The organism is Streptomyces sp. ME02-8801-2C, from assembly GCF_033793965.1.
In the GTDB taxonomy this organism is placed as follows: Bacteria; Actinomycetota; Actinomycetes; order Streptomycetales; family Streptomycetaceae; genus Streptomyces.
Genome location: NZ_JARAXP010000001.1, coordinates 961,119 through 1,018,789 on the forward strand (window position 1 = coordinate 961,119; position 57,671 = coordinate 1,018,789).

At 69.9% G+C, this 57,671-nt stretch carries 48 protein-coding genes and 3 pseudogenes (2 of these 51 cut by a window edge); 20 read left to right on the plus strand and 31 right to left on the minus strand.

Translation table 11 applies throughout. The annotated features are described in order from the left end of the window. The 7 genes from PV396_RS04050 to PV396_RS04080 all read left to right on the plus strand — a co-directional run. Positions 1-1,279, plus strand: the 3' portion of a protein-coding gene (locus PV396_RS04050) for a carboxylesterase/lipase family protein (protein ID WP_319200303.1). The gene continues 320 nt to the left of window position 1, outside the view; 1,279 of the gene's 1,599 nt are visible here — the last part of the coding sequence; the start codon falls outside the window, past its left edge; it ends in the stop codon at positions 1,277-1,279. 178 nt (positions 1,280-1,457) lie between these two features. After that, on the plus strand, positions 1,458-2,228 hold the full coding sequence (locus tag PV396_RS04055; protein WP_307630612.1) for a GntR family transcriptional regulator: 771 nt from the start codon (positions 1,458-1,460) through the stop codon (positions 2,226-2,228). A 53-nt stretch (positions 2,229-2,281) separates the two neighbouring features. Continuing rightward, on the plus strand, positions 2,282-2,509 hold the full coding sequence (locus PV396_RS04060; protein ID WP_006376935.1) for a ferredoxin family protein: 228 nt from the start codon (positions 2,282-2,284) through the stop codon (positions 2,507-2,509). A 14-nt stretch (positions 2,510-2,523) separates the two neighbouring features. After that, a complete protein-coding gene (locus PV396_RS04065) occupies positions 2,524-3,945 on the plus strand; it encodes an ABC transporter substrate-binding protein (protein ID WP_319200307.1) in 1,422 nt (473 codons plus the stop codon). Further along, positions 3,942-4,814 (plus strand): ABC transporter permease, encoded by an 873-nt coding sequence (locus tag PV396_RS04070; RefSeq protein WP_319200309.1) that lies wholly within the window; start codon positions 3,942-3,944, stop codon positions 4,812-4,814. Before PV396_RS04065 ends, PV396_RS04070 begins: the two co-directional genes overlap by 4 nt. Further along, positions 4,811-5,623 carry an ABC transporter ATP-binding protein gene (locus PV396_RS04075; protein WP_319200311.1) on the plus strand — a complete coding sequence of 271 codons (813 nt, stop codon included), beginning with the start codon at positions 4,811-4,813 and terminating at the stop codon, positions 5,621-5,623. The genes PV396_RS04070 and PV396_RS04075 overlap by 4 nt, the downstream gene beginning before the upstream one ends. A 13-nt stretch (positions 5,624-5,636) precedes the next feature. Further along, entirely contained in the window at positions 5,637-8,369 is a 2,733-nt protein-coding gene (locus PV396_RS04080) for a fumarate reductase/succinate dehydrogenase flavoprotein subunit (RefSeq protein ID WP_319200313.1), read from the plus strand. A 34-nt stretch (positions 8,370-8,403) separates the two neighbouring features. Here PV396_RS04080 and PV396_RS04085 read toward each other — a convergent pair whose 3' ends face one another. Together PV396_RS04085 and mmuM are read right to left on the minus strand one after the other, a co-directional pair. Next, positions 8,404-9,465 carry a LacI family DNA-binding transcriptional regulator gene (locus tag PV396_RS04085; RefSeq protein ID WP_319200315.1) on the minus strand — a complete coding sequence of 354 codons (1,062 nt, stop codon included), beginning with the start codon at positions 9,463-9,465 and terminating at the stop codon, positions 8,404-8,406. A gap of 290 nt (positions 9,466-9,755) precedes the next feature. Then, positions 9,756-10,685 (minus strand): homocysteine S-methyltransferase, encoded by a 930-nt coding sequence (gene mmuM, locus PV396_RS04090; protein WP_319200317.1) that lies wholly within the window; start codon positions 10,683-10,685, stop codon positions 9,756-9,758. A gap of 177 nt (positions 10,686-10,862) precedes the next feature. On the opposite strand from mmuM, the gene PV396_RS04095 reads away from it, so the two are divergent. Then, positions 10,863-12,269, plus strand: a complete 1,407-nt coding sequence (locus PV396_RS04095; protein WP_319200319.1) for an amino acid permease — start codon at positions 10,863-10,865, stop codon at positions 12,267-12,269. Between the two features lie 80 nt (positions 12,270-12,349). Here PV396_RS04095 and PV396_RS04100 read toward each other — a convergent pair whose 3' ends face one another. From PV396_RS04100 to PV396_RS04125, 6 genes are all read right to left on the minus strand, one after another. Then, a complete protein-coding gene (locus PV396_RS04100) occupies positions 12,350-12,961 on the minus strand; it encodes a hypothetical protein (protein WP_319200321.1) in 612 nt (203 codons plus the stop codon). A 208-nt stretch (positions 12,962-13,169) separates the two neighbouring features. After that, on the minus strand, positions 13,170-13,931 hold the full coding sequence (locus PV396_RS04105; protein ID WP_319200323.1) for a GNAT family N-acetyltransferase: 762 nt from the start codon (positions 13,929-13,931) through the stop codon (positions 13,170-13,172). 109 nt (positions 13,932-14,040) lie between these two features. Beyond that, positions 14,041-14,487, minus strand: a complete 447-nt coding sequence (locus tag PV396_RS04110; protein ID WP_319200325.1) for a hypothetical protein — start codon at positions 14,485-14,487, stop codon at positions 14,041-14,043. A gap of 167 nt (positions 14,488-14,654) precedes the next feature. Then, positions 14,655-15,782: a hypothetical protein gene (locus PV396_RS04115; RefSeq protein WP_319200327.1), complete on the minus strand. Its 1,128-nt coding sequence runs from the start codon at positions 15,780-15,782 to the stop codon at positions 14,655-14,657. A 186-nt stretch (positions 15,783-15,968) separates the two neighbouring features. Further along, positions 15,969-16,331, minus strand: a complete 363-nt coding sequence (locus PV396_RS04120) for a DUF6191 domain-containing protein (protein ID WP_319200329.1) — start codon at positions 16,329-16,331, stop codon at positions 15,969-15,971. Positions 16,332-16,401: 70 nt separating this feature from the next. Next, positions 16,402-18,549 (minus strand): autotransporter-associated beta strand repeat-containing protein, encoded by a 2,148-nt coding sequence (locus PV396_RS04125; protein ID WP_416071335.1) that lies wholly within the window; start codon positions 18,547-18,549, stop codon positions 16,402-16,404. A 239-nt stretch (positions 18,550-18,788) separates the two neighbouring features. Between PV396_RS04125 and PV396_RS04130 the strand changes: the two genes are divergently transcribed. Together PV396_RS04130 and PV396_RS04135 are read left to right on the plus strand one after the other, a co-directional pair. Beyond that, positions 18,789-19,937, plus strand: a complete 1,149-nt coding sequence (locus tag PV396_RS04130) for a glycoside hydrolase family 43 protein (RefSeq protein ID WP_319200331.1) — start codon at positions 18,789-18,791, stop codon at positions 19,935-19,937. Beyond that, positions 19,934-21,346, plus strand: coding sequence for an RICIN domain-containing protein (locus PV396_RS04135; protein WP_319200333.1), 1,413 nt, complete (start codon positions 19,934-19,936; stop codon positions 21,344-21,346). Before PV396_RS04130 ends, PV396_RS04135 begins: the two co-directional genes overlap by 4 nt. Before the next feature lie 137 nt (positions 21,347-21,483). Here the strand turns inward: PV396_RS04135 and PV396_RS04140 are convergent, their stop codons facing one another. Beyond that, entirely contained in the window at positions 21,484-23,172 is a 1,689-nt protein-coding gene (locus PV396_RS04140) for a rhamnogalacturonan lyase B N-terminal domain-containing protein (protein WP_319200335.1), read from the minus strand. Between the two features lie 235 nt (positions 23,173-23,407). Between PV396_RS04140 and PV396_RS04145 the strand changes: the two genes are divergently transcribed. Next, positions 23,408-24,466, plus strand: a complete 1,059-nt coding sequence (locus PV396_RS04145; RefSeq protein ID WP_319200337.1) for a rhamnogalacturonan acetylesterase — start codon at positions 23,408-23,410, stop codon at positions 24,464-24,466. Positions 24,467-24,741: 275 nt separating this feature from the next. On the opposite strand, the gene PV396_RS04150 is transcribed toward PV396_RS04145, so the two are convergent. The 3 genes from PV396_RS04150 to PV396_RS04160 all read right to left on the minus strand — a co-directional run bounded on the left by PV396_RS04150 (position 24,742) and on the right by PV396_RS04160 (position 28,525). Then, entirely contained in the window at positions 24,742-26,139 is a 1,398-nt protein-coding gene (locus tag PV396_RS04150; RefSeq protein ID WP_319200339.1) for a hypothetical protein, read from the minus strand. Between the two features lie 121 nt (positions 26,140-26,260). Further along, positions 26,261-27,070 (minus strand): alpha/beta hydrolase, encoded by an 810-nt coding sequence (locus PV396_RS04155; RefSeq protein WP_319200341.1) that lies wholly within the window; start codon positions 27,068-27,070, stop codon positions 26,261-26,263. Positions 27,071-27,205: 135 nt separating this feature from the next. Next, positions 27,206-28,525, minus strand: coding sequence for a jacalin-like lectin (locus PV396_RS04160; protein WP_319200343.1), 1,320 nt, complete (start codon positions 28,523-28,525; stop codon positions 27,206-27,208). A gap of 472 nt (positions 28,526-28,997) precedes the next feature. Here PV396_RS04160 and PV396_RS04165 point away from each other — a divergent pair, with 472 nt between their 5' ends. The 4 genes from PV396_RS04165 to PV396_RS04180 all read left to right on the plus strand — a co-directional run bounded on the left by PV396_RS04165 (position 28,998) and on the right by PV396_RS04180 (position 33,358). After that, positions 28,998-29,567 carry an SMI1/KNR4 family protein gene (locus PV396_RS04165; RefSeq protein ID WP_319200345.1) on the plus strand — a complete coding sequence of 190 codons (570 nt, stop codon included), beginning with the start codon at positions 28,998-29,000 and terminating at the stop codon, positions 29,565-29,567. A 638-nt stretch (positions 29,568-30,205) separates the two neighbouring features. After that, complete coding sequence (locus PV396_RS04170; protein WP_319200347.1) at positions 30,206-31,318, plus strand: ArsR/SmtB family transcription factor; 1,113 nt, start codon at positions 30,206-30,208, stop codon at positions 31,316-31,318. A 52-nt stretch (positions 31,319-31,370) separates the two neighbouring features. Then, positions 31,371-32,630 (plus strand): MFS transporter, encoded by a 1,260-nt coding sequence (locus PV396_RS04175; protein WP_319200349.1) that lies wholly within the window; start codon positions 31,371-31,373, stop codon positions 32,628-32,630. Between the two features lie 407 nt (positions 32,631-33,037). Then, positions 33,038-33,358 (plus strand): hypothetical protein, encoded by a 321-nt coding sequence (locus tag PV396_RS04180; RefSeq protein ID WP_319200351.1) that lies wholly within the window; start codon positions 33,038-33,040, stop codon positions 33,356-33,358. Between the two features lie 110 nt (positions 33,359-33,468). Here PV396_RS04180 and PV396_RS04185 read toward each other — a convergent pair whose 3' ends face one another. Further along, positions 33,469-33,819 carry a nuclear transport factor 2 family protein gene (locus PV396_RS04185; protein ID WP_319200353.1) on the minus strand — a complete coding sequence of 117 codons (351 nt, stop codon included), beginning with the start codon at positions 33,817-33,819 and terminating at the stop codon, positions 33,469-33,471. Between the two features lie 236 nt (positions 33,820-34,055). Continuing rightward, a complete protein-coding gene (locus tag PV396_RS04190) occupies positions 34,056-34,868 on the minus strand; it encodes an MBL fold metallo-hydrolase (protein ID WP_319200386.1) in 813 nt (270 codons plus the stop codon). Between the two features lie 90 nt (positions 34,869-34,958). Here PV396_RS04190 and PV396_RS04195 point away from each other — a divergent pair, with 90 nt between their 5' ends. Both PV396_RS04195 and PV396_RS04200 read left to right on the plus strand, forming a co-directional pair. Next, the gene (locus PV396_RS04195) at positions 34,959-35,333 is read left to right on the plus strand and encodes a helix-turn-helix domain-containing protein (RefSeq protein ID WP_319200388.1); all 375 of its coding nucleotides are present in this window, start codon (positions 34,959-34,961) and stop codon (positions 35,331-35,333) included. A gap of 291 nt (positions 35,334-35,624) precedes the next feature. Continuing rightward, on the plus strand, positions 35,625-35,948 hold the full coding sequence (locus PV396_RS04200) for a hypothetical protein (protein WP_319200390.1): 324 nt from the start codon (positions 35,625-35,627) through the stop codon (positions 35,946-35,948). Positions 35,949-36,183: 235 nt separating this feature from the next. Here the strand turns inward: PV396_RS04200 and PV396_RS04205 are convergent, their stop codons facing one another. From PV396_RS04205 to PV396_RS04215, 4 genes and pseudogenes are all read right to left on the minus strand, one after another. Next, complete coding sequence (locus PV396_RS04205; RefSeq protein ID WP_319200392.1) at positions 36,184-36,540, minus strand: hypothetical protein; 357 nt, start codon at positions 36,538-36,540, stop codon at positions 36,184-36,186. A gap of 111 nt (positions 36,541-36,651) precedes the next feature. Beyond that, a pseudogene (locus PV396_RS44955) lies at positions 36,652-36,735 on the minus strand (site-specific integrase); the annotation flags it as partial. Then, positions 36,735-36,872: pseudogene (locus PV396_RS44990) on the minus strand (PHP domain-containing protein); the annotation flags it as partial. The pseudogenes PV396_RS44955 and PV396_RS44990, both read right to left, overlap by 1 nt. A 123-nt stretch (positions 36,873-36,995) precedes the next feature. Then, on the minus strand, positions 36,996-37,937 hold the full coding sequence (locus PV396_RS04215; protein ID WP_319200396.1) for a haloalkane dehalogenase: 942 nt from the start codon (positions 37,935-37,937) through the stop codon (positions 36,996-36,998). Between the two features lie 260 nt (positions 37,938-38,197). On the opposite strand from PV396_RS04215, the gene PV396_RS04220 reads away from it, so the two are divergent. Next, on the plus strand, positions 38,198-39,184 hold the full coding sequence (locus PV396_RS04220) for a helix-turn-helix transcriptional regulator (RefSeq protein ID WP_319200398.1): 987 nt from the start codon (positions 38,198-38,200) through the stop codon (positions 39,182-39,184). Between the two features lie 67 nt (positions 39,185-39,251). On the opposite strand, the gene PV396_RS04225 is transcribed toward PV396_RS04220, so the two are convergent. From PV396_RS04225 to PV396_RS04280, 12 genes and pseudogenes are all read right to left on the minus strand, one after another. Next, positions 39,252-40,142 carry an MBL fold metallo-hydrolase gene (locus PV396_RS04225; RefSeq protein ID WP_319200400.1) on the minus strand — a complete coding sequence of 297 codons (891 nt, stop codon included), beginning with the start codon at positions 40,140-40,142 and terminating at the stop codon, positions 39,252-39,254. 67 nt (positions 40,143-40,209) lie between these two features. Continuing rightward, positions 40,210-40,997: pseudogene (locus PV396_RS04230) on the minus strand (SDR family oxidoreductase). 87 nt (positions 40,998-41,084) lie between these two features. Continuing rightward, positions 41,085-41,660: a TetR/AcrR family transcriptional regulator gene (locus PV396_RS04235; RefSeq protein ID WP_319200402.1), complete on the minus strand. Its 576-nt coding sequence runs from the start codon at positions 41,658-41,660 to the stop codon at positions 41,085-41,087. 147 nt (positions 41,661-41,807) lie between these two features. Further along, on the minus strand, positions 41,808-42,602 hold the full coding sequence (locus tag PV396_RS04240) for an ABC transporter permease (protein ID WP_319200404.1): 795 nt from the start codon (positions 42,600-42,602) through the stop codon (positions 41,808-41,810). A gap of 4 nt (positions 42,603-42,606) precedes the next feature. Then, complete coding sequence (locus PV396_RS04245) at positions 42,607-43,410, minus strand: ABC transporter permease (RefSeq protein ID WP_319200406.1); 804 nt, start codon at positions 43,408-43,410, stop codon at positions 42,607-42,609. A gap of 1 nt (position 43,411) precedes the next feature. After that, entirely contained in the window at positions 43,412-44,425 is a 1,014-nt protein-coding gene (locus tag PV396_RS04250; RefSeq protein WP_319200408.1) for an ATP-binding cassette domain-containing protein, read from the minus strand. 32 nt (positions 44,426-44,457) lie between these two features. Next, complete coding sequence (locus tag PV396_RS04255) at positions 44,458-47,397, minus strand: glycoside hydrolase family 2 TIM barrel-domain containing protein (protein WP_319200410.1); 2,940 nt, start codon at positions 47,395-47,397, stop codon at positions 44,458-44,460. Between the two features lie 41 nt (positions 47,398-47,438). Then, a complete protein-coding gene (locus PV396_RS04260; RefSeq protein ID WP_319200659.1) occupies positions 47,439-48,332 on the minus strand; it encodes a carbohydrate ABC transporter permease in 894 nt (297 codons plus the stop codon). Between the two features lie 8 nt (positions 48,333-48,340). Beyond that, a complete protein-coding gene (locus PV396_RS04265; RefSeq protein ID WP_319200412.1) occupies positions 48,341-49,306 on the minus strand; it encodes a sugar ABC transporter permease in 966 nt (321 codons plus the stop codon). A gap of 20 nt (positions 49,307-49,326) precedes the next feature. Then, positions 49,327-50,589, minus strand: coding sequence for a sugar ABC transporter substrate-binding protein (locus tag PV396_RS04270; protein WP_319200414.1), 1,263 nt, complete (start codon positions 50,587-50,589; stop codon positions 49,327-49,329). A 221-nt stretch (positions 50,590-50,810) separates the two neighbouring features. Continuing rightward, positions 50,811-52,046 carry an ROK family transcriptional regulator gene (locus PV396_RS04275; protein WP_319200661.1) on the minus strand — a complete coding sequence of 412 codons (1,236 nt, stop codon included), beginning with the start codon at positions 52,044-52,046 and terminating at the stop codon, positions 50,811-50,813. A gap of 173 nt (positions 52,047-52,219) precedes the next feature. Continuing rightward, the gene (locus PV396_RS04280) at positions 52,220-53,464 is read right to left on the minus strand and encodes an FAD-binding protein (RefSeq protein WP_319200416.1); all 1,245 of its coding nucleotides are present in this window, start codon (positions 53,462-53,464) and stop codon (positions 52,220-52,222) included. Between the two features lie 149 nt (positions 53,465-53,613). Between PV396_RS04280 and PV396_RS04285 the strand changes: the two genes are divergently transcribed. Further along, complete coding sequence (locus tag PV396_RS04285) at positions 53,614-54,936, plus strand: radical SAM protein (protein ID WP_319200418.1); 1,323 nt, start codon at positions 53,614-53,616, stop codon at positions 54,934-54,936. A gap of 260 nt (positions 54,937-55,196) precedes the next feature. Continuing rightward, positions 55,197-56,723 carry a cellulose-binding domain-containing protein gene (locus PV396_RS04290; RefSeq protein ID WP_319200420.1) on the plus strand — a complete coding sequence of 509 codons (1,527 nt, stop codon included), beginning with the start codon at positions 55,197-55,199 and terminating at the stop codon, positions 56,721-56,723. A 93-nt stretch (positions 56,724-56,816) separates the two neighbouring features. On the opposite strand, the gene PV396_RS04295 is transcribed toward PV396_RS04290, so the two are convergent. After that, on the minus strand, positions 56,817-57,671 hold the 3' portion of the coding sequence (locus PV396_RS04295) for an MFS transporter (RefSeq protein ID WP_319200422.1). Its footprint extends 390 nt past the window's final position; the window shows 855 of its 1,245 coding nt (coding positions 391-1,245); the start codon falls outside the window, past its right edge; its stop codon occupies positions 56,817-56,819.

Sequence of the window (57,671 nt, forward strand, 5' to 3'; positions counted from 1 at the left end):
CATGGTGTTCATCCACGGCGGCGCCCTGACCCGTGGCTCCTCGGCCGTCCCCGTCTACGACGGGCACGCCTTCGCCCGCGACGGCGTCGTCTTCGTCTCCATCAACTACCGCCTGGGCGTGGAGGGTTACGGCCTCTTCCCGGACGCGCCGGCCAACCCCGGCCTGCGTGACCAGCTCGCCGCGCTGGAGTGGGTGCGGGCGTCGATCGCGGCCTTCGGCGGCGACCCCGACCGCGTCACCGTCTTCGGACAGTCGGCCGGCGCGATCAGCATCGGCGCGCTGCTCGCCTCCCCAAAGGCGCGCGGGCTGTTCCGGCGGGCGGTGCTGCAGAGCGGGCCGCCCGAGGTGAGCGACCGTGACAAGGTACGGCGGATGGTGCGCCGTATGGCGACCCGGCTGAAGATCCCGGCGACCGCCGAGGCCTTCGCCGCCGTCGACCGGGAGTTGCTGCTGCGCACCCAGGGCGAGGTGGGGCGGCTGAGCAGCCCGGTGCTCGGCGGGCCCGCCTTCGGCATCGTCGTCGACGACGACCTCGTACCCCGCGACCCGCTGGCAGCCCTGGTCGACGGGGTCGCCGCCGACGTCGACCTGCTGTTGGGCTGGACCCGGGACGAGTACCGGCTGTGGCTGGTGCCGGGTGGGCTCGTCGAGCGCGTCGACCGGCTCGGTCCGGTCGCCCTGGCCGGCGCGATGGCCCGCTGTCGCTGCGGCCCCGAGGTACCGCGCGGCTACCGCGTCCTGCACCCCGACGCCGGGACGGCCGACCTCGTCGGCCAGCTGGTCACCGACCACCTGCTCCGCGTACCGCTGCACCGGCTCGCGGACGCCCACGGCGAGGGCGGGGCATACGTCTACGAGTTCGCCTGGCCGTCCACCCGACCCGGTCTGGGTGCCTGTCACGCCATCGAGCTGGGATTTGTGTTCGACACCCGCGAGGCGCCCGAGTCCGCCAAACTCGCGGGTGAGGGCGCCCCGCAGGACCTCGCCGAGGCCATGCACACGGCGTGGGTACGCTTCGCCGTCGACGGCGACCCCGGCTGGCGGCCCTGGGACGCCTCCCACCCCGTGCGAATCTTCGGCGACGGCGACCCGCACACCGTGGACGGCCCTCGGGACCGCGAACTGGCCCTGTGGGCGGCCGACCGGGCCTCGGCGGTCCCGACGACTCCGGAAGCCGCGTCGGGCTCGGCCACCCGGCCCCGGCTGCCCGCACGGGGTGCGGAGACGCTGTCCGCCGTACGGCGGCTACGCCGCCCGGGCGGGCTTCCCCGACGTTGATCACCGCCACCTGGCGAGATCCGGCCAGGTGGCAGATCTCTCACCCACGACGGCAAACCGCCAGTTCACGGCGGTGAACGGCCGCTGCGGTGGTGGCGCAACACTGCCGCAACACCATGGAGGGCGGCCCCCGGTTATGGTCCGGGGGAAACGAACCCCCGCCTCCCTGGGAGCCCCGATGCCCGCCGACCGCACTCGCGAACACACCGCGCCCGTCGCGGCAGCGCGACGCCGCCGGCTGCGCGCGGACCGGGCGCGGCAACTCGCCGACCTGCTGCGCCACCAGCTCCTGACGGAGGGCTTCCCCGACGGCGTACTCCCGCACGAGGACGCCATCGGCGCCGACTACGGGGCGTCCCGCAACACCGTGCGCCAGGCCCTCGACCTGCTGCGAACCGAACAACTGGTCGAGCGACTGCCGGGGGTCGGGACGGTCGTCACCTGTCAGAAGTACCCGCACGGCCTGGACCGGCTGATGGGCCTCGCCGAGACCCTCCACGAGCACGGTCACGTCACCAACGAGGTCCGCACCATGAGCCCGGTCCCCGCGCCCGGGCCGGTCGCCGCCCGGCTCGGACTGCGCCCGCGCGCCGAGGTGCTGTACGTGGAGCGACTGCGCCGCCTCGGCGGGGTGCCGCTGTCCCTGGACCTCACCTACATCCCGATGGACATCGGGGTCGAACTCCTGGGCGCCGACCTGGAGAACACCGACGTCTTCCGGCTGCTCGAGCAGATCACCGGCCGGCGTCTGGGCACCGCCGAGATCACCCTGGAGGCCGTCACCGCCGACGCGCACTCCGCGGCCGTCCTGGAGGCCCCGCGCGGAGCCGCCGTACTGATGCTGGAGCGGCTCACCTGTCTGTCCGACGGGCGGCCCGTGGACCTGGAGTTCATCCGCTTCCGGGGCGACCGGATCACCATGCGCGGACTGCTCCACCGGTCCGCCTGAACCACCCCTCCCACCTCACCCACACCCTCGACAGCCGATTCCCGGAGACAGCCATGCCTCTCGTCCCCCAGCGTGCCGACGTGCCCGTCACGATCGACGAGTCCAAGTGCATCGACGGCTGCACTCTCTGCGTCGACATGTGCCCGCTGGACTCCCTCGCCATCGACCCGGACACCAGCAAGGCGTACATGCACGTCGACGAGTGCTGGTACTGCGGCCCGTGCGCCGCCCGCTGCCCCACGGGCGCGGTCACCGTCAACATGCCCTACCTCCTCCGGTGAAAGGTTCTTCCAGCATGTCTTCCGTGGCGCGCACCCAGGCACCCGGCACCGCCCGGTCACGTGGCATCGGCCCGTCCCGCCCGTCCCGCAGTATCGCTCCGGCTGTTGTCGCCGCCGCCCTGCTCCTCCCCCTCACCGCCTGCGGCGGCTCGGCGAGCGCCGGGGACAGCAAGTCGGTCACCGTGACCGTCGGCTACCAGTCCAAGACCATCAACACCGTCACCGCCGGGACCCTGCTGCGGTCCCTCGGCTACTTCGAGAGCGCGCTGAGGGCCCAGGGCGCCCGCGACGGCATCACCTACAAGGTGGAGTGGCAGGACTACGCCACCGGCGCCCCCATCACCGCCGCGATGGTCGCCGGGAAGGTCGACATCGGATCCATGGGCGACTTCCCGCTGCTCATCAACGCCTCCCGGGGCAAACAGCTCAGCGCCCCGACCCGGCTCGTCTCCGTCACCGGCTACAACTCGCGCGGCGCCCTCAACACTGTGGTCACCGCCCCCGACTCCAAGCTGAATTCGCTGTCCGACCTGCGCGGCAAGAAGGTGTCGACGAGCGTCGGCTCGGCCGCCGACGGCACCCTGGTCCGCGCCCTGGAACAGGCCGGACTCGACCCCGACCAGGACATCGGCAAGCTCAACCAGCAGCCCGCCGTGGGCGCTTCGGCGCTGGAGGCGGGCAGCGTCGACGCGCTCTCGCAGTTCGTGGCCTGGCCCGGCCTGCTGGCCTTCCAGGGCAAGGCGAAGGCCCTGTACGACGGCGGCTCCCTCGGCCTGCCCACCCTGCACGGAGTCACCGTGCGCGACGCGTTCGCCGACCAGCGGCCGGCCGTCGTCGAGGCCTTCCTCGGCGCCCAGATCAAGGCCACCGAGTATCTCGACACCCACCCGGTCACCGCCGCCGAGAAGGTCGCCGAGGTCACCGGCCTGCCCGCCGAGGTCGTCTACCTCTACAACGGCAAGGGTGGCATCTCCACCTTCGACCCCACCCTCAAGCCGGAGCTGGTCGCGGCCCTGAAGAAGGACGTCCCCCTGCTGCTCTCCGCCAAGCTCGCGGGCCCGGTCAACGTCTCCGACTTCGTCGACGACACGTACATCAAGAAGGCCTACGGCACCGGATACGCCAAGGCCGCCGCCACCACGGCCCCCGCCTCCAGGCCCGAGGTCTGGCTCAAGGGCGCGACCACCACCAGCACCTACGCCGACCCCGCCGCCCTGCTGCGCTATGTCGCCGCCCACCGCGCCGACGTACGGGCCGCGTACGTCCCCGACGCCACCACCGGCACCCGCTGGTTCGCCGACAAGTCGGTGTGGGTCCAGGACCGCACCGGCCTGAAGCCCTTCGTCACCGAGGCCGCCGCCGACGCCTGGACCGCCGCCCACCCCGGAGCGCGGATCATCAGCTACGCCGACGCACTCCGGCAGGCAGCCAAATGACCGCCCCCGCCGCCCGCTCCGCCTTCTCCTCCCCGTACGCCCGCTACGCGCTGCGCGCCGCCTCGCTGCTCGCCGCGCTCGGCATCTGGCAGCTCCTCACCAGCCACCACGTCAACCTCTGGCTGCGCTTCGCCCAGTTCCCCACCGCCACCCAGGTCGCCCGCGAGTTCGCGCACCGCCTCGGCACGGCCGTCTACTGGCAGGACCTCACGGACAGCCTGACCCGCATCCTCACCGGCTTCGCGCTCGCCGCCGTGGCCGGGATCGCGGTCGGCACCGCCATAGCCCGCTCCCGGATCGCCGCCGACCTCCTCGGCCCGCTCCTCGAGGTCCTGCGGCCCATCCCGGCGATCGCCCTCGTACCGGTGGCGATCCTGCTCTTCCCCACCAACGAGCAGGGCATCGTCTTCATCACCTTCACCGCCGCGTTCTTCCCCGTCCTGGTCTCCACCCGGCACGCCGTCCGCGCCCTGACCCCGGTCTGGGAGGAGGCCGTCCTCACCATGGGCGGTGGCCGGCTGCGCGTCCTCGCCTCCGTCGTTCTGCCCGGCGCGCTGCCCGGCATCCTCGGCGGGCTCTCGGTGGGCATCGGCGTGTCCTGGATCTGTGTCATCTCCGCCGAGATGATCTCCGGCCAGTACGGCGTCGGCTACCGCACCTGGCAGGACTACACCATCGTCAACTACCCGGGCGTCCTCGTCGGCATGGCCACCATCGGCCTCCTCGGCTGGCTCACCTCCACCGCCGTCGAGGTCGCCGGCCGCCGCGTCACCCGCTGGCTGCCGCGCCCGGCCATCGAACGGGCGGTGCGCCCGCGGGTCCGCCGCCCGGCCGCAACCGCGCAAGCGTCCGGGAGGGCGACCTCATGACGACCCAGGTCAGTGCGTCCGCAGTGGAGACCGAGGCCCCCAAGGGCGTACGGCTACGGCTGTCGGGCGCGACCATCGGGCGCCCGGAACTGCCGGTGCTCAGCGGCCTCGACCTCGACATCGCCCCCGGTGAACTCCTCACCGTCGTGGGCCCGTCCGGCTGCGGGAAGTCGACGCTGCTGCGCACCCTGGCCGGGCTGCTGCCCGCGATCGAGGGCCGGGTGAGCCAGGACGACCGGCCGATCACCCGACCCGAGGCCGACCGCGCCCTCGTCTTCCAGGAGGACGGCCTTCTGCCCTGGCGCAACGCCCGCCGCAACGTCGAACTCCCGCTTGCCATACGGGGGTTGCCGCGCGCCGAACGACGGGCGCAGGCCACGGAGTGGCTGGCCCAGGTCGGCCTGGCCGGCCGCGAGGAGCAGTTGCCGCACCGGATGTCAGGCGGCCAGCGTCAGCGCGTACAGCTGGCCCGCGCCCTGGCCGGGCGTCCGCGCGCCGTGCTCATGGACGAACCGTTCGGGGCGCTGGACGCGCAGACCCGGGCCGGGATGCAGAACCTGCTGGTCGAGGTCCTCAACGGGACACGCGCCACCGTCGTCTTCGTCACCCACGACGTCGACGAGGCCGTGTTCCTCGGCGACCGCGTCGCCCTCCTCGGCACCGGCCAGGTACTGGACGTCCCCCGGCCCCGCGAGCGAGCCGCACACGGCGAGAGCGCGACGGTCGCCCTGCGCCGCGAGATCCTCGCCTCCCTCGGCACCGCTCCGAACGACACCGCTTCCCACGACACCGCCCTTCTCGGCACCTGAGAGGCACCACCCCATGGCCCGCACCGAGTCCCCCGTGGACCTCACCGAGATCCCCTCCCTCCACGACGCCGACGAACTGACCTGCGACGTCCTGGTCATCGGCGGCGGCACCGCCGGCACCATGGCCGCGCTGACCGCCGCCGAGCACGGCGCGAACGTCCTGCTCCTGGAGAAGGCCCACGTCCGCCACTCCGGCGCCCTCGCCATGGGCATGGACGGCGTCAACAACGCCGTCGTCCCCGGCCGCGCCGAACCCGACGACTACGTCGCCGAGATCACCCGCGCCAACGACGGCATCGTCAACCAGGCCACCGTCCGCCAGACCGCCACCCGCGGCTTCGCCATGGTGCAGCGCCTGGAGTCGTACGGCGTCAAGTTCGAGAAGGACGAGCACGGCGAGTACGCGGTCCGCCAGGTCCACCGCTCCGGCTCCTACGTGCTGCCCATGCCCGAGGGCAAGGACGTCAAGAAAGTCCTCTACCGGCAGCTGCGCCGCCGCGAGATGCGCGAGCGCATCCGCATCGAGAACCGCGTCATGCCGGTCCGGGTCCTCACCGCAGGGGGCCGGGCGGTCGGCGCCGCCGGATTCGACACCCGCACCGGACGGTTCGTCACCGTGCGCGCCGGCGCCGTGATCCTGGCCACCGGCGCCTGCGGACGCCTCGGCCTGCCCGCCTCCGGCTACCTCTACGGCACCTACGAGAACCCCACCAACGCGGGCGACGGCTACGCCATGGCGTACCACGCGGGCGCCGAACTCAGCGGCATCGAATGCTTCCAGATCAACCCCCTGATCAAGGACTACAACGGCCCCGCCTGCGCCTACGTCGCCAACCCCTTCGGCGGCTACCAGGTCAACCGGCACGGGGAACGCTTCGTCGACTCCGACTACTGGTCGGGCCAGATGATGGCCGAGTTCGCGGCAGAGGTGGCCAGCGAACGAGGCCCCGTCTACCTCAAGCTCAGCCACCTCCCCGAGGAGTCCGTGGCCGCCCTCGAGGACATCCTGCACTCCACGGAACGCCCCACCCGCGGCACCTTCCACGCCAACCGGGGCCACGACTACCGCACCCACGACATCGAGATGCACATCTCCGAGATCGGCCTGTGCGGCGGCCACTCGGCGTCCGGGGTCTGGGTCGACGAACACGCCCGCACCACCGTCCCCGGCCTGTACGCGGCCGGCGACCTGGCCTGCGTACCGCACAACTACATGATCGGCGCCTTCGTCTTCGGCGACCTCGCCGGCGCCGACGCCGCCACCGAACACCGCGCCTACGAAGGCGAGTTGCCGCCCGACCAGCTCCGCGAGGCACACGAACTCATCTACCGCCCCCTCCGCAACCCCGACGGCCCCCCACAGCCCCAGGTCGAGTACAAACTCCGCCGCTTCGTCAACGACTACGTCGCCCCGCCCAAGTCCGGCGCCCGACTCTCCCTCGCCGTCGAGGCGTTCGAGCGGATGCGCGAGGACATCGCAGGCATGGGCGGCCACACCCCGCACGAACTCATGCGCTGCGCCGAGGTCGACTTCATCCGCGACTGCGCCGAACTGGCCGCCCGTTCCTCCCTGGCCCGTACGGAGAGCCGCTGGGGCCTCTACCACGACCGCACCGACATCCCGCAGCGCGACGACGCGGACTGGTTCAAGCACCTCAACGTCCGCAAGGCGGCGGACGGTTCGATGGAGTTCCTCACCCGGCCGGTGGCGCCCTACCTCGTCCCCGTCGAGGGCTTCGAACCGACCGGTGGCGAGGTCAGCGTCCTCGGCGAGGTCCACCCCGAACAGGTCGCGACCGCGGGCCCCCGCGAGGTCGCCCCCGTCGGCTCCGGCACGGTCAAGGCCCGTACGGTCCTCCCCACGGCGACCGCGCCCTCCCCGCGCATCCTCGAACTCCTCGCCCTGGCCGACGAACAGCCGAGCCTCGCCGACCTGCGCCCCTACCTCACCGACCCCGACCCGGCCGTACGCCGCACCGCCGTCGCCACCCTCACCGAGACCACCCCCGAAGGCGCCGGCCCGGCCCTGGCCACCGCACTCGGCGACCCCGACGCGGGCGTACGCGAGTCGGCAGCCGGCTCCCTGCGCGAACTCGTCGAGGTACTGCCGCCCGACGACGCCCTGCGCGACGCACTGATCGCCGCGCTCGCCCTCGACGACCCCGGCCGCGAAGGCGTACGGGCCGCCGCGCTCGACGTCCTGCGCGCCCTGCGCCTCGGCTCCGCCGACCTGTACGCCCGCACCCTCGCCGACCCCGACCTCGGCGTGCGCATCCAGACGGTCCGGGCCCTGGTGTCGGTGGACGCGACAACGGAACTGGCCCGCGCCGCCGCCGACACCTCACGTGAGGTACGGGTCGCCGCCGCCCAGGGCCTGGGCACCGTCGGCACCCCGGACGACCTGGGGCCCCTGCTCGCCGACACCGACGCACTGGTCCGCGCCGCCGCGCTCACCGCGCTCGCGACCACCGGCTGCCCACCCCCACTGGACACGGCCGCCACCGAGGCGCTGGGCGACCCCGCCTGGCAGGTCCGTTCGGGCGCGGCCACCGCACTGGGCGCCGCCGCCCCGGACCTGGCGGTGCCCGCCCTCACCGGGGCACTGTCCGACGCGTTCGCCGACGTCCGCAAGGCCGCGGTACGCGCCCTGCGCCGCCACGACGGCCGGCCGGGCGTCGCCGAAGCGCTGGCCTCGGTGTCGGGGGACGCGGACGCGGACGTGCGGGCGTACGCCAGGCTGGCGTAGCGACGATGGCGCGGTCGGGTGGCGGTACGCCGGTCTACCGCCGCACCGCCACCGAGTTCCGTACGACGACATGGGTGCCCAGCAGCAGATGCTCGTCCGGGTCGTCCGATGTCCGCCCCAGGGCGGTACGGACGGCGAGGCGGCCCAGCTCCTCGTACGGGACGTGGACCGTGGTGAGCGCCGGATGCAGATCGCGGGCGAACGGGATGTCGTCGTACCCGGCGAGCGACACTTCGCCCGGTACGGAGAGACCGGCCTCGTGGAGGGCGGTCAGCGCACCGGCCGCGACCATGTCGGTGGCGGCCATCACCGCCGTGAACTCCAGCCCCTGCGACAGGACTTGACGCATCAGACGGTGACCCGAGTCCCGGGTGAAGTCACCGTGCAGCCGTAGCGCCGGGTCGGGCTCCAGACCACGTGCGCGGTGGGCGGCCGTATAACCCCGTTCGCGGCCCTGGGCAGTGGTGTGGTCGGGGCGACCACCGAGGAAGAGGACGCGCTGATGGCCCTGGGCGAGGATGTGGGCGCACAGGGCGTAGGCGCCGCCCTCGTTGTCGTACTCGATGACCGTGACCGGCGTACCGGGATCCAGCGGAGGCCGGCCGCACAGCACCAGACGCGAGCCGACGGAGGCCAGCGAGTCGGCGATACGGGCCGTGCGGGAGCGGTACTCGGGGGTGTCGGCCGTGCCGCCGACCAGGATCACGGCGGCGGCACGCTGGGCGCGCATCATCTCGACGAACCGCAGCTCGTGCGCGGCGTCGCCGTCCGTGCTGCACACCAGGCACAGATGACCCAGCCGGGTCGCCTCCCGCTCCACGCCGTGCGCCATCAGCGCGAACGACGGGCCGGTGATGTCGTCGAGCACGAAGGCGAGCGTGGGCGTCCCGACACCGGCGACCGCCTTGGCACGCGCGTCGGCGACGTAGTCCAGCTCCCGGACGGCCCGCATGACGCTGCCCCGGGTCGCCGTGCTCACCGGATAGTCGCCGCCGAGCACCCGCGACACGGTGGACGCGGACACCCCGGCCCGCGCCGCGACATCCCGGATGGTGCTGCGCGCCGGGCTGTCCCCGGTCCCGTTCTTCCTCGTCATGGTGCGCCCCACCCCTCTCCCCGGGAAGCACGGCAACACACCGACAACCGGTTCCCGTCGGGAGGCTAGCAGCGCGGACGAACGGCGGGGAGCAGCGGCGTGCGCCACCGGCACCCCGAAACTTTCACCCGGCCGAGCCCGGCGACGCCTGCGGTCACGTGCGCGAGGCGCGCGGTCACCGCATGGCGCAGGCGGTCACCATGCCGGGTGCGCGGTCGCTGCACCGCGTACCGGTTGCTGGACCGAGTGCGCGGTCACCCCCGTACGCATTCAACGCACCGCGCAACCACTCACCGAAGCGTGTCCGCGATCGATGTGATCGCCTTCGGTCCCACCCGGCAGCACCCGCCGATCAGCCGGGCCCCCGCGTCCCGCCAGCCCGTCACCTGGCCGGCCGTGAAGGTCGAACTGCCGGTCCAGGCACGGGCGTCGGAGTCCCACACCTCACCGCTGTTCGGATAGACCACTACCGGCTTGCCGGTCACGCGGGCCGCCAGTTCCACGGCGCCTTCCACGTCCTCGGGCACACAGCAGTTCACGCCGACCGCGACGACCTCGTCCGACTCACCGGCCAACGCGAACGCCTCCGTCAACGGCTGCCCGGCCCGCGTCCGGTCCCCGGCCACGCTGTACGACAGCCAGACCGGCACCCCGAGCCCGCGCGCCGCGCGCAGCAGGGCGTCGGCCTCGTCGACGTCGGGCACGGTCTCCAGGGCCAGCACATCGGGCCCGGAGGCGGCCAGCACTTCCACCCGCGGCCGGTGGAAACGCTCCAGCTCGTCGACGCTCAGCCCGTACCGCCCTCGGTACTCGGACCCGTCCGCGAGCATCGCCCCGTACGGCCCCACCGACGCCGCCACCCACAGGGGCCGCTCGGTGTCCGCCCGGCGCGCGGCCTCGCGGGCCAGCTCCACGCTGAGCCCGAGCAACTCGGCGGCACGCTCCCGGCCGATACCGCGCTTGGCGAAGCCCTCGAACGTGGCCTGGTAGCTGGAGGTGATCGCGACGTCCGCGCCCGCCTCGTAGTAGGCGAGGTGCGCGTCGACGATCGCCTCGGGCTGCTCGACGAGCAGCCGCGCCGACCACAGCTCGTCGCTCAGATCGTGCCCGGCGGACGCCAGTTGGTTGGACATGCCGCCGTCGAGGACGAGGGGGGCGCCGGTGGCGAGGACAGTGGGGAAGGAGGGGCGGGCGGGGGAGTGGAAGGCGTCGCTGGTCATGCGTCGAGGCTATTCGACGACTGCCCGGACGGCCGTAGATGTCCAGTGCATGAACGGATCGCCCACGATGTGGGACGGCGGGATACCATCGCGCCCCCCACTCTGCTCCGCCCCTGCTTTCCTTGCCCTTCCTTGTCATTACCTCCCCGCCCCCTCCCGCTGCTGACCGGAAGTGTCATGACTGCTCCCAGCACCACCGAGCCCGACGAGCCGGAGCTGACTCCGACCGCACCGACCGCGGCCGCCCCCCGCCGCCGCACCTTCGGCCTTGCCGCCGCCACCGCGCTCGTCATGGGCAACATCATCGGCGGCGGCATCTTCGTCCTGCCGGCCACGGTCGCCCCGTACGGCTCGATAAGCCTGCTCGCCTTCCTGGTCCTCTCCATAGGCGCGGTCCTGCTCGCCCTGCTCTTCGGCAAGCTGGCCCGCCGCAGCCCGGTCACCGGCGGTCTGTACGTCTACCCGCGCGACGCGTTCGGCCCCTTCGCGGGCTTCCTGTCGGCATGGTCGTACTGGACGATGACATGGGTGAGCATCGCGGCCCTGGCGGTCGCGGCGGTCGGCTACGTCGACGTACTGATCCCCCTCAACGACAACCACGCCCTCGGGGCGCTGGTCGCGATACTGGCCCTCTGGTTGCCGGCCGCCGCGAACTTCGCGGGCACCCGGTGGGTCGGCACCGTACAGATCGTGTCGACGATCCTGAAGTTCGTGCCGCTGCTGCTGGTCGCCACCGTGGGCCTGTTCTTCATCGACACGGACAACTTCGGCGCGTTCAACGCGTCCGGCGACAGCGTGCCGGGCGCCCTGGCAGCCTCCGCCGCACTGTTGCTGTACAGCTTCCTGGGCGTGGAGTCGGCGGCGGTCAGCGCGGGCGAGGTGGAGGACCCCGAGCGCAACGTCGGCCGGGCGAGCGTCCTGGGCACCCTCGGCTCGGCCCTCGTCTACATCCTCGGCACAGTCGCCGTCTTCGGCCTGGTCCCGCACGAGAAGCTGGTGAACTCCGGCGCCCCCTTCGCCGACGCCGTGAACGCGATCACCGGCGGCAGCTGGGGCGGCACGGCCATCGCGCTGGTCGCGGTCGCGTCGATCGTCGGCTGCCTGAACGGCTGGATCCTCCTCGCCGCGCAGATGCCGTACGCGGCGGCCCGCGACGGCCTCTTCCCGGCGCCGTTCGCGAAGGTCGGGAAGGGCGGGGTGCCCGGCTTCGGCGTCTGGGCCTGCGCGATCCTCGGCACGATCCTCATCGCGTTCAACTACACGGCGGGCCCGGACACCACGTTCCGCGTCCTGGTCCTGATCACGACGTTCACGGGCTGCGTCCCGTACCTCTTCTCAGCGGCGGCCCAGCTGTACTGGCTGGCCAGGGGCACGCGCGCCCGCGTCCGCCCGACGGGCCTGGTCCGCGACCTGATCGTGGCCGCCCTGTCCTTCGCGTTCTCGTTCTGGCTGATCGCGGGCGCGGGGTACGCGGCGGTGTATCAGGGGGTGCTGTTCCTGTTCGCGGGGATTCCGGTGTACGTGTGGATGCGGGGGCGGCGGGAGACGGCGGAGGAGGACGCGGTGGAGGAGGCGACCGTCTGAGGACGCGGACGCGCCGGGACAGCGACCGCACGCCCGCCCTCACCGGCCTGGTGCGTGCGGTCGCCCCACGGCTGCTCGCTTCACTCGCTCCGCACGTCGGAGAAGACGACCTCGAACTCCTCCAGCCCGGTCACGGTGACATGGGCCTTGGCGGCGCCCTCGTGCCGGGCTGCCGCCTGGCCGGCCCGGGACGCGGCAAGGGACTCACGGTCGGTGAACACGACGCCGACCAGGCCATGCCCCCGGTCCCGATCGACGAGGAGGGACGCCCGGGCCAACCCCGGAAGCGTTTCGAGCCGGGGGATCACCGACGCCCGGAACGTCTCGGCGAACAGATCCGTGTCGGAGGGGTCGAACTCCACCCTGGTGATCCGCAGGCCCGCTCCCGCCGTAGGCTGCCGGACGGGGTGGAAGACCACCGCTTCGTAATCGTTGCTCGTAGTCGTCGCAGCGAACCGCTCCAAAACTTCCGTCCGCCGCTCGCGCAACGCCTCGTCGCTGTTCCTCCGGTCCTCCTCCGTCTCCCACCAACTGGCTGTCAGGAGCTTCCCGAGCTCCCGGTCCACGAAGAGCCCGAACCCCCGGAATCCCGGCTGCTGTGCGACCGCTTCCCGGCCTTCGGAACTGAGCCGCTCGATGGCGGTGCCGATGTTTGCGGGATCACCGGTCGCATAAACCGCGCGTACGAACATGACGCCTCCCAGGGGCCGCGCACACGCCTGAAAACTTCGGACATGGCCAGTCTTCTACTGGGGGTAAACCTGAGCAAACCGGTATAGAAGATCCCTTTCACGCTGGTGAGTGTCACGCCGTCCCGCCACGGCGTGGAGAGTCCGCGGCCCAGGGCGCGGTGGGTGAGGCCGGTGAACACTGCTCCGCGACCACTTCCCGCCCGGGGTGTCACCGGCCCGGTATGTGCGCTGCCTCGAACAGGCGCTTGCTCATGCCGAGGTGTTCATACGTTGCGATGGCTGGTGCGTTGCCGGTGAGCACCATGAGTGCGGCGCGGCCGTGGCGACGGACGAGGGCATCCAGGACGAAGCCGCACACGGCTCGCGCCAGACCGCGCCCGCGGGCGGCGGGATGGGTGACCACCCCTGCCATGAATCCGCACCCGGCCGCGGACCACGCGTCGGCAGCCACCGCCAGCGGCTCCGCCCCGGCGCCGCCGTTCACCTCGCCGGCGACCCCGGCCCAGCGGCACACGCCGGCGCGTCCCGGCTGGGCGTAGGAGTCGGGGAAGAAGCGGTCGAACAGTGACGTCGCCTCTTCCTCCTGGCCGGCGTCCAGCCATCGCACGCCCGCGGCAGCAGCACCACAGGGGGAGGTGGTCTCCATCCAGAAGAAGGTGTGAACCGGTACCAGGCCGGGCAGCTGGCGCACCAGCGCATCGATCAGGGGAGCCTCCCCCAAGAGCCGGTAGGACGGGCCGACTTCGTCCAGGACCCGTCGCACCAGCACGCCCGCGTCGGCACTGTCACCCCGAACCGCGAGTCGGTCCTGTCGCGGGCTCGGGCTCGCCACCGCCAGCGCCGCGCCATGACTCCAGGCTCGCACCCCCGGGCCCAGGCTGTCGCCGCCTTGTCCCTGAGCGGCCCAGATCGGCTGCCCGTCGCCGGACGCGGTCTGCTCGATGTCGCTGAGTCGTTCAAGTTCCTCCACACCCCGTGCCTACCAGACATTCCCGGAGGCAGGTTGTGTTCGCCGGAGACGGCTCAGCGAGGACATCGGCACCTAACCAATCGGGCGTGGGGCGTGGAGGGGCGTGCCGCTACGAGGCGAGGTCCCGGGTGTGGGCAAGGGCTCCTCGGATGACACCGGAGAGCCTGCGGTCCCCCTCGGCGGAAGGGAGTTCGCTCTGCCAGGCATTGATCTCCTGCCATCCGTCATCGGCGAGGGACGGGTCCGGTAGGCCGACTTCGAGTTTCGAGGGTGCTGTGGGAAGGCGTACCAGGAGGGTGGAGGTCCCCAGGGCGGCGGCGACCGCGATGCCCTCGTAGGCCAACACCGGGACGCCGTATGCGGCATGGAGGGGCACATGCGGAGCCAACTGGGCCAACCTGTCCAGGAGATCGGGGTGCGTGTGCAACTGCCATTCACCGAGTGCGTAGTCGTTCGGTCCGTGCGGCGGGGACCCTTGCGCCCGCAGGAAGTCCAGCAGCGTGGTGTTCCGGGGATGCTCTGCGTTTATCGACGGCAGATCTGTGCGCATGGGCATGAACCTACGATTCGAAGGGGGCGTCTGTCGCGGTCAGGGGGCACGAGCGCCACACGTCCTCCCGGCATACCGTCTCCGGTCTTGCGGCGCTGTGGTAGCCCGAGGGCTGCACAACGCCGAGGCGTTGCGGCTCCTTCACCCGGAATTGGGCCCCGTCCGGAGGCAGGTCAATGAGATCCGTCCGCCGGGCGCAGGGCCCAGACATGGAGGGCGTTGTCGGCTGCGGACGGTGTGTACCAGGTGCCGTCGCCGAGGGCCGTTGGCAGGCTGGAAACCGGATGGGGATAGACGAGCTCACCGGCGATCCGCAGGGGAGCGGTGTCGACGAGCCAGTGACGCGCCGCACCGAATTCCTCGTCGCTCTCCACCGTCCCGACGACGGCGTTGGCTTCGTCGATGAATCCGCCCTCGTAGTCGAAGAAGGCCTCGGCCTCGTCATCGGGTTCCGAGGGTTCCGATTCGGGATGCCGGGGGACCTCGTCGGTGTCGAGCTCGGCTTCCACGGAGCCGTCGTCTACGCGCAGGATGGCCAGGGCATCCTGGTAGTGGGTCACGGTGAGCAGCCGGTCGCCGGACGGGCTCACCGACATCAGGGCCCGGTCCTCGTTGCCGAAGCGATCGACCAGGAGGTTGGCTCCGTCCCAGCGGCCCCATCTGAGGGGGGACCCGTCCTGGCCCTCGCCGATACTCAGGCCCATCCGGCCCGGGTCGGGCGACGGAACGTGCACCGATCCCGCAGCCACCGTGCCCGTCTCGGCTCGTGCGAGCACCGACCCGTCCGTGGCGTCGATCACCAGCCACTCCTCGGCCGTCTCACCGCTGTCGGGCCTGTCCTGCACCAGTGGGCCGCACGTGTGCGCCCAGACGAGTTTCCCGTCCGCGGAGAAGGCGGCCGAGCCGCTGCCCGCATACCGGTGATCACCGTCCTCCGCGTACTCCTCGAACGCCGAGTGTCCCGCGCAGCCCGCCCAGCACCGGTGCCTCAACTCCCAGCGCACGCTCCCCGACCGGTCGACGGCTCGGAGCGCGTGCGCCCCGGTGAACACAGCCAGGTCTCCGGCCGGGGACACCGTGGCCTGGCCGAACCGGCGCGGCCAGGGCGCCGGAAAGGAAACCTCCGGAGCCGTGGCCCAGGTCGCGGCCCGTGACCCGATCTCCTGGACGATCAGCTCCGAGTCGGTCCGCTGTACCAGCAGCCGTGCGGTGGCCGAATACGCCAGGTACGGGGCGTCATCAGCTCTCGAGAAGGAACGCGGCGCGGTGAGGGCGGCCACGAGGCGAACGGATTGAGGCACGGGGTCTCCTGAGGGGCGAGAGCAGTTCATCGGCACCGACATCATGCGGCGGGTCGCCGATGTACCGAAGCCGGTGCTGACTGACCGTCCGTACGGAGACCACAACTGCCGTGCGCAATCCGGTATCCGGTTGTGTCCCGGGCCCTCGGACGGAAGAAGGGTAAGTCCTTTGCCGGTGAGCCGGGTTCAGATCGAGCTACCCCGTGGCCGGCGTACGGTTCCGGTGGTCGAGGTGCGGGAGAGCGGCAGCCGAACGACCGCGACCCCGCCCCCCAGATCCACCGTCGTCCGGTGCGGCGGCGCCCCGTCCTCCTCGTCGTCGCGCAGGATCAGGGCCGACTGCCGTTCCTTGAGTTCGCTCTGCTTGCCGGGCGAGAAGGTCGCGTGGAGCTGCTCGAACCCGGTCGCCGATATCTGCCCCTGGCGGGCGCTGTTCCGCCACGGCAGCACACCGGCCCGCCCGGCCCGCAGGAGCAGTTGGTCCACGAAGGCCATGGCGGTCAGCAGGATGACCAGCCCCGGCAGCGTCATGAAGACGGCGAATTCCATGCCCCCAGTATGCGCAGCCCACGTCGAGGCAGACAGGCCCCGCCCGCCCCGAGTCGGCCCTGAGCGCCGATCACCCCTGAGCCGCGTGCCGCCCACCCCGCCGCCGACCGTTCCCGCGTCCCCGTGCCCGCCGGGTGGCCGGGATCATCAGGCCCGCCAGTAGGCCCACCGCCATCGCGTACGGCCACCAGCCCATGCCCGAACTGGCCGCCGCCGGGGCGGAGTCGGTGCTCGCGTCGGCGGCCGTGCCCACAGCCGAGCCCGTCCCCGCCGCCGACCCCGAGCGCACTCCCGAGCCCGCGGTCGACGAAGCCCCCTTGGCGACCGCCTTCAACACCACGTCGTTGCCGTCGCCGCCCCGGTAGCTGATCCGGTACGTCGTGTCGGCGAGCTTCAACGCGGCGCCCTCCCTCAGCCCGCTGAACGTGCCGGTGGTCCTCCCTCGCCCGGTGTTGTCGACCACCGTGATCGTGCGGGCCGGGGTCGAGGCCACACCCGCCGACGACAGGTCCACCGCCCCCGCCAGCCGCACGGTCCCGCCGACCTTCAACGGCCCTCCCCGCAGGACGAGTTCGCCCTTGGGACCCTGTGTATAGGCTCCCGTCACCGTCAGCCCGCTCGCCATCACCCCGTCGTTCGTCACCGAGCCCGTCACCCTTCCCGAACCGGTGAGAGAGGTCCCCAGGCGCAGCCCCGCCGGGCCCGTGTCCAGCCGCGCGCTCGCCGTGGTCAGCCGAATGACCTTGCTGCGTGCGAGAGTTGCTCCGCCTCGGAGGGCCAGCGTGCCCTTCGTGACCGTCGTACTCCCGCCGTACGTCACTCCACTGCCCGTCAGTGTCGTCGTCGCCGCGCCGGACTGGGTGAACGATCCGCTGCCGCTGATCCTGGACAGTGTCACCGGCCTGCTGGTGTTCCGTACCACCAGCGAGCCGTTGTTCACGACCTTGTAGAGCGAACCCTTGGTGTACAGACCGCCGTCGCCGCCCCTCTTGCCGCTGCCGAGGCGCAGGACGGCGCCCTTCTCGATCGTCGTCGACCCGTCGTAGTACTGGACGGCGGCGAACGTGACGTCGTTGCCGCGCGTCCCCTTGATGACGATGTCCCCGGCGCCGGGCGCGGACAGGGTGTCGTGGAACCGGCCGCCGCCTATGGGGGCGCCCAGCGTCACCGGGCCGTCGTAGTCGAAGGTGAGCAGGGAACGGGACCTGGCGGCAAGGAGGTTGATGTACACCGTCTCGGCCGTGCCCGGCATGAAGATCTTGTTGGTGGTGCCGTCGCCCCACTGGACGTTCGCGCCCTTGATGTTGGTGCCGCGCTTGTTGACGTTCTTGCGGGCGGGCGTCCAGTTGAGGGCGGGGTCGCTGAGCGAGGGGTTGGTGTCGCCGCCCTGGTCCGACCAGCTGTACTGGCCGGTGAGGACCACCTTCGAGCCCGGGCGGGACTGGATGTTGATGTCGCTGCCGTACTCGCGCTGGTAGAAGTCCATGCCCATGGTGACCGTCTGGCCGAGCGGTGTGTCGACCGTCCAGGTGCCCTGGTTGAGGACCTTGCGCACCCGGGGGAGTGAGGTCGCGTACTCCGGGCGTCCCGCGTTGACCTGGGTGCCGTTGTCGATCACCCCGGAGAAGGCGTGGATGCCCGAGAGGTCCCAGGTGCCCCAGAGGAAACGGGGTTGGGTGACCAGTCCGGCGCCGCTGATGGTGCCCAGGTTGTACGCGCTCTTCAGGGACAGGCGAAGGGTGCCGTCGACGCGGATGTTGTCCTGGTTGAGGCGGAACGCCGGCGTGTTGTACGGGAAGTGGCCGATCAGTCCCGTCGTGCCGCCGTTGCCGTACTGGAGGGTGGCACCCCGTTCAACTGTCACGGACGGCGGGTCGGGGTTCGTGACCGTGACGTACGGGTGGTTGCCGCCGGGGATACGCACCCTCTGACCCTGCCGTGACCTGGGCAGCGTGAAGTCGCTGTCCCTCGTCAGGATCAGGGTGCCCGTGCCGCGCACGGTGAGGGTGCCCTCGCCGCGGAAGACGCCGTTGTAGGTGGTCGTCCCGGCGGGCACCCGTACCACCGTGTCGCCGGTGAGGGTGACGTCCCGGCCGGCGAGGACGTCGGCGGTGGCGTCCCTGGGGCCGGCCGCCGACGCGGGCGGGGCGCCGAGCAACAGGGTCGCCGTCGCGAGGGCCGCGGCGGCCGTCACGGTCCGGCGGGCGGGGCTGGTGATGGGGGGGTTGCTGTGCACGTCACGGGAGACGGAACGGACGTGCGGGTAATAACAGAAAGTTGCTCAGCGGTTTTGGTCCCCTCCGACCCGTTGACCTCGCCGTAACACACGCTTACCTTTTCGGCGTTCGGAATGACTGATCTTGTTCGTAATTACGAACGTTTCTCGTGTCAACCCCCACATACGCACATACACACACACGCCAACATCTCGTGCCCCACCCCCGAGAGGCAGTCCGCATGAGCCGCGCCGATGACCTGTCCGAAGACCCCACCCTCTCCGCCCGGAGAACGCTGCTGAAGGGTGCCCTGGCCGCGGGCGCCCTGGTGACCGTTCCCGGCGTGGCGCACGCCGCCACCGCCCCCACTGCTGCCCCCGCCGCCCCGGTGGGGGCCACCTGCGCCGCCGACCGGTTCGTCAACCCCCTCGTGCGCAACCGCGCCGACCCCCACATCCACCGCCACACCGACGGCCGTTACTACTTCACGGCCACCGCCCCCGAGTACGACCGCATCATCCTGCGCCGCTCCCGCACCATCCGCGGCATCGCGACCGCCGACGAGTCCGTCATCTGGCGCAAGCACGAGACCGGGGTCATGGGCGCGCACATCTGGGCGCCGGAGATCCACCACATCGACGGCAAGTGGTACGTCTACTTCGCGTCCGCGCCCGCCGAGGCCATCTGGGACATCCGTATCTGGGTCCTGGAGAACTCCAACCGCGATCCGTTCAAGGGGACTTGGGTCGAGCGCGGGCAGCTGAAGACCGCCTGGGAGACCTTCTCCCTCGACGCCACCACGTTCACCCACCGCGGTTCCCGCTACCTCGCCTGGGCGCAGCACGAGCCCGGGATGGACAACAACACCGCTGTCTGGCTGTCGAAGATGGCCGACCCGGTGACCCTGACAGGCCCTCAGATACGGCTGACCACCCCCGAGTTCGACTGGGAGCGCATCGGCTTCCGGGTCAACGAGGGCCCGTCGTTCATCAAGCGCAACGGCCGGATCTTCATGTCGTACTCGGCCAGCGCCACCGACTTCAACTACTGCATGGGTCTGCTGACCATCGACGCCCGCGCCGACCTCATGGACCCGGCCAACTGGACCAAGTCCCCGACACCGGTCTTCACCAGCAACGACACGACCAAGCAGTACGGCCCCGGCCACAACTGCTTCACCGTCGCCGAGGACGGCCGTACCGACGTCCTCGTCTATCACGCACGGCAGTACAAGGAGATCGTCGGCGACCCGCTGAACGATCCCAACCGGCACACCCGGGTGCAGAAGCTCGGCTGGAACGCGGACGGCACCCCGGACTTCGGGGTCCCCGTCGCCGACACCCAGCAGACAGGCACGCAGGTCGGCTCACCCATGGAGAGTGGCTCATGAGACGTGTGTACGCGGTTCTCCTCGCCCTTTGTCTGGCGCTGGCCGGCGCCCTCGCGACCGCCGGAACCGCCCAGGCGGCGGCCGTCACCATCACCAACGGCACCCAGTTCACCGCCACCAACGGCGACCCCGTGCACGCGCACGGCGGCGGGGTCATCAAGGTCGGCTCCTACTACTACTGGTTCGGCGAGAACCGCAACGCCGACAACACCTTCCGGTACGTGGACGCCTACCGTTCCACCGACCTGAAGAACTGGGAGTTCCGCAACCACGTCCTGACCCAGTCCAGTTCCTCCGAACTCGCCACCGCCAACATCGAGCGGCCGAAGGTCATGTACAACGCGGCCACCGGCAAGTTCGTGATGTGGATGCACAAGGAGAACGGCGTCGACTACAGCGAGGCCCGCGCGGCCGTCGCCGTCTCCGACACCGTCGACGGCAACTACACCTGGCAGGGCAGCTTCCGCCCGCTGGGCGTTCACATGTCCCGTGACATCACGGTGTTCGTCGACACCGACGGCACCGGCTACATGATCTCGGCGGCCCGTGAGAACTACGACCTCCAGATCTACCGGCTCACCGCCGACTACACCGGCATCGCCGCACTGGTCGCCGACCCCTGGCACAACGGCCACCGCGAGGCGCCGGCCCTGTTCAAGCGCAACGGCGTCTATTTCATGGTGACTTCGGCCGCCACCGGCTGGAGCCCCAACCAGCAGCAGTACGCCACCGCGTCCAGCGTCACCGGCCCGTGGACCGCGATGACCAACGTCGGCGACTCCACGACGTTCGGCTCGCAGGCCGCGTACGTACTTCCCGTGCAGGGGAGTTCGGGCACCTCGTACCTCTACATGGGCGACCGCTGGGGCAACTCCTTCGGCGGTACGGTCAACGACTCCCGTTACGTGTGGCTGCCGTTGAGCTTCCCGTCGTCCACCACGATGTCCATGTCCTGGTCCCCCGAGGTCACCATCGACACCGCCACCGGGACGGTCACCGGCAACAGCGCCACGTACAACACGCTGATCGCCCGGCACTCGTCCAAGTGCGCCGATGTCACCAGCCAGTCGCTCTGGTCGGGCGCCCAGATCAAGCAGTACACCTGCAACGGCGGCAACAACCAGAAGTACTGGTTCAAGTCCGTCGCGGGCGGCTATTACCAACTGGTGACCCGGGGAAGCTCGTTGTGCGTCCAGGAGAACGCCGGCACGGTCACTCAGGAGAACTGCGGTTCGTCGGCCACCAATCAGCAGTGGTCGCTCACCACCTCCGGTTCCTACGTCAAGCTCGTCTCCCGGGCGAGTGGTAAGTGCCTGGACGTGAACGGCGCGTCCACCGCCGACTCGGCCGCCGTCATCACATACACCTGCAACAGCGGAACCAACCAGCAGTGGACACGCGGAACATGACGATCCCTCAGTAACGGGTAGCGGGGACCCGCGCCCCGTCAGGGGCGCGGGACTGTGCCGATATGTGGCTCCGCCACGCGGGCGCGACAAGCCCCCACCGGGCCCGCGGCGAACGAACCGCATACCCAGCGGAGTTGCTAGCTCAGCAGATCCAGCGCGTCGATCGCGGTCCCCGCACTGAGATAGGAGGTCGTCCCCGAACCGCTCACCACGTTGATCTTCAGCACGTTGTACTGACTGGTGTCCGTGAGCCAGGCGCTCGCGGGGACGTTGTACGTGAACGTGTTGTTGTTCCCCCGGTAGGACCCGTTGGTCAGGGACCGGGTGTTCGGCTGGGTGGGCGGGGAGGGGATGGGCGAGGTCCAGTTGCCGTTGACGACGACCTGCGGGCGGCCGTTGGCGTAGGCCGTCGTCACGCCGATGCGCAGGGTGTGCGCGGCGGCGGCCTGGGCGGCGGTCAGCTTGAAGTAGACCAGCAGACCGCTGTTGACGTCCTTCCAGAGATAGCAGGGGAAGCCCGAGGTCTCGCTGCCGCTGCCGATCACCACATTGCCGGTCCAGGCGGCGGCCCGGACGTCGGACGGATGCGCGTACGTCATCAGGTCGGCGTTCTTGAAGCCGCTCGGGGTGCCGTTCCAGTCGTTGATCCGCCAGATCGCGCTCGCGTTGCTCGGGTCGTTCGAGGACGGGATCGCGATCGAGTTGAGGGTCGTCGTGCCACCGGCCGACACCGACACTGAGGTGGTGTACACGGCGAGCTCCCCCTTGAACACCGTGAGCGTGTACGACCCCGGCAGGACACCCCCGATGGAGAAGAACCCGTCGGAGGACCGGGCCGAACCCCAGTACTGCGCAGCCGAGTTGGCGATCCCGACCGTGTACGGGTACGCCGTGTTGCGCCCGGTGATCCCGACGCCCGCGACCTTGCCCCGGCCGCCGGCGGCGACGTACCCGGAGATGCCGAGGGAGTCCGCCCAGGGGGTCGTGAGCGTCCCCGGGAACAGCGACGAGGAAGGCGCGCCACCGTCCGTGAACGCGATGACGTACGGGCCCTGGAGGCCGAAGCGCTGGTCCTCGGTCTGGTTCTGGCCGTAGTACAGGATCTCGTACAGGCCGCCGCCGTCCGCGCTCTGGTGACGCAGGAGGGAGCGGTAGAAGGGGCCGCCGGACGCCTTCTCGTGGTTGCTGCGCACCACGTACAGGCCGACGCTGCCGGTCTTCCAGCCGATGTAGTCGTAGTCGATGACCCGCAGCTTCGAGTAGTGCTTCGAGCGGGTCTGGCCGTCCGACTTCGCGAAGACGTCCGAGGCCTCGATCGTGCTGTTCGTGTACGTGTACGAGTCGGGCTCGTCGTTGAGGAACAGGCCGGCCTTGACGCGCAGGATGAACCGGGTCGCCGAGACCGAGGTGTCGGCCTTGTTGGTCCACAGGTAGACGTTGTTCTCTCCGCTGCGGGCCGCGTAGTAGTGCTTCAGCGTGCCGTACGTGACGCTGACCAGGATCGTCGAACCGGACTGTTTGATCGTCACCGTGGAGGAGCCGAGGCCGGACTCGATGTGCGAGTTCATGCCGCCGTAGCCCTGGTATTCCGTGCCCCGGTAGACCAGCGAGGACAGGTCGCCGTTGGACTTGCGGACCTTGAAGACGAGGTTGGCGCCGGTGTCGATGACGTAGTTCGTGCCGTCGTCGGTGTAGCCGAAGGTCGCCGCCTGCGCGGTGCCCGGGAAGGCGAGTCCGGCGGCGGTCGCCGTGGCGCCGAGGACGAGCGCACGACGGCCGAGGTGGATGCCGGAGCTGCCGGATTGCCTGTCGTTGGCTGCGGACATGGGGGTGCCTCCTTCGGAGGTGGGGGTGTGGGGGGGGGGGTGGGGGACGCACACGGGTTGCGGCGTGCGGTGTTGGGAAGAGTGACAGTTGAATCGATTTTGCGAAAGGGCTTTCGTTGTAAGGAAGTTGGCAGTTGTGTGAAATCGTGCAGGACTCTAGAAAGCGCTTGCCAGACCATGTACCGTCCTGCCGCTGGGCCTTGTCGAGCGTCGGAGGACTGTTGTGGCAACCGCGATGAGACGTTTCAACCGAGCTGTGCTGGCGGCCGTGACCCTGAGCACCGTCACCACCCTGGCCGCCGTGCCCGCCGCCGCTCACGCGCGGCCCTCGCACGGACCGCGGGCCCTGGGCATCGAGAACTGCACCGCCACCGCCTGCCACTTCGACGTGGCGCCGGGCACGTACGACGTACGGGTGCTGCTGGGCGGCGACGCCGCCGCGAGTACCGCCGTCACCGGCGAGACCCGGCGCGCGCTCCTCCCGGAGACCGGCACGGCCGCCGGCGAGCGCGTGGCCCGCAGCTTCACCGTCAACGTCCGTACGCCCGAGGGCGAACCGACCGGCCCCGAGGGCACCCCCGGCCTCGACCTGGTGCTCGGCGGGTCGGCGCCGGCGCTGGCGGACATCCGGGTCACCCCCGCCGCCCGGCACACCCGGCAGATCTTCCTGGTCGGCGACTCGACCGTCTGCGACCAGCCCGCCGACCCCTACACCGGCTGGGGCCAGGAGCTGCCGCAGTATCTGCGCAAGGGTCTGTCCGTCGCCAACTACGCGGATTCCGGGGAGAGTACGGTCACCTACCTCGCCAACCCGGCGCTCTTCGCGACCGTCCAGCCGCTGATCCGGCCCGGCGACCTGGTCCTCGTCCAGCTCGCGCACAACGACAAGCAGACCGACGAACCGACGTACCGTGCGAACCTGGAGACGCTTGTCGCGGGTATTCGCGAGCGAGGAGGGAAACCGGTACTGGTGACCCCGATCGTGCGCCGCTGGTTCAACTCCGACGGCACCCTGAACAACGGCACCGCCCTGCTGGTCAACGGCCTCGGCGTCGACCACCCGGCGGTGATCCGCGCGGTCGCGGCGGAGCGCGGCGTACCGCTGATCGACCTGACGGCGAAGACGAAGACGCTGGTGGAGTCCCTCGGCGTGGAGGGTTCCAAGGCGCTGTACCTCTACAACGAGAAGCGCGACAACACGCACACGTCGGTGCGAGGGGCCACGGCGTACGCCGAGTTGGTGCGCGACGAGCTGGTGGCGCAGCGGCTGGTTCCCCGGGGCGCGGTGAGGTGACGCTCGGCGGGGTACGCGGTTCTTCGCCCGCCGAGGGACGCTCTCCCGGGCGGCGGGCACCGGTCGCGCCCACGTGGCGGAGTCGCACCGCGGCACAGACCCGCGTCCCGTAGGGGCGCGCATGAGCCCCTGGGGCGCCCCGACCGGAACCGGGGCGTCCCAGGGTCGACGGCTTCCCGGGACCGCTCCGGCGCCGGGACCCGTCGTATGACCTGCCGTACGACGAGTTGTACGACCAGCCGTACAGTCGGCGGCCGTACGGTGAGGCCCGTGGTTCAGTGCGCCAGACGGGCGATGCGCAGCGAAGCCGTGGTCGGGGAGGCGCCCGTCAGAGGGGTCGCGTACGACGGCGTCACCGGGACGTACGCCCAGGTCAGGGAGCCGTCCTTCAGGGCGGCGATGTCGCCCGTGATACGCGCCTGCACGACCTTGTCCGGCGACTTGAACGCGCCGTTCCAGTCGATCAGCCGCAGGTGCGTGCCCGTGAACGTGCCGGTGCAGGTACCGCTCGCGCACCTGGCGTTCTTCAGGGACTCCCAGGACACCAGCAGCCGGTCCTTGCCGTACGGGGCCACGCGGACGTTGACGTGTTCCGTGCCCGGCGCGTTCGTCAGGTAAAGGGCCCTGCCCGCAGGGGAGTTGCGGTTCTTGAGAAGCGACACCGCCACCTGGTGCGTGCTCCACCTCGGCTTCACCGTCCAGCCCCGGCCGCTCGAGTCGTCCGGGTTCTTCGCGGCGGAGGCCGATCCGCGCGAGCCGTAGGCGGTGGCGTAGCGGCCCGTGGACGACTTCACCAGGTCGCCGGTGCGGCCCGCGTACGTGCCGCCGCAGTAGCCCGCCCAGCACTGCTCGCGCTGCACGGCCGGGGCGTTGTCGGGGGCGCCTATGCCCGTCGACACGAACAGACCCGAACGCCAGTCGTCGAAGCAGAGGGAGGTGAAGGCGCCGGTGGGCTCGGCGTGCAGCGCGATGCCCTCGTTGTGAGAGCAGCCCCAGCCCCAACCGCCGCTGAGTTTCCCGCCCTTGGCGCTGAGGTACGACAGCTTGTCGCCGAAGTGGCCGTCCGCGAAGCCGCCCGCGCCGTGCACCACGAAGTAGGCGCCGTACTTGGTGCCGTTCCAGGTGAGCTGGCCGTCGAGCGTCGGGGACGTGTCGTGGGAGGCGGTGCCGGTGAGCTTGGTGCGCCAGGCCTCCCTGCCCTGGGAGAAGCGGACGAGGGCCGCCGCCGTCTCCTTCCACTTGTTGGTGTCGGCGACCCGGGTCAGCAGCGCGAAGCCGTCGTTGTGGGCGATCAGCCCCCCGACCTCCTTGGCGCCCTTCACGATCGAGTCACCGCCCGCACGCTTGCCGGCCGAGGTCAGCGGGGTCACATGAACCCCGTCCGACGCCGGCCACGCGACCCGCAGAGTTCCGTTGGGCGCGACCGCGGTCGCCGTGCGCGTCCACTCCCGCGTGTTGTTGTAACCGGCGGACAGATAAGGGAACTTGGCCGGCAGCGTCACGGCGGTGGCCGTGACGGCGAGGGACGGCGCAGCGGGCGTCGTCGCCGCCCCGGCGGTCGCGTACCAGGCGCCGGCGAGCAGCCCGGCTGCCGCGAGCCCCCCGATCAGGGGCTTGCGGGCCGCGTGGGTACGCCGGTGGGCGGTGGGGCGGGGGAGTGGTGCTGAGGTCATACCTGTCTGTTGCCGGAGGGCGGGGAAAGGTTGCCGCCGGATCGCGCGGCTCGCAATCGGAGCTCGACGCTCAAGGGGCGACGGGCGACGACCAGTCCCCGCAGCAGGGCACCCACCCACCTCAGCCCACCGGAACCAACGTCTCCCTGAGCCGCGCGGCGAACTCCGCCGGGTGGGTCAGCAACCCGAGATGCCCTCCCGGGAACGGGCGGGCAACGCCGCCGGTGCGGCGGGCGAGGAATGTGGTGGTGCGGTGCAGGAGCTGGCCGGCCGAGTCGATGCCCACGGCGACGGTGAGCCGGGGGGAGGCGGCGGACAGGGCGGCGAGGTGAGGGCTGTAGGAGGTGAAGGGGACCAGGACCCGGGTGAGGAAGACGCCCATCGGCGTCGCCAACTCATCGGTGGGGGACGGGGGTTGTGGTGCCGCGTCCGACGTCTTGTTCAGTTCCTCCTCGGTGAGGGCCCGTTCCTCCATGCCCGCCGTCATACGGACCGAGGCGGCCTCGGCGCCCTGGGTGCGGTAGGCGTCGCGCACCTCGGTGAACATCGACCGCTGTCGCTCGGCGTCCGGCAGGACCGCGACGACCGGCGGCTCGTGCGCGACGACGTGCCGCAGCCGGTCCGGGTGCCGGGACGCCAGATCGAGGGCGGCGACGGCGCCCGAACTGCTGCCGAACACATAGGCCGACTCGCCCTCGGGAAGAACCGCGTCGAGCACCCGCGCCGCGCCATCGCTCCACCCCTCGACGCGCTGTTCCTCGACCGGCTCGCCGAGTCGGCCGTGGGCGAGGCCGAGAGGGTCGTACGTCACGACAGTGAAGCGCTCGGAGAGGAGGGCGGTGGCGTTCTCGAGGCCCATGGAATGTCCGGCGCCGCCGGGGATGATGAGGAGGACGGGGCCTGAGCCGCGCACGTCGTAGTGATCACTCATCCTCCCGAAGCTACCGGCTGGGGCGCCCGGAGAGGACTGATTTTCCGGGACGCGCGGACTGAGCGGGAGGGGGCGGACACGCACAGTGGTGTCCGCCCCCCACAACAAGCCTTCCCAGCCCAGGACTTGGCCGGGTCAGACGATCGGCGCGTACACCACGCCCAGCTGGTCGATCTCGTCGCCGGCGCGGCCTGTGAAGCCAACGATCTGCCAGCCCGACGGTGCCGTGAACGTCGCGGTGTCCGTCGTGGCGGTACCGGAGGCCAGGGTGCGGGACCTGTCCGTCGTGAACGCCGCCGAGAAGATCCTTGTGCGGCCGTCCTTCTGACCCTGTGTCAGTTTCACCGAGGTGAGGTGCTCGCCGGACGCGAGAGTGAGGGAGGTGGCGGTGCCGCCGGTGCCGCCGTGGACCAGCGTGGTGCCGCCGTCCTGCGCCAGGGACAGCCCGTCGAGGCGGGAGCCGCCGCGCAGGGTGAGCGTGCGGGGCGAAGGCGTCGCCGGGAGATCGTCGGAGTCGTTGAATGCCGTGCCGTGCGGCCCGCCGACGACATCGCTGGCGCGCAGCTTCGAGTTCAGCGTCCAGGAGAAGTCGACCGTGTGCGGGAAGTGGTCGGAGAGGTTGCCGCCCGCCGAGTCGAGGAAGGACGCCCACTCGTTGTTGTACCGGGTCGCGGAGAGGTTCACCAGCTTGCTGCCGCGGTAGAGGACCTTGTCGACGACCTCGCAGCTGTTGGTGGGCGCGGTCGTCGGGCAGACGATCGGGTCACTGCCCTGGGCCGGCGGCGTTCCGCCCTTGACCAGCTGGACCCACGCGTCCGTCAGCCCGTTCTCGGACGCGAGCGTGCGGATGTTGTCGGGTGTGCGCGTGTAGCGGGTGTTCGTGTCACCCATGACGATCACCGCGTTGCCCGAGGAGTTGGCCCGGATGAACGCGGAGAGCTGCGAGACGTTGTCGCGGCGGGCGGCGTGTGCCTCGTCGGTGTCGTCGGCGTTGGTGTGGACGTTGTAGAGGTCCACGTAGACGCCCTCGGCGATCCGCACCCGGGCCAGCGAAAAGCCCTTCGGGGTGAGGCAGTTGGTGCCGGTGCACTTGCTCCACTTCACCCGCTCGAAGTCCTGGAACGGGTAGTCCGAGAGGGTGTTGAGTCCGTCCCCGAAGGGCACTCCGCCACTGGTCGCCGTGCGGTACGGGTGGTTGTCCTTCGCGTACAGATCGGCGTGGTAGTTGAAGTCCTCCTGCACGTTGACGATGTCGTACGCGCCCAGACGCGGCGAGATCAACGGGGTGTTCACCTTCGGGTTGCCCGAGCTGAGCACATCCGGGAGGCCCGCGACGTTGTACGTGAGGACGTTGAAGGTGCCCGAGGTGGCGGCGACCGCGGGAGTGGATCCGGTGGCAGCGAGCCCGGCCAGCGCCAGGGCGCCGGCGACGAGGGTGCCGATGAGTCTTCTCATGGTGGGGGGTCTCCATGGGAGGGGGAAGTGAACACTGCTCAGGTTCACGGGCCAACAGTGTGCTGTACAAGGGCTGTTGGGGGAACAGGGAGTGGAGTGACGATTCGCCGCTCCTGGGTCGTCGGGCGATCACCCGCTGGTTGAACAGAGTTAATGCCTCCCACCGAAGGCGCAGCCATGGGGCATGGGCAAGGCCGTTCCCGCCGGCTGGTCCGGGGGACCGAGGGGAATTCGGCAAGGAAGCGCAGGGGCAGGGCTGGGTCCGCCAGGCACAGCGGCCGTGTGCGTGAGGAGTTGGGAGGCAGGATGCCTGCTCGGAGTACCATCCCTGCGAAGATTTCCCGTCGGCGCTCCGCACTGTGGATTTCTGCGCACGCGCTTCGGGATTACGGCGTCCGGCATCGACGCTTCGAACGGTAACCCCGCAGTGGCGCAGTCGTATGGGGCATCCGTGCAGAGAGGACAGAGGGAAATGAGTGTGGTGGCGAGCTGGTCCCGCGTGATGAATCTTCTTCGACAGCACGCGCCGGCCGATCACGCGGATCTGCCTGGGCCCGCTACGGATCAGATACTCGCGGCCGCCGAGGAGCGGATGGGTATCCCCCTTCCTCACGATCTGCGGGCGTGGCTGCTGCAGAACAATCTGGATCTTCCTGAAGAAGGTGTGGACGACGATGTGGCCTGTTGCGGCTTCGCCGGGTTCCCGGACGAGGGAAGCTTCTTTCTGGGCATCCGGGCGATGGAGAAGCTCTGTGCGAACCGTGCTACGCCCGGTGGATTCGACCCTTCGGACCAGCCGGACAATCCGTTCTGGCGAAATGAGTGGATCCCGTTCCTGTCGGACCAGGACGGCTGGATGGGAAAGTTCATCGATGTGCGGGACGGGCGTATCGGTAGGTGGTTTGTGGGTGAGATCACGATCACGGGTGAATACGAATCACTTGCTCACTATTTCGACTCCGTGGCGGAGATGCTGACGAAGATCGCCGATGGAAACCATCCGGTCTGTGAGGTCTCCGAAGGGCGACTCGTCTGGTTGTGAAACAAAAGTCCCGCGTCAGCCCCAACTGGATGACCGTCATCGCCGGACGCCGGCTTCTCTCACGCGGCTTCGTTCGGTAGGGGCTTCATCGAATCTCCGCCACCTGTGACCCGCGGAATCTCGGCTCTGCCCGAGTGCTGGCCAAGCTCGGTATGACGTACGGCGGGCGCCCGGTGCTAATCGAGTCACAGGTGCGGCGCTTCCGCTGCGGTCAACGTTCCTGCAGGCAAGCGACGTTTGCCGAGCAGGTCGACGGGCTGACGGTCCGCCACGGGAGACGCAGCACCGGCCTGCAGAGGATACTGGAGCGCCCGGCCGCCCTCGGGATGGACGACTTCGCGCTCCGCAAGGGCCACAACTACGGCACGATCGAGACCGCTCCACGGCCTCTGCCGAGGCCGCACGGCTCGGCGCCCCGAACGCCGTCCACGTCCCGGACCGATGGCACATCTGCTTCGAACCTGGCCGAGGGCGTCGAGAAGACGGTCGTCCAGCACCGAGCTCTGCTGCGGGAACCGCACGACCCCGCCAGGCCGACGGTGAGAACGACGCACAGGTCATCGTCAGTCACCATCGCCGACCACCGTCTCGCGCGGCACACTCCCTCCGGGGACGCCGGACGGCGAGGATGACGAGTCATGACGATTGTTTTCCGGGTGCCCGCCGGTGGTGCTGAGCGCGTGGGGTTCGCCTACTCGCCGGCGATGGAAGCCGTACTGAGCCTTCATGTGCTGGTGGAGCCCAAGCACCACCCCGTCCAGCACGGCTGGGTACGCGCGATGCGCAAGCTGTCGCCGGCGCTGAAGCGGGAGATCGAGGCGTTCTCCTACGCGGTGCGCTCGTACTTTCCCGAGTTCCTCTTTCCGCGGCCGACCGGTGGGCTGGCGGACTTCGGCAGCGAGTTGGCCGGCCTGCGTACGGCGGACCCGGAGCTGGTCCGGCTGGAGTTCGCCGTCCCGCTGCTTTCGCCGTGGCCGGGCGGCGGCGAGGGCAGGGATCCCCACGCGCTGCGGGAACCGGACGTACGCGCTCTGCTGCGGGAGCGTCTCGCGCGGGAAAGCGATAAAGCGATGGCCGCAATGCTCCTGAACGAACCCCGCGCACTCCTCGAAAGGTTCCTGAGCATGCTGGAACGCTACTGGCGGGAGGCGTTCGAGGAGGAATGGGCCCGGATCGAACCGGAACTGGCCGCCGGGGTGAGCGAGGCCGGGCACCAGATCGAACAGCGCGGGCTGTACGGCATGCTTCGCGGCCTGTGGCCGGAGGTGCGCAGCGACCGGCAGGCCGAACGCTTCTGGCTGGAGCGCCCGCACGACCACGAGGTCACCATCGGCCCGGACGATACCCTGCTGCTCGCCCCCAGTACCTATGTGTGGCCGCACGTACGGGTCAACTGCGACGGCCCCTGGCCCCTCGGCCTCGTGTTCCCTGTCTCGTCGATCGCCCGGGAAGCCCGACCCAGGATTCCTCCCGCACAACTCGTCGCCATGCTCCGCGCGCTCGCCGACGACACCCGGCTGCGTGCCCTCCGCCTGATCGCCGAACGCCCGCGCAGCACCCAGGAGTTGGCTCCACTGGTCGGCGTCAGCGAGGCCGCGCTGTCCAAGCACTTGCGGGTCCTGACGGAGGCGGGCCTGCTCGAACGCCGGCGTGAGGGCTACTACGTCCTGTACCGGCTCCTGCCCGGGCAGGTGGCGGATCTCGCTCCCAGCCTGGAGAGCTTTCTGCATACCACCGACCCCATTGATTAGCCATCTGCCTAATAAGTGGATCAGGTGCCCGAGGAGATCCGACAGTGGCGGCATGTCACTGCTCAAGGACCGCAATTTCCTGCTTCTCTTCGTCGGCCAGGCCGTCTCACGCTTCGGCGACGGCCTGTACACCGCGGCGACCGCCTGGCTGGCCTGGTCGCTGACGAAGGACCCGACGGCCGTCGCCGTGGTCAGCGTGGCCGCGTTCGCGCCCGCGTTCCTGGCCACGTTCGTGTCCGCCTCGTATGCCGACCGTTACGACCGCCGCAAGCTGATGATCGCCACCGATCTGGCCCGGGTCGCCGTGGTGGCGGTGGCAGCGGTGTTGCTCTCCCTCGGCCTGCTGAACCTGTCCCTGCTCGTGGTGACAACGGCGCTGCTGGCCCTGATCGGCGCCCCGTTCGCCCCGGCCCGCAACGCCATCGTTACGCAGATCGTCCCGGCCGACCGTCTGCAGCAGGCCAACGGGCTGCTGCAAGTCGCCTTCCGGGCCGCCTTCTTCGTCGGCCCGCTCATGCTCGCACCGCTGCTGGCCTACGGCTCCATGCGGGCGGCGCTGGTGGTCAACGGACTGACCTTCCTCGGTTCGGCGGGCGCCGTGGCCGCCATCCGCGTGGCCCGCCCCGTCCTGGCCGTCGGCCAGGCGGGTCTGTGGGCCGATCTCGCCGCCGGGCTCAGGGCCGTTCGGGCCGCTCCCGACGTGCTGGTGGTCATCGTGACCTTCGTGCTCGCCCTCGCTCTGACCAGTGGCTTCCTGACGGTGGGGCTGGTCGCCGTCGTGGGGCAGGGCGGCCGCTACGGCCTGCTGCTGGGCGTCGCCGGGGTCGCCGAAGTGGCGGGGGCGCTCCTCTTGGCCGGCCTGCGGATGCGCAGACTCGCCCTGGCGGCGGTGCTGGCCTGGGCCCTGCTGGGAATCTTCCGTGCGCCGCTCGGAATCGTCACCTCCACAGCCGGGGCCGCAGTGCTCCTGATCGCCACCGGGCTGGCCTCGGCCCTCACGGACATCCCGCTGATCGCGCTGGTGCAGCAGCGCATACCGAGTCACCATCTGGCGAAGGCGTTGGGTCTGTGGGAGGCCGGAGTGGCAGGAGCCCTGGCCGTTTCCCCCTTCGTGGCCTCGACCACCATCGCACTCACCGGAGTCCAGGACGCCTTCCTCCTCTCGGGCGCCGCCCTCGTCGTTCTGGCCATGAGCGCCGCGCTCACCCTGGCCCGCACAGACAGAGCACAGCGGCCCGGGCAGTTGCGCATCGGCGTCCCGTCTCGTTCCGAAGCCGAACAACCGGCAGTCGCGCCGGAGTCCCCCCGGTGACTGCCCCCTGCTGTCGTCCAGCCGGCCCCGATTCCGGACGGCCCGCCGCACCAGTCGTGAGCCGTTCGCGCTGAACCAGACTTCCGCGCCGCCGCCCTTTTTGGCATGCGAAGACGGTGCCGCCGTGCGACCTCGCGACATCCCTCACGACGGTCAGGCCGAGGCCGAGGCCAGAGCCCGCCCGACCTCCTGGCAGTCCCGCACACCCCCTGCCCTCAGCGGTTTTCGGATCACGGTGTGGCCGGTTTCGTCGCCGGATTCAGCGCCCTGCTCACCCTGGACGCCACTTCGCCGTGGGGAGGACGGCCCGACCAGCTCGCCATCGAGGCTCCGGTCCCCAACATGAGGCAGGTGCGGAGACAGGCCGAACAGCGTCTGCGGGCCGCCGGGGTGAGCGCCGTGTCGGCGTGGACGACGGCTTCGTGGCCACGGCTCCCTGCGAATGCCGTCAGATCACCGCCACCGTCTCCGGCGGCCCGGCCGAACTGAACCGCGCCCGCACAGCGCTGACCGGCCTGATGCCGGACCCCGGTCGGCACCGACGAAGCACTGCTGTACCGGCGGTTCGCCGCACCGCCTTCCTCGGCGCCGTGACAGCCGGTGCCCGCGTGGACTTCGCCGGCACCGACCTGTTCACCGCCGGCAGCGGAGCCTTCACCGCACAACGCCACGTCGAAGACCTGCGCACCCTCAGCAGCCAACTGCGCCCGGACCACACCGGATCATGACCGTGGCATCGACGCCGGAACGCAAGTGGCGACCGCATCGAGAAAGTCGATACGGCCGCCGCTGCCGTGACGAGGCTCCGTCGCCCGACGGTGATGCCGGGATGACGAGATCAGACGCCGTAGGGGTTGTCGATGATGTAGACCCAGTCCCCCTCGCTCGTCCTCCTCATCACCTCGACCGCTTTTCCTTCCACAACGCCGCTCTCGCCCGTGATCCGCCAGGACGGCTGGACCATCGCCAGGTCGCCGTTCTGATGGACCGACGTGGCCCCCACCTCCATGGTGCTGGGCGAGGCGAGGTAGGGCTTCAGCGCTTCCTTGATGCTTTCCCTGCCGTAGACCGGCTGCTGTCCCGGTCCCGGTACGAACATGGCGTCTTCGTCGAACAGGGAACCCAATCCGTCGAGGTCCCGGTCCTTGAGGTACTGGGCGAAGCGTTCGTGCACGACTTCGGGTGTCATGTTCTTTCCTTTTCTTCGTTGCGGACGGCCGGGTCGGTTACAGGCCGATCTGCATGAGCCATTGACCGGCGGTGCGCGGCGTCAGCCCCAGAAGCTGCGGGGCGCTTTTGTGCGCGCTGATGATCTCGTCCGGCACAGTGGCGAGGCCCTCGTACAGTGCGGTGGCCGCAGCCGCTCCCGCGTCTCCGGTGGCGTGGGAGGAGCGGGTCAGAGCGTCGGCGGCGCTGGGTGAGGTGTCAGTGGGTGTGCGGGTCCGGCAGGGTGAGGGGTCGGCCCGGGGTGGGCCAGTGCAGGGGGGCGTCGGCGGCGTCGAAGGCCTGCTGGACGTGGTCGCGGTCTTCGGTGTAGTGCGCCCAGCCCTCGGCGTGCACGGCCACCACGAGGGGGTCGCCGAGGCGGCGGCGGGCCTCGACGGCCTGGATCGCGGTCAGCGACAGTCGTATGTCACCGAGTTCCTCGAAGCCGGCCGCGCCCAGGTGCAGCAGCGCCACGTCGACGCGGTACCGGCCGGCCAGGTCGCTCATCGCGTCCAGGTCGACGGTGTCACCGGAGACGTACACCGTCGGTGCCGACCCGTCGTCGGTGTGCAGGAGGAAGCCGGTGACCGGACCGGTGATGGCCTCGGTGCCGACCGGACCGTGGCGGGCGGGGACCGCAGTGATGTTCAGCGGCGTACGGCCCGGCTTCGACAGGGTCCGGGTCTGCCAGGGCTCCAGGCCGACGGCTGCGCCCCCGAGATCCTTGGCGCCGGCGACGGTGGTGAACACCTCCGAGGCACCGGAGGCCACCGTACGCCCGGCGGTGTCGAGGTTGTCCAGATGCCCGGTGTGGCTGACCACGACGGCGTCGAGAGCGGGCAGTTGTGCGGGCTCCAGCGCCGGGTCGGCGGTCTTGCGCACCACGACCGGGCCGTCTTTGTACTCCGTGCCGGCGGCGTCGAAGGTCGGATCGGTCAGCAGCGTCCAGCCGGCCAGGTGGATCAGGGCTGTGGGGCCGCCGAGCACCGTCACGGTGTTCGCGGCGGGGGTCACGGCAACGTCGGTTACCACGGGTACTCCTTGACGATCAGGGGTTGGCCCACTCACTCTGACCGAGTTACTTTCTCCTGGGAAGTACATACCTTCAGGTGAGGTGAGCACGTGCAGGAAAGCGCGCGAGGCAACGTCCGTAATCCCGCCTGCCCCAGCAGGCAACTGTTCGACCTGGTCACCGCCCGGTGGGCCACCCTGGTCCTGGTGGATCTCATGGACGGCCCGCAACGCTGGTCCGAGCTGCGTCGGCGGGCCGGCGGCGTCAGCGACAAGATGCTCGCGCAGACCCTCCGCGACCTCGAAACCGGTGGACTGATCACCCGCACCGTGCACGCCAGCCGCCCACCGACAGTGGAGTACGCCCTGACAGACCTCGCCCGTGGCGTCACCTCAGCACTGCAACACCTGCAGGACTGGGCCGAACAACACACCGGCGACTACGCCCACCACCTACGTACCCACACCACCGACCCGAAGCCCTGAAAAGGCAGGCTCGGGGTGCACACGTCACTGTGCTTCCGCCGTATGAGCGAGCGCCCTGACCAGCATGAACCGCGTGGAAAGCTCAGGGCTCGACGCGCCGTCGCTGACGGTGGATGCGCAACGGCTTCTGACCCTGCTGATCGCGGTGGACGCGAGATCGTCGGTGGTCTTCGTGCGGGCCTCCGGAGAACCCAGGTCCAAGGGTGCAGGTCGAAGCGGCACGACAGTCTTCGGCGTGCCCAGGTGCGGAGTGCGGTCGGTCTGCGGTCCCGTCGGCGGACGGGGCCCGACGTGTCCGATCCGGCCCGCGTGGCGTCCGCGGCCAGCTGGCAAGCAGCCGCGGCAACGGCCCTCGTGGACAGCGGTATCGGCCTCGAACTCGGCCACCAGGTCGAGGCGCACCGGGTGGTACTCCAGCTCGCCGCGGGTGCCCCGGCCCACGCTGAAGTGGCGCCCCTGCCAGGGGTGATCGGCGTCAGCCTGGTGCAGCCGCGGTGCGAGGGTGCGGCGTACGGCGGTGTAAAGGAGCGTGGTGCGCGCGATCAGCCGCAGGTGCCCAAGCGCGTCGTAGCGGCCCAGGAGCAGCGGGGCCGGCGAGGCCAGGGGCGCCGGTGACGCCGCCGGTCAGCCCTTCGGGCGTGGTGTCGGGGCACTGGTGAAGCGTCGGTATTCGAGTTGCGGTATTCGCCTGCGCAGTGGGCAAGCCTGGCGGGCTCTGATCCTGGCCACCCTGACAGGCCGCCACCCGAGCCGAAGGATGGGGGACTTCCGGAGCGGGGTCTGGAACCGTCGGCTGCTGCTGACGTCGGGTCGGCGGGACTCAGCTGGACTCGCGGTATGTCACATCGCCCTACGGTGGCTTCCCGCTTCTCTCGGCGGACGACATGTCCACTACGGCGAGTTCCTGGCCGACGAGGCTGACGTTCCCGTCGCGTCCGTTGAGGCGGCTTTGGACGGCGACGACGCTGTCCGGCAGCAACGCGCGCTGGACCTGCGGGTAGGTGGCGGCGGAGTAAAGGATCTCCAACTCGCCGTCGCGGTCTGCGAGCGCACGATGATGCACAAGCCGCTGCGTACGCGGCGTACGACGGAGCGCCGTCCCGTACGCACCGCTCTTGACATGCGGCGCGGCCTTCACCGCAGCGGCCCCCAGCGCGACACCCGTGCCGAGGATCACCAGAGCCGCCTTTGTCCCGTCGAACAGCACGGCGTGCGTGTTGAGCGTGTTGTCCTCATTCCGCGCCAGTGAGCTCTTTCCGCCCGGAGTTCTCGACTGCGAGAGGTGCCTGTCGGAAGAATGCTCTATGCGGCAACAGGGTCAGCGGCGCGCGTTGCCGGGGGCGAGCAGGCTGGTCAGCTCAGAGATCGCTTCGGGCGACGGTTTGAAGTAGCGGCGGACGTGATCGGCTTGACGCCGTCGAAGCCCTCGGCGACCTGCTGGAACTCGTATGCACCGAACATGTTGCCGTGGTCGCTCATCGCGATGGCGGGCATGATGCCCTGCCGGGCGGCCTCGGCGAACATCGGCTGCAGCCGCAATGATCCGCATACAGAGCAACCCCGGCGGACCTCGTTCCCGGCAGGGGTGTGGCCGGTCTCCGCCACGACCCCACACCACTCGCGTGGGCCGCTGGGTGTGGGGCGTGGCGTGCGGGTGGGCTGTCAGCCGAGGCTGAGGATGGCCTCGACCAGCAGGTCGGGCTGCTGCTCCTGCAGGAAGTGACCTGCGTCGGGAACCGTCACGTGCTTCTGCACCTTCGCACCCGGGACGCGGGCCTGGAAGATTCCCTCGAAGGGGCGCGAGATGTGATCGTGTTCGGCGAAGGCGGTCAGGAACGGCTTGTCGAAGGCTTCCAGCCCGGCCCAGGCACTGCGCAGCGTCGCCGCGAGCGGTTCCGGGGTCTCGAGCGTGACGAGGTGCGGGAACTGCCGTGCCCCGGCGAAGTACCGCTCGGAGGGGAAGGGGGCGTCGTAAGCGGCGGCCTCCTCCTCGGTCAGGACGTCACCGCTCACGCTCAGCGCGCTGGCCACCGCCCGCGAAGCGGTCAGGTCGGGCGCCTCGGACATCTCCCGCCATTCCAGGAACGCGCTGAATCCCTGCGCGAACTGCTCCTCGGTCAGTGAGGCCATGAAATCCGGGTCGGTCAGACCGGTGTTCGAGGCGACCACGGCCACGAACCGGTCGGGCGTGAGCCCGACGTGCACGTTGAAGATGTAGCCGCCCCAGTCCTGGCCGAACAGGGTGATGTCGGTGAGACCGAGCTGGTCCAGCCAGTCACCGGTCCAGGCGATGTGGGACTCGTAGGTGTACGCGGCCCGGTCGACCGGCTTGTCCGAGCGGCCGAAGCCGATCAGATCCGGGACCAGGACCCGTCGGCCCGCTGCCACCAGGCCGGGGATCATCTTGCGGTACAGATAGCCCCAGGACGGCTCGCCGTGAGCGAGGACCACGACCGGACCGTCGGCCGGCCCCTCGTCGACGTAGTGCATCCGCAGACCGTCGCCGACCGTGACGTAGTGCGGCTCGTACGGCCAGTCGACGAGGCCTTCGAAACGCTCGTCCGGGGTTCGCTCGAGGTGCATGTCGGCTGATGAGTTCGACATGTCGCTCCCTTCCTGCAATGTGGATTGGCTGGTGCTCGCTCTGGTGCCGAGCCGCATGTTTGTGCCCCACGAACGTACGAGGAGATACCTGACATGTGCCGTCATGTTTACCTGGGACTTTTTGGCCACGCCCGCGGTGGTGGCTCTGGAGTCGCGTGGTCGCGCCGGCTCCGGTGTGGTTCGGGATGTGCAGACCAGCACACTGCGGATACTGCGGATACATGACGGGCTTCGTCATGTATCCGGGTCATTCTTGAAATATGAAATCCGACCGATTGCTGTCGCTGCTGCTGTTGTTGCAGACCCACGGGCAGGTGCCCGCGACCGACCTGGCCGAGCGCCTGGAAGTGTCGGTCCGGACCATCTTCCGTGATGTCGAGGCGCTGTCCGCGGCCGGTGTGCCCGTGTACGCCGAGCGCGGCCGCAACGGGGGCATCGCCCTGCTTCCCGGCTACCGCACGGATGTCACCGGCCTGACGGCCGATGAAGCCCGCGCCCTGTTCGTCCTGGTCACCGACCGGGCCCACGCCGACCTGGGGCTGGGCCAGGCGATCGGCTCGGCGCTGCGCAAGGTCATGGCCGCCGTGCCCGCGCCGTTTCGCGGCGGCGCCGATCTCGCCAGCCGCCGCATCCTGATCGACCCGGTGCGCTGGCGCAGCAGCCCTCAGGAGCTCAGTGTCGACCTCGGCGTGCTCCAGGCCGCGGTCTTCAACGACCGGCGGCTTCGGCTGCGCTACCGTCACGGCCGGGATGCCGAGGTGCGCTCCTACACCCTTGATCCGTACGGGCTGGTGAACAAGGCGGGCATCTGGTACCTGATCGCCGATCACCGCGAGAAGCCCACGATGTTCCGGGTGGATCGGATGCTCTCGGCGACGGTCACCGAGGATCCCGTCCAACGGCGCAGCGGGGTGGAGCTGGCCGGCCTGTGGGAGACCCTGCGACATGGGGTCGACAACGTGCCCACATCGGTGAGCGTGACGGTGAAGGTCCAGCGCCCCATGCTGGCGAAATTCCTGGCTCTGCACAGCGCGGATCTCGCAGCTCCGCCGCCGCAGGAGCCGGCCGATGCCGAGAGCACCGATCCGGTGCGACTGGAGGTGAGGTTCAATTCGCTGGGCTCGGCCGAGCAGCTGCTCCTCTTCGGTCCCGCCGTCGAGGTCCTGGAGCCGGCCGAACTGCGTGACGCGCTGGTCCGCAGGGCGCAGGAGACCCTCGCCCTGTACGAGGGCGCCCCGGCAGGCTGACTGCTGAAGGTCGACGGGCCGGCTCCGTACGCGGGGAGCCGGCCCTTGGCCGTGCGGCAGGGTGTGGCTACAAGGCTGAGCCGTTTCGCCGCGTCGCCGCGTGCGCCGAGACCAGCAGGCTCCAGTCGTTGGCGTGGTGCGGGTACTTCGCCTTCACCATGCCGAAGAGCTCACCGGTGTCCTTGGCGACCTCGGATGCGGCGGCGAAGTCGTGGATGAACGACCGGGTCTGACTGATCATGGCCGCGACGGCATGGTCGTCGCCGTCGGGACGACGGTGCCCGGCCACGACCATGCGCGGCGCGAGGTCCTCGATGACCTGGAGCGTGTCGAGCCAGTCCTTCCACTCGTCGGGGGTCGAGAGCGCGAGCATGGGAAAGACCTCGTTGTAGATCGAGTCCCCCGCGACGACGACGTCGATCGCCGGGACGTGGACGATGCTCGTGGGGTGGATGTCGGCCTGCTTGACCGGGATGACGTTGACCGGACAGCCGTCGACGTACAGGGTCGTGCCCTCCAGCGCTTCGGGCATCGGCCCGTGCGGCACGGCCGTGTCGCCGAACATCAGCTTCCACTGCGCCGCCTGGGCGTCCCAGGTGGTGCGCATCGACTCCAGGATGTGCGGCAGCGTGACCGCCTTCGCACCGGGGAAACGCTCCAGGAGCGGGCCGATGCCGAGGTAGTGGTCGGCGTGGTCGTGCGTGACGTAGATGGAGGTCAGGCGCTTGCCGGTCCGCTCGATGAGATCACCCAGCTCCTCCACCTCCGCCTTCAGGTGCAGGGCGTCGATCAGGACGATCTCGGTGGGGCCGCTGATCAGCGTCGCGGTCGTCGGCGAGAACGTGCCGGGCGGGACCTCGGCGCTCTCCCGGGCGGGGATCGTCGGCCAGTGGCCGACGAACACGGTCGCCCTCAGGGGTACGTCATGCGTAGCGGTCGAGTGCGGTGTGGAGTCCACGGGGAAACCCTCCGGTTGTGGAGTGAATGGGAAGTGGCGGGAGGAGGCGGGCGGGCATGCCGGGCTGTCAGGCGGCCTTGAGGGTGCCGCCGTCGATGACGTGGTCGGCGCCATGGATGTTGGCGGCGCGGTCGGACAGCAGGAAGGCGACCAGGTCCGCCACCTCCTCGGGTTCGGTGAGGCGCCCTGAGGCGACGCCGACCTGCGCGGGCAGAGAGGCGAGCAGGTCGCCGTGGCCGACCCCGTATGCGGCGGCGACCCTGCCGCCGTAGCCGTCCGGGTCGGTCCACAGCCGACTGGCCACAACGCCCGGGGAAACGGTGTTCACGCGGACACCGCGCGGCGCCAGCTCCTCGCTGAGCCGCTTCCCGAACTGGGTCAGTGCCGCCTTGGCCTCCGCGTAGCCGACCGGCGTGCCGGTGTGCACGCGTGCGTTGATCGAGGAGATGTTCACGATCGCGCCCCGGCGTTCCAGAATGCTCGGCAGCGCCGCCTTGGTGGTCCACACCGCGCTGAACAGGTTGAGATCGAATATCCGCTGCCACTGCTCGTCGCCGACGTCGAGGACTGTGCCGACGGCCATGCCGTCCGCGTCACCCGCGCCGACGTTGTTGACGAGGAAGTCGATCCCGCCGACCGCGGCGCGCGCCTGATCGGCGATCGACGTCGCCCCGTCGCGGGTGCTGAGGTCGACGGAGACGGCCGCGGCGGCGACCTCCTCCAGTTCGGAGGTGACGGTCCGGGCGGCACCCACCACCCGGACGCCCTCCGCGGCCAGGGTCAAGCGATCGCGAGGCCGATGCCGCGACTCGCACCGGTGACCAGAGCGGTCTTTCCGCTGATACCAAGGTCCATGATCTCCCTCTCGGAGAATTGCAGATTCTTGAACTGGGGGTCAAAAACTCGGGCACAAAAAAGGGCTGCCACCCGAAGCGTCGTTTCTCAGAGGCCTGTCAGGGCCGTGTCGATGATCCGATGGAGCGCCGGCCGGTCGAATGTCTTGGCCATGACCCGCAGCCCGGCGAGGGTGTTCTGGAGGAACAGCGCCTGCGTTCTGGCATCGACGCCCCGGTCGACGTCACCGTCCCCTTGCCCTTGCGCAATGCGCGCGGCGAGGAGTTCGATCAGCCCCTCCTCCATGCGGAGCACCGCGCGGGTGGCCTCCGTGTCACGTCCACCGAGCTCCCCGACCGTGTTCTGGGCCAGACATCCACGCCGGACCGGGCCGTCCAGGTCCGCGTCCATCAGCAGCACGAAGTAGGCGCGGATGCGCTCCTTGGCGGTGCCCGGCCGTGACAGGAACTCCTCGGCCTGCTCGGAACGCGTCCGGCCGTAGAGGTCCAACACCTTGCCGAACAGCTGACGCTTGGAACCGAACGAGTGGTACAGGCTGCCCTTGGCCACTCCGGTCGCCTCGGCGAGGTCGGCGGGGGAGGTGTCGGTGTAGCCCTTGGTCCAGAAGGTCTCCATCGCCCGCGCGATCACCACGTCCGGTTCGAAGCTCTTCGGTCTGCCCATGTCGCTACCGTAGCCAGTATTTGACCTGCAGGTCAAATACTGGCTACGAGTCGACGCCGAACCGCGGCTCGCGCGCTTGCCCGAATAAGCCTCGTCCAGCTTCTTGTCCAGCTTCCCCGCGTACCCCGGCCCGGTGCGCCCTACCTGTCACCCGTTAACCCCCGTGTAGTGCCCCAGACTCCACCGCCACAGCAGCCTCGCGCCCAGGAACGCCACCAGCCCCAGCAACGGCGACGCCGCCGCCAGCCAGTACGGGACGCCCGTGTCGTGGCCGGTCAGGACCGCTGCCGGGAAGTACGCGACGAAGGCCAGGGGCAGGCCGAAGGTGAGGAAGCCGCCTACCGCCCTCGGCAGCACGTTCAGGGGATAGCTCCCGAAGGTGCCGAGCAGCTCCTCCAGCCAGCGTCCCCAGTAGTCGGCGGCCGGAAAGCGCAGCGAGGCGCAGGCGACCACCGTGAACAGGGCCGCCTCCAGGAGCATCCCGCCGAGGACGCAGACCACGAGGTACGTGATGCGGCCCGCCGTCCAGTCCAGGTCGCTGCGCGAGAGCGCGCCCGCCATCAGTCCGATCGCCACCGTCAGGTCGCCGATGGCGTTGGTGGGGAAGTAGGACAGCTGGACCTGGCGGAACACCGGCATCGGGCGGACCAGATAGGTGTCGATCGCCCCCTCCTGGATGATCCGGCCGATGCCGTGCAGTCGCCCGAGGAACAGCACGAAGACGCCGTGCGCCAGCATCCGGGTCGCCGGGATCAGCAGCACCTCCGAGCTGTCCCAGCCGCCCATCCCGGTGAACCGGGTCAGCAGCACCGTCGCGAACACGATCACCGACACCTGCCAGATGGCACCGATCGCGATCATCAGCAAAAACTCGGAGCGGTACTCGAGCTGGGCACGGAAGTTGAGGCGCGTGATGCGCCATGCGATACGTACGGCGTTCACGGTCTCAGCCTCCCTGGGCGACGACTCGGAGGGCGGCCCGCCGCCACAGGAACCGGGTGAACAGGGCCAGTACGAGGACCCAGCCGGCCTGCACGGAGAGCTGGAAGGCCGCGTCCGAGGGCGGGATGCGGCCCACGTACAGCGACAGCGGCACACTCAGCGTGGCCTGGAAGGGCAGCAGGGCGCTGAGCGTGATGAACCAGTCCGGGAAGAACCACAGCGGTGCGTACACCCCGGACAGCAGGTTCTGCGCGAAGATCAGGATGAGCATCGCGGCGCCGTTGCGCAGCGTCCAGAAGCACAGCTGGTCGATGACGAGCATGACGTAGTAGAGGACCAGCTGGCCGAGTAGGAGGCTGAGTGCGAACACCCCTGCCACGGCGGCAGATTCGGGCGGCTCGACCACTCCGGCGGCCAGACAGAGCACGAACCCGGCGAATGCCCAGGCGAAGCCGTACACCTGCTCGCCCAGGGCCCGCAGCGCGTAGTAGCGCTGGGGTGGCAGCGGGCGCAGGTACCAGTACACGATCGTGCCGAAGTGCATGTGCTGGAGTACGGTGTCGCGGCCCGCGTACTGGTCCAACTCCCGCAGCCGGGAGGCGAGTACGGCCATGACGGCGTACGTCACCGCCTGCTCGCGGTTGAGGCCGGCCGTCGTACCGGTCTGCTGGTAGAGGCCGTTCCACAGGGAGGCGACCAGGACCACCTGGACGGTCAGCCGGATCAGGGCCGCGGTCATTCTGGGCGGGGCGTTCAGCTCACCGAGGGGGGTGACCCGGGCGGCCCGCCAGGCGTGCAGGACAGCCATGTCAGCCGCCCCCGCCCGGTTCAAGTGCCTCGGCCTGGACGTATGCGGCGCGCATCACGTCCTCGAGGTCGGCCTCGTCGAGGGCGATGTCCGTCACCTCGTACCGCTCGATGACCTGCTTGAGCGCCTGGTGAACGGTCGGGGCGGCCGGGCCCTCGGGGCCGAAGACCACCTGTGGACCCTCGCGGCGCAGGAGAGCGATGCCGGGGAGCGCCGCCACCTCCGCGTGCGGGTCGGCCAGCGTGGCTCTGACCTGCCACGTCGAGCCGAACTTCTTCTTGATCTCGTCCAGCGTGCCGTCCAGCACGAGCCAGCCGTGGTTGACGAGGACGACCCGCTCCGCGAGCCGCTCGACCTCCGTCATGTCGTGCGTGGTGAGGAGGACCGTCCGGCCGCGTTCCTCCACCTGGTGGCGCAGGAACTCCCGCACCTGTTCCTTCACGACCACGTCCATACCGATGGTGGGTTCGTCGAGGAACACCACCGGCGGATCGTGCAGCAGCGCCGCCGCGAGGTCGCAGCGCACCCGCTGGCCCAGCGACAGATGCCGTACGCGGGTGTCCCAGAACGTGGACAGCGCCAGCAGCTCGTCGAACTCCCGCAGGCGTACGGCGTGTTCGTCCTTCGGTATCTCGTAGATGTCCCGCAGGATCGAGAACGACTCGCGCACTGGCAGGTCCCACCAGAGCTGGGTGCGCTGGCCGAACACCGCCCCGATGTTGCGGGCGTTGCGCTCCCGCTCCAGGTATGGCACCACGCCCGCGACGCGTGCCTCGCCGGAGGTGGGGGTGAGGATGCCGGTGAGCATCTTGATGGTCGTCGACTTGCCGGCGCCGTTCGGCCCGAGCAGCGCGAGGAGTTCACCCGGCGCGACGTCGAAGGTGATGTCGGAGACGGCCTCCTTGGCGACCCGCTCCGGCTGGACGAGGGAGCGCAGCGCCCCGGTGAAACCGGGACGCCGCACTGTGGTGTGGAAGGTCCGGGACAGGCCCCGGACCTCTATGTTGCCGCTCAACGTTCCCCCGATAGAGGCGAGGTGAGGAAGTGCTACTCGTTTGCTGTGAACACGAAAGTGAATGTCGCCGGCGCCACCCGCAGCAGGTATTGAGGCAGCGCGCCCGGCCCGCAGGACTGTGAGCCGATGCCCTGCTGACCATGGTCGAGGTTGACCCAGACGGTGTCCGTGGGTGTCAGGTCGGTGCGGTGGTCGGCCGCGTCGAGCTGTTCGCTCGTCCAACGGCGGGCCGTGAACCAGAACTCCGGGTCGCCGTCGACCCGCAGTCCGCCGATCTCCGCCCAACGCACGTCGGCACGGGCGCCGTTCTCCTGCGGGCGGACGTAGGGCGTCTGGAGGTCGTCGACCGTCGACTCCCAACGGCCCAGCATGGAGGCCGACTTGGTGTCGGGGTAGCCCTCACCGGGGCCGCCGCCGAACCAGGTGACCCGGTCCGCCTCCGACAGCCCCAGCCGGATGCCGAGCCTCGGCAGCGGCAGCGTCCACTCGCCCTCCGGGACGACGGACACGGTCAGTTGCAGCCGGTCGCCGTCGGACGTCCAGCGGTACTCCGTGTTCAGGGCCACCTCGGCGGCGGCGGGCGCCACCCGGGTCCGTACCGTCAGCGAGTCCTCGCCCGACTCGACGGAGTCCAGGCGGTGTTGCATACGGTGCAGGCCCAACTTCCGCCAGAGTGTGCCGTAACGGATGTCGGGCTGCCATTCAGCGCCCTCGTCGTTGTCGGTGGGCGCACGCCACACGTCCAGCTTGAGGTCGATGACGTCGATCCCGTTGATCGACTCCAGCGCGCCGCTGGACGGGTTGAAGACGGCCGGACCGAGCATGATGCCCTTCCGCTCGTCGCGGGCGTGGCGCTCGCTCCCGGTGGTGACCTTCACAATCGTGGCATCGGCGGGACGCTCACTCGCGGCGACGGTCACCAAGGTGCGGGCCTGGACGGGAAGTTGGCCCCACGCCACCGGATGCCCCTTCGGCCCCCACGTGGTGTCCTCGGCGAGCGTCGCCCGCACTGTCCAGCACGTCTCGGCGCCCTGGCCGTCGGACGGTGGCTGCGGCAGCTTCACGTCCGCCGACTCGCCGGGGGCGAGGGCGGGCACCGCCAGGGTGCCGGACTCGACCGCCGTGCCGTCGACGTCGTACGACCACTCGAAGGTGAGCGCGGACAGGTCGGCGAAGTCGTACGCGTTCGTCACGCGTACGGTGCCGTCCGTGCCGTCGCCCTCGATGCGGACCGGCTCGATGACCTTCTTGTACTCGAGGAGCCCCGGTGACGGCGTCCGGTCGGGGAAGACCAGCCCGTCGCAGACGAAGTTGCCGTCGTGCAGTTCCTCGCCGAAGTCGCCGCCGTACGCGTAGCCGAACCGCTCGTCCTTGACGCCGTGGTCGATCCACTCCCAGATGAAGCCGCCCTGGGTGCGGTCGTGGGCCTCGAAGATCCGCTGGTAGTCGGCGATGCCGCCGGGGCCGTTGCCCATGGCGTGGCCGAACTCGCAGAGAATGAAGGGAAGTTGGCGGCGCCTGTGGGTGCCGCCGTCCAGGTGCCGGCCGATGCGCTCGGTCTCCGCGTGGTCGGCGTACATGCGGGAGTACATGTCCGTGTCGCGGCAGTCCCAGTCGCCCTCGTAGTGCACGAGCCGTGAGCTGTCGCGGCCGTGGATCCACTCGGCCATGGCGGTCAGTCCGCGCCCGGTGCCGGCCTCGTTGCCCAGCGACCAGATGACGACCGACGGGTGGTTCTTGTCCCGCTCGACCATCCGGGACGCGCGGTCCAGGAGGGCCGGGGTCCAGCGGTCGTCGTCGACGGGGTTGTCACGCCAGCCCTGCTCGGTGAAGCCGTGGGTCTCCAGGTCGCACTCGTCGATGACCCACAGGCCGTACTCGTCGCACAGGTCGAGGAAGGCGGGGTGCGGCGGGTAGTGCGAGGTGCGGACGGCGTTGACGTTGTGCCGCTTCATCAGCAGCACGTCCGCCCGCATGGTCTCCAGGTCGAGGGAGCGGCCCTTCTCGGGGTGCCACTCGTGCCGGTTGACGCCCTTGAACAGGACCGCCTTCCCGTTGACCTTGATGAGCCCGTCCGCCAGCTCGACGGTCCGGAAGCCGATGCGCAACGGCACCCGCTCACCCGCCGTGACCAGCTCACCGTCGTAGAGGCGGGGCGTCTCCGCGGTCCACGGCTCGACCGCGACCGTCACCGGCTCGCCCGTCCTGACATCGATGTCCAACTCGGGGACGGTGACCCGCCCGTCGACGTCGGACTCGACGCGGAGCGTGCCCTCACGGCTCGTGTGGTCGTACGAGGAGTGCACGAAGAAGTCGAGGACGCTGCCCGCCGGACGGTGCAGCAGCGTCACGTCGCGGAAGATGCCGGGCAGCCACCACTGGTCCTGGTCCTCGAGGTACGAGCCCGCCGACCACTGGTGGACCCGGACCGCGAGGACGTTGCCGCCGGGCTTCAGCAGGTGCCCGACCGCGAACTCGTGGGCCAGCCTGGAGCCCTTGAACTCGCCGATGTCCGTGCCGTTCAGCCACACCCGGGCACACGACTCGACCCCGTCGAAGCGCAGCACCGACCCGCCGTCCGACAGCTCGGGCCAGTCGGACGGCAGGTCGAAGACATGCAGGTGGTCGCCGGTCGGGTTCTCGGTCGGCACCCGTGGCGGGTCCACCGGGAAGGGGTAGAGGACGTTGGTGTAGATGGGCGCGCCGAAGGCGCCGTCGCCCTGGAGAACCCAGTGCCCGGGGACCGTCACCTCGGCCCAGTCCCCGGCGTCGAAGCCCGGCTCGGCGAACGAGTCGTCCGCGCCGTCGGCGGTCGGCGACAGCCGGAAACGCCAGCTGCCGTTCAGGGACAGCGACCCGGCGTCCGAGGACGCGTACCAGGCGCGGGGCGGAAGGGCCCCGCTGCCGGGTGAGACGTCCTCGACGTAGTCGGTCGCCGTCGCCGTGGATGCTGCCGTGGTGCGGAAGGACATCGGTCTCCTAGTTCAGCCCGTGGTTCAGCCCGATAGGCGGCTCAGCCCTTGATGCCGGTCTGGGCGATCCCCTGCACCAGCCAGCGCTGGAGGAAGAGGAACACGAACACCAGGGGCAGGATGGAAAATGCGGTGGCCATGAAGATCATATGGAAGACGACGGTCTGGTTGGTCATGTAGTTGGAGAGCGCGACCTGAACGGTCCACGCGTCCGGACTCTGACCGATGACCAGCGGCCACAGGAAGGAGTTCCACCCGTTGATGAAGGTGATGGTCGCCATCGCCGCGAAGAAGTTCAGCGAGTTGGGCACCACGATGCGCCAGTACGCACCCCAGTAGCCCAGTCCGTCCACGCGAGCCGCCTCCTCCAGTTCCTTGGGGAACCCCAGGAAATACTGCCGGAACAGGAAGCAGGTGAAACCACTGAACAGGCCCGGGATGATCAGACCCCGGTAGGTGTCCACCCAGCCGAGCGACGAGACCAGCACGAAGCTGGGTACGAAGGTCACCGCGGTCGGGACCATCAGGGTCCCCAGGACGGCGTAGAACACCTTGTTGGCGTGCTTGTACGGGATACGGGCCAGGCCGTATCCGGCGAGCGAGCACACCAGCAGGACCCCGACGGTGTGCAGGGTGGCGACGATCGCCGAGTTCCACAGGGACTGGGCGAAGGGCACCGTCCCGTCGTTGAACAGTTCGCTGATGTTGCCCCACTGGATGTCCGTGGGGAAGAACTTCCAGTTCTCTCCGGTGATCTCGAGGTCCGTGGAGAGGGCGTTGCGGACCAGCAGATAGAACGGGATCAGGAAGAAGAAGGCGGCCATACCGGTGGCGATGTAGAGCCCGGTGGAGCTCATCACACCGCCGCCACGCCTGACGCGGCGCGGCTTTTTCGACTGCGGCGCCGGGTCCCGTACCTCGGGCACCTCGGGCATCGTGGTGGTCACTTGGACTCGTCCCCCCTTCCGAAGCCCATGAACTTGCCCTGGAGCAGGGTCACGGCGCAGATCAAGACGGTCAGGATGACCGCTCCGGCGCTGCCGGAACCGTAGTCCTGGCTCTCGCCCAGGGCCTTGTAGTACAGCTCGACCAGGGGCGGCCGGCCCCAGGTGGTCTTCGACAGGAGGTTGAAGAACTCGTCGAAGGCCTGGTAGGCGGCGATCAGGAGCAGCAGGATCACCGCGGTGGAGGTGGCGCGCAGCTGGGGCAGGGTGATGTACCGGAAGGTCTGCCAGCCCGGCTTGGCGCCGTCGATGGCGGCGGCCTCGTACAGCTCGCCCGGGATGTTCTGCAGCGCCGCGATGAAAAGGATCATGTAGAAGCCGGACTGCAGCCACAGACGCGCGCTGACGATGACCACCCAGTACCAGGGCGGGTTCGGGTCGGCCAGCCAGGCGATGTTCTCGATCCCGAACCAGCCGAGGACCGTGTTCATCAGGCCGAAGCGGACGCCGCTGAAGATGGACATCTTCCAGATCAGCGACGCGGCCACATAGCTGCACGCGGTCGGCAGGAAGAAGACCGACCGGAAGAACGCACGCATGAACCGCAGCCGGTTCACCAGCAGGGCGAGGCCCAGCGAGAGCGCCCAGGTGGTGGGCACGATGAACGCGGCGAAGGCGGTGAAGGTGCCGAGCGAGCCGACGAAGTCGTCGTTCGTCAGCATGTACGTGTAGTTGTCGAAGCCGACGAACTTGTCGGGCGTGACGGTGAAGCGGGCCTCGAAGAAGCTGAGCCAGAGACTCCAGAGGATCGGCGCGTAGACGAAGATCGCCAGGCCGATGAGGAACGGCCCGGTGAAGAGCCAGAAGTTGACAGTGGGGCTGCCCCGCAGGGCCCGCCGCGGCTTGGCCGGTGAGGCCGTGGCCGCGGCGGGGCGCGCGACATCGCGCGTCTTCGTCGTCGACATGTCCTGATCCGTCCCGCGGCCTATCCGAACAGCTTCTTGAGCTCGCGGTTGACGGCCTCGTCGGCCTTGTCGAGGGCGGCCTCCGGGTCCATGTCCTTGCGGACGGCGTTGGCGAAGACGTCCTCGAGCGCGGTGCGCATGGCCTGTGTCCAGGCGATGTTGTCGAAGTGCCCGAACTCGTTGAAGAGCCGGACGCCCTCAGCGGCGTTGCCCGACTTGAGCTTGGTGGCCGTCGCCGCGAGCGAGGTGCGCGGCGGGATGTGGAAGCCGTAGGAGGTGGCCCAGTCCTCCTGGTACTCCTTCTGGTCGATCCACAGCCACTTGACGTATTCCTTGGCGGCCTCGACGTTCTCGGACTTGGCGTTGACGAACATCGACCAGCCGCCGTTGTAGACCGACTCCTTGCCGGAGTCGATGGTCTTCGGGAAGGGGAAGACGCCCCAGTCGTCGCCGAGCGCCGCCTGGATCCCGGGCATCGCCCACATGCCGCAGAACTGGATGGCACACAGGCCCTGGTTGAGCGAGGACGGGTCCCAGGACTCGGTCGGCGCGCCGAGGAGAAGGTTGCCGCTGGTGAACAGCTTGCGCATCTTCTTGATGCCCTCGATGACGCCGGGGGTGTGGTAGGCGATCTCGTTCTTCTCGTTGAGGTGGTCCGCGTTGGCCGACCAGATCATCGTGTCGATGACGTTGTGCAGGTCGTTGCCCATGTACAGGCCCTTGACCTTGTTGGTGGTGAGCTTCTCGGCGGCCTCGGCCAACTCGTCGAGCGTGGTGGGCACCTCGACCTTGGCCGCCTCCAGCATCGACTTGCGGTAGAAGAAGAACTGCGGGTCGTCGATCATGCGGACGCCGTAGACCTTGCCGTCCACCGTGTGCGACTTGATGTCGGCCGGGTTGAAGTCGTCCTTGACCGGGTTGACGATGTCGCTCAGGTCCGCCACCTGACCGCTCGTCACCATCTGGAGCTGCGGGTGGAACTCGAACACGTCGGGCGCGTTCTTGGTGAGCAGCGTCGCGAAGAGCTTGCTCTCGAAGTCGGCGCTGGTGATCCACTGCGTGGTCACGTTGGCCTTGTCGTAGGCCTTCGCGTACTTCTTGATGGCCTGCTCGGTGCCCGCCTCGCCGTACGCGTGGAAGTACTGCGTGAGGTTCGTGCCCGAACTGCTCCCGCCGGAGCGGCCGTTGTTGCCGCCGCAGGCGGTCAGCGCGCCCGCGGCGGACAGGCCCGCTGCGGCGCGGAGGATGGTTCGGCGGTCCCAGTTGCTGCTCATGGCCGACATGTGACGTCCTTGTCTCTGGTGCGGCTGCGGGCCACGGGCGAAGCGCCGAGTGGCTGAAACAGGAGGTGCGGAGCGGGACGTTAACCTTCGGCTAAGGCTTCGGCAAGGGGTTGGACGAAGCCCGTTCGAAACGTTGCGGACTGTTCGGTATTTCGGACGCAGAAAAGGCGCGGACCGCTCAACAGCGGTCCGCGCGGGCGCGGTTGACCATTGGACCAGACCTATTTCAGCGGCATCGCGCCGGTCCGCCGGGCGGTCGACGACCGCTGGGTGACCGAGGACAGAGCGCCCTCGAGAGCGAACGTCGCCGCCCCCAGGCACGCCGGATCGGTGGGGATGGGGGAGAGGACGATCTCGGTGGCGGCGAACGGCCTGCTGAGCGCGTGCCGGCCGACGGCCTCGCGCACCTCGCGCAGCAGCGGTTCGCCGAGCGTGCGGGCGACCCAGCTGCTGAGCACGACCACCTCGGGGTTGAGGACGTTGACCAGGTTCGCGATGCCCGCGCCGATGTAACGAGCCGTCTCCCGGACGACCTCGACGGCCACGGGATCGCCCGCGTCCACCCCACGGGCCAGCGCGTCTATGGTCGCGGTCTGGTCCTCGGGGTGCAACAGCGGGCTGTCCGGGGCGAGTTCGCGCAGATTCAGCATGATGCCGGGTGCGCCGACATAGGCCTCCACGCAGCCGTGGTTGCCGCAGCGGCACAACCGCCCGTCCAGTACGAGCGTGGTGTGCCCCCACTCGCCGGCGCTGTTGCTCACCCCCCGGTACAGCCCGCCCTGGAGCGCGAGCCCCGCGCCGACCCCCGTACCGAGGTTGACCACCACCACGTCCCCGCGCCCGCGCGCCGCCCCGAACCACATCTCGGCGACCGCGCCGGCGCGCAGCGGATTGTCCAGGTAGAGCGGGTAGGCGATGACCTCGGACAGCAGGTCGAGGAGGGGCACGTCGTGCCAGTCCCAGTTGGGCGCGTACTCCGAGATGCCGGTGTCCCGGTCCACCTGCCCCGGCACGCTCACCCCGACGCCCAGCACTCGCGCGCCCTCGATGCCGGCCTGCGCGACGACGGAGCCCACGGCGGCGGCCACATGGCTGACCACCTGCTCGGGCAGGCTCTCGCCGGGGCGCAAGTCCTCGTCGGCGCGGGCCAGCACGTTCAGCGCGAGATCGAACAGCTCGACATGGACGTACGTCTCCGCGATGTCGACGCCGATCAGCGCGCCCCCCGACGCGTTGACGGCCACGAGGCCCCGGGGACGGCCGCCCGCCGAGTCCTCGAACCCGACCTCCGTGATCATCCGCAGCTCGAGCAGCTCGCCGACGAGCGTGGCGACCGTGGCCAGGCTCAGCCCGCTCGCGGCGGCCAGCTCCTGCCGGGATGTGGGCGAATGGGCGATGATCTGGCGAAGCACCTCATAGCGGTTCGCGGTGCGGATGTCACGTGACGTGCGCTTCACCACCGGGCTTGCCCCCTCGCCGAGCAGATCCCGTGCGGACCTGAATGCGGACAGACCGGAGCACGACGGCACCGGCGCGGCGCAAGGCTATGGGAGCGGGGGAGGTTCGACAAGGGGTTAGGAAAGGGGCTGAAGAAAGTTCCCTCGCACGTGGTACCGCCCCTGGCCCGAGGTCAGCCGCCGAGCACCTCCTGGACGAACGCGTTCGTGAACTTCGCCGAGGGGTCCAGGAACGCCGCCAGCGCCCCGAAGTCCGCCAGCCGCGGATAGCGTCCCCGCACCACCTCCGCCGGTACCGAGAACACCTTCCCCCAGTGCGGACGCGCCCCGTACGGGTTCAGCGCCGACTCGACCCGCCGCACCACCGGCAGCACCGCCTCGGTGTCCGCCACCCAGGTGAAGTGGAACGCCACGCTGTCCCGCCCGTACGCCGGGCTCAGCCACTGCGTGTCGGCGGCGATCGTCCGCACCTCGCACACCTGCAGCACCGGCGCGACGACGTCCCGGATCGCGTCGAGCGAGCGCAGCGCGTCGAGCGCGTACGGGCGCGGCAGCAGGTACTCCGACTGGAGCTCCTCGCCGCTGCTCGGCGTGAACTCCGCCCGGAAGTGCGGGAGCCGCTCGTGCCAGGGCCCCGGCACCCCGAACTGCTCGGTGCAGTTCACGGCCGGCATCCCCGGCACCGGGTGCATCGCCTCGGTGGCGGGCACGGCCCACGGGAAGTCCACCGGCGCCTGGTCGGTCCGCCGCTTCAGCCACACCTGCCGGAAGCCCGGCGCCCGCCAGTCGGTGAACAGGCTCACGCTGTACGCGGCCCCGGCCACCGCCTCGAAGTCCAGCCCGTCCAGGGGCAGCTCGGTGAACACGTACTGCTCGACCTCGAAGTCCGCCTCCAGGTCGAGGGTGAGGGCCGTGACGACGCCCAGGGCGCCGAGCGCGGTGACCGCGCCCTCGAACCGCTCCTCGCCCCGGGCGATCGTCACCGTCGAGCCGTCCCCGGTGACCAGCTCGACCTCGCGCACCGCGGTGGCGAGCGAACCGTTGCCGACCCCCGAACCGTGCGTACCGGTCGCCACCGACCCCGCCACCGAGATGTGCGGCAGGGACGCCATGTTGTGCAGCGCGAGTCCGCGCCCGTGGACGGCCCTGGCCAGCTCCGCGTACCGGACCCCGCCGCCGACCCGGACCGTACGGGCCGCCGTGTCCACGTCGATCTCCTGGGGCAGGCCGGCCAGCGAGAGCAGGACACCGCCGGCGCCCGGCTCGGCGATCTCGTTGAACGAGTGCCCGCTGCCCAGCACCCGCACCCGCTCGCTGTCCGCCACGAGCGCCCGCAGGGCGTCCAGGGAACGCGGTCGGTGCAGTTCCTCGGGCGTGTAGATGATGTTGCCCGCCCAGTTGGTCAGCGTCTCGGCCATGGGTTTTGTCCCTCCGCTCAGGTGCGACGACCCTCTCACGCGGCGCCGAAGGACATGCCCGAGGGGCCCCGCGGCCCCACGCGCGCAGGCGGGGGCATACCGTGAGGAGTCGAACGCCGGGACACCGCCGGAGCTGGAGGAGACACGGGATGGGCAGCCGCACCGCGCTGGTCGAGGATCTGATGGAGCGCTTTCCCCATGTACCGAGGGAAGCCGTCTTCAAGGAAGACCTGCTCAGGGGTGGTGTGGCCTTCGACGCGTCCGCGCTCAGCGACAACGAGAGCGGTGACGTCAAGCCGAAGTCGTACTTCATCTTCTCCTTCGACCACGGCACCCTGCCCGAGCTGGGCGAGGCCGCGCTGCGCCGCCCGCCGGAGGAGATCATCCTCACCGGCGGGCCCTACGACCTGCGCCGGACCGTCGTGTCGGTGCGGGTGAACCCCGCCTCGCCCTACCGGGTGGCCGCCGACGAACACGGCGTCCTCGGCCTCTACCTGGACGGGAAGCGGATCTCCGACGTCGGGGTGCCGCCCATGCCGGAGTACTACCGCCACACCCTCTCCAACGGGAAGTCCGTCATGGAGGTCGCCCCGACCATCCAGTGGGGCTATCTGATCTATCTGACCGTCTTCCGGGTCTGCCAGTACTTCGGCGCCAAGGAGGAGTGCCAGTACTGCGACATCAACCACAACTGGCGCCAGCACAAGGCGGCCGGGCGGCCCTACACGGGCGTCAAGGACGTCGACGAGGTCCTCGAGGCGCTGGAGATCATCAACCGGTACGACACCGGCAAGGCATCCACCGCCTACACGCTCACCGGCGGCGCGATCACCTCGAAGCTCCAGGGCCGCGACGAGGCCGACTTCTACGGCATGTACGCGAAGGCGATCGAGGAGCACTTCCCGGGACGCTGGATCGGCAAGGTCGTCGCGCAGGCGCTGCCCAAGGACGACGTGCAGCGCTTCAAGGACTACGGCGTGCAGATCTACCACCCCAACTACGAGGTGTGGGACCGCAAGCTCTTCGAGCTGTACTGCCCCGGCAAGGAGCGCTACGTGGGCCGCGACGAGTGGCACAAGCGCATCCTGGACTCGGCGGAGGTCTTCGGCGCGCGCAACGTCATCCCCAACTTCGTGGCCGGTGTGGAGATGGCCGAGCCGTCCGGGTTCACGACGGTCGACGAGGCGATCGCGTCCACCACCGAGGGCCTGCGCTTCTTCATGTCGCACGGCATCACGCCCCGCTTCACCACCTGGTGCCCCGAGCCCACCACCCCGCTCGGCAAGGCCAACCCGCAGGGCGCGCCGCTGGAGTACCACATCCGTCTGCTGGAGGCCTACCGCGCCACGATGGACGACTTCGGCCTCGACTCGCCCCCCGGCTACGGCGAACCCGGCCCCGGCCGCGCGGTGTTCTCCGTCAGCTCCTTCATGGACAGCCTGCCGGCCCGGGATCCGGTGTCCCGGGCCTGAACGGAGCGCCGCCGCGAAGCGTATGGGGGACGGGGACAAACACGTCGTTCCGCTCACTTCGCGACCCCCGCACGGCGAGCCGCGTTGACATGTGTGGACATGTGAATACGTCGCTTGTCAGTTGTGCGGGAAACGTGAAAAGCTCGGGGCTCCGTTCTGGAAAACGTTCCCCTCAACTCCCTTGATTCTGAGGGCAGTTGACGTTTTACCCTGACCTTGACGTTGGCGTGTGCAAGCCGTTGATGCTGGAGTCCCCCCAAATGCCAGATCTGCCGACCCCTCAGGACGCCGCCGAAGCAGCGCTGTTCTCCGAGTGCTGGGACGCGGTCCTCTCGTACGCCGACCTGTGCACGTCCGGCTCCTCCGCCGGCACGGAGCTGGCCGCCGAGGCGTTCACGCACGGTATCCACGCGGCCCGGGCCGCCGACTTCGGCGCCCGCAACACCGGGCGCCGCATACCCAGGCTGCCCTGGATACCCCTGCTGCTGGCGGCGGTTCGCAGTACCGCCGCGTCCTGGGAGGAAACCGGGCACGGCAACCATCTCGACCCCGACCTGAGGCTCTGGCTCAACTCCGAAAAGGCCGCCCGGTACGTGGGCCCGCCGCTGCGCCGCCCGCTCGCGCTGCGCGCCCTGCGCGACATGCAGGAACCGGACGCCGCCCTGCTCTGGCTGGCCGAGGTGGAGGCACTGCCGCTGCCCGTCGTGGCCCGCCGGCTCGGCCTCGACCCGCACACCGCCGCCGACGAACTCGTCCAGGTGCGCGGCCTGTTCAGGGACCGGTGCCAGCGCAACCTCCTCGACATCCCGATGAGCTCCGAGTGCCGCAGCTTCGCCCGGCTGCTCGACGCCGTCACCCGCTCGCAGGGTGCCGAGATCCCCGAGGACCTCTCCTGGCACCTCGCGACCTGCGTGGAGTGCGCCGAGGCCGCCGCCTGCCTGCGGCTCTACGGCGGCATCAGCGGCCTGCCCGCCGCGCTCGCCGGCGGTGTCATCGGCTGGGGCGGCCTCGCCTATCTGGAACGGCGCCGCCGCGCGGCCGAGGCCGGTCTGCTCGGCGGGCGCACCGAAGCGGGCATGAACACCGGACTCACCATCGGGGAGTTCCGCCCACGCATCGGCCGTACGGCGATCCTGGTCGCGGCCGTCATCGTCTCGGCGCTGACGCTCACGGTGTCGCTGATGCCCTTCGGCGGATCGGACGGCGACACCACCGCGCGGGGCGGCGCGAGCGACAACAAGCCCGTCGTGGACCCGGCGTCCGTACTGCCGTCCGGCCTGACCGTCCCCGTGGGCGCCACCCCGTCCGCGTCCCCCCTGCCGACGGACCAGGGCTCGAAGGAGGACTCGAAGCAGGACACCGGCTCGTCCCCGACAGCCACCGACAAGCCCGATCCGGAGCCCCAGGGCACCTCCTCGTCCACCGAGCCCCGTGAGAAACCGAAGCCGAGCCCCGCCAAGAGCGCCCCGGTGTCCTGTGACGTCGAGTTCGACCTCGTCAACGAGTGGCCCGACGGTTTCCAGGCCACCATCAGCGTCACCTCCACGAAGGCCCTCGACGGCTGGAGCATCGCCTGGAGCTTCCACAACGGCCAGCGGGTCAGCCAGATGTGGGACGCGAACTTCAGGCAGGACGGCGCCCGCGTCACGGCCACCGCCGCCGACTACAACAGGGCAGTCGCGGCGGGCGGCACGGTCTCCCTCGGCTTCCTCGCCAGCCGCGACGGCGACAACGAGCTCCCGTTCGACTTCACGGTGAACGGCAGCCCCTGCACGAGCACGACCTGACCCACCCGATGCCGGGTACGGGCCCGTCGCGAGCCCGGGGTCACCGGGCTCACGACGACCTGGGTGTCCTCCTCCGGGCGGCCTGTCCGGCGTTCATGTGCTGCTGGGTTTCTGACTCAGCTCGACCTGTTCCACTTTCCTTGCCAACAGTGCGCCGCCGACACCGCAGACGATCAGCAGCGTGAGCGCTGTACGCAGATCCGTGGCGCCCGCGACGACGCCGATGACCGGCGACGCCAGGAGGAAGCCGGGCCACTGTCCGAGGGTCACCGTGGAGACTCCCTCACCCGCGCTGACGTCCGGCTGTTTGCCCGCCAGGCGGATCACCGCCGGCATGACGCAGCCGATGCCGACACCCGCGACGACGAACCCGACGACGACCGTTGCCGTGGACGGCCAGAGGATCACCGTCGCGATCCCCAGCCCGGCGATCAGAAGCGACCACTGCAGGAAAGTCCGGACGGCGACGCGCCGCATGACGAGGTCGCCGACCAGGCGGACGACCAGGATGGCGACGGTGAAGGCCGTGTAGATGCCGGCGGCCACCGCGGCGTTCGCGCCGGCGCTGTCGGTGGCGTAGATGGCGGACCACTGGCCGACCGTCCCCTCGATGAAGGAAGCGACGAAGGCCAGGAGCGCGAGCAGCCGCAACTGGGGACCCCAGCGGTTGCGAAGCCGTTCTCTCAGCGGGGTGTGGGAAGCGTCCGCCTGCGGAGCGTCGTCCGGCAGCCAGTTGGCGGTCACCAGAAGGAGCAGCCCGAAGGTCGCCGTGCTGATGGCCAGTTGAACTCCCGGAGTCATTCCCAGGGCAGCCGAAGCGGAACCGTACAGGCCGCCGACGAGCACACTGCAGCTGTAGCAGGCGTGGAAGAACGGCACCATTTTCCGGCCGTAGGTCGTTTCGGCGGTCACGCCCTGGGTGTTGACCGCGGTGGCCAGCAGCGTCGC

Coding starts and splice junctions, on each gene's coding strand:
- PV396_RS04055 (WP_307630612.1), top strand. CDS start 1,458: ATGCCCGCCGACCGCACTCGCGAACACACCGCGCCCGTCGCGGCAGCG.
- PV396_RS04060 (WP_006376935.1), top strand. CDS start 2,282: ATGCCTCTCGTCCCCCAGCGTGCCGACGTGCCCGTCACGATCGACGAG.
- PV396_RS04065 (WP_319200307.1), top strand. CDS start 2,524: ATGTCTTCCGTGGCGCGCACCCAGGCACCCGGCACCGCCCGGTCACGT.
- PV396_RS04070 (WP_319200309.1), top strand. CDS start 3,942: ATGACCGCCCCCGCCGCCCGCTCCGCCTTCTCCTCCCCGTACGCCCGC.
- PV396_RS04075 (WP_319200311.1), top strand. CDS start 4,811: ATGACGACCCAGGTCAGTGCGTCCGCAGTGGAGACCGAGGCCCCCAAG.
- PV396_RS04080 (WP_319200313.1), top strand. CDS start 5,637: ATGGCCCGCACCGAGTCCCCCGTGGACCTCACCGAGATCCCCTCCCTC.
- PV396_RS04085 (WP_319200315.1), bottom strand. CDS start 9,465: ATGACGAGGAAGAACGGGACCGGGGACAGCCCGGCGCGCAGCACCATC.
- mmuM (WP_319200317.1), bottom strand. CDS start 10,685: ATGACCAGCGACGCCTTCCACTCCCCCGCCCGCCCCTCCTTCCCCACT.
- PV396_RS04095 (WP_319200319.1), top strand. CDS start 10,863: ATGACTGCTCCCAGCACCACCGAGCCCGACGAGCCGGAGCTGACTCCG.
- PV396_RS04100 (WP_319200321.1), bottom strand. CDS start 12,961: ATGTTCGTACGCGCGGTTTATGCGACCGGTGATCCCGCAAACATCGGC.
- PV396_RS04110 (WP_319200325.1), bottom strand. CDS start 14,487: ATGCCCATGCGCACAGATCTGCCGTCGATAAACGCAGAGCATCCCCGG.
- PV396_RS04120 (WP_319200329.1), bottom strand. CDS start 16,331: ATGGAATTCGCCGTCTTCATGACGCTGCCGGGGCTGGTCATCCTGCTG.
- PV396_RS04130 (WP_319200331.1), top strand. CDS start 18,789: ATGAGCCGCGCCGATGACCTGTCCGAAGACCCCACCCTCTCCGCCCGG.
- PV396_RS04135 (WP_319200333.1), top strand. CDS start 19,934: ATGAGACGTGTGTACGCGGTTCTCCTCGCCCTTTGTCTGGCGCTGGCC.
- PV396_RS04140 (WP_319200335.1), bottom strand. CDS start 23,172: ATGTCCGCAGCCAACGACAGGCAATCCGGCAGCTCCGGCATCCACCTC.
- PV396_RS04145 (WP_319200337.1), top strand. CDS start 23,408: ATGAGACGTTTCAACCGAGCTGTGCTGGCGGCCGTGACCCTGAGCACC.
- PV396_RS04150 (WP_319200339.1), bottom strand. CDS start 26,139: ATGACCTCAGCACCACTCCCCCGCCCCACCGCCCACCGGCGTACCCAC.
- PV396_RS04155 (WP_319200341.1), bottom strand. CDS start 27,070: ATGAGTGATCACTACGACGTGCGCGGCTCAGGCCCCGTCCTCCTCATC.
- PV396_RS04160 (WP_319200343.1), bottom strand. CDS start 28,525: ATGAGAAGACTCATCGGCACCCTCGTCGCCGGCGCCCTGGCGCTGGCC.
- PV396_RS04165 (WP_319200345.1), top strand. CDS start 28,998: ATGAGTGTGGTGGCGAGCTGGTCCCGCGTGATGAATCTTCTTCGACAG.
- PV396_RS04170 (WP_319200347.1), top strand. CDS start 30,206: ATGACGATTGTTTTCCGGGTGCCCGCCGGTGGTGCTGAGCGCGTGGGG.
- PV396_RS04175 (WP_319200349.1), top strand. CDS start 31,371: ATGTCACTGCTCAAGGACCGCAATTTCCTGCTTCTCTTCGTCGGCCAG.
- PV396_RS04185 (WP_319200353.1), bottom strand. CDS start 33,819: ATGACACCCGAAGTCGTGCACGAACGCTTCGCCCAGTACCTCAAGGAC.
- PV396_RS04215 (WP_319200396.1), bottom strand. CDS start 37,937: ATGTCGAACTCATCAGCCGACATGCACCTCGAGCGAACCCCGGACGAG.
- PV396_RS04220 (WP_319200398.1), top strand. CDS start 38,198: ATGAAATCCGACCGATTGCTGTCGCTGCTGCTGTTGTTGCAGACCCAC.
- PV396_RS04235 (WP_319200402.1), bottom strand. CDS start 41,660: ATGGGCAGACCGAAGAGCTTCGAACCGGACGTGGTGATCGCGCGGGCG.
- PV396_RS04245 (WP_319200406.1), bottom strand. CDS start 43,410: ATGGCTGTCCTGCACGCCTGGCGGGCCGCCCGGGTCACCCCCCTCGGT.
- PV396_RS04255 (WP_319200410.1), bottom strand. CDS start 47,397: ATGTCCTTCCGCACCACGGCAGCATCCACGGCGACGGCGACCGACTAC.
- PV396_RS04260 (WP_319200659.1), bottom strand. CDS start 48,332: ATGCCCGAGGTGCCCGAGGTACGGGACCCGGCGCCGCAGTCGAAAAAG.
- PV396_RS04265 (WP_319200412.1), bottom strand. CDS start 49,306: ATGTCGACGACGAAGACGCGCGATGTCGCGCGCCCCGCCGCGGCCACG.
- PV396_RS04270 (WP_319200414.1), bottom strand. CDS start 50,589: ATGTCGGCCATGAGCAGCAACTGGGACCGCCGAACCATCCTCCGCGCC.
- PV396_RS04280 (WP_319200416.1), bottom strand. CDS start 53,464: ATGGCCGAGACGCTGACCAACTGGGCGGGCAACATCATCTACACGCCC.
- PV396_RS04285 (WP_319200418.1), top strand. CDS start 53,614: ATGGGCAGCCGCACCGCGCTGGTCGAGGATCTGATGGAGCGCTTTCCC.
- PV396_RS04290 (WP_319200420.1), top strand. CDS start 55,197: ATGCCAGATCTGCCGACCCCTCAGGACGCCGCCGAAGCAGCGCTGTTC.